The sequence below is a fragment of the Pseudoduganella aquatica genome (assembly GCF_009857595.1).
Classification (GTDB): domain Bacteria; phylum Pseudomonadota; class Gammaproteobacteria; order Burkholderiales; family Burkholderiaceae_D; genus Rugamonas; species Rugamonas aquatica_A.
In genome coordinates, this window is sequence record NZ_WWCU01000001.1 from 334628 (window position 1) to 391250 (window position 56623).

Here is a 56623-nt window from a genome sequence, read left to right on the forward strand (position 1 = left end):
GGTGGCGCGCATGGCCGGGACGCTGTACGGCCGCGCGCAGCGCTATCTGCACGAAGTCAAATCCGAAGTCAGCCGCGAAATCGAGCTGGAGGAACTGCGCAACCTGCAAAAGGAAGTGCAGGACACCGCGCAGTCGATCAAGCAGGGCGTGGAGCAGTCCATTTCCGAAAGCGTGGCCGAGGTGCAGAACGCCTGGCAGGACAGTTCCGGCCACGATTATGGGCAAGTGCCGCCCAGCGCCGAACACCTGGCGCGCAAGGCCAAGGAATTCCGCCGCAAGCGCCTGGTGCGCACCTCGGCGCTGCCGGCCTGGTACAAGCAGCAGCACGGCACGCGCATGCATGTCACGTCCGGCGCCGCGCGGGTTGCGCGCTTCCGCCCCAGCAGCAAACCTCCAGCATCGTTCTACTAAATGAGTGAAGAAACCCCGGTTGAGGAGACCTTCATCTCCCACCTGATCGAGCTGCGCGACCGCCTGGTCAAAGCCTCGATCGGTATTGCCATCGTGTGCGCCGCGCTGATGTTCTGGCCGGGGCCGGCGGCCATCTACGACATCATCGCCGCCCCCATGCTCGCTTCGCTGCCCGCCGGCTCGAAGATGATCGCCACCGGCGTGATCTCGCCCTTCCTGGTGCCGATGAAGGTGACCCTGCTGATCGCCTTCATCCTGGCCTTGCCGTGGGTGCTGTACCAGCTGTGGGCCTTTATCGCGCCCGGCTTGTACGCGCACGAGAAGCGCCTGATCGCGCCGCTGGTGATCTCGTCCTCGGTGCTGTTCGCGGCCGGCGTGGCGTTCTGCTACTTCTTCGTGTTCGGCCGCGTGTTCCACTTCATTTCGGACTTTTCGCCGTCGTCGATCGCAGTGACGCCGGACATTGAGAACTATCTCGATTTCGTCATGTCCATGTGCCTGGCCTTCGGCGCCACCTTCGAGGTGCCGGTGGTGGTGGTGGTGCTGGTGCGCATGGGGATCGTGTCGGTGGCCAAGCTGAAGGAAGTGCGGGCCTATGTGATCGTGGGCGCCTTCGTGATCGCCGCCATCGTCACGCCGCCGGACGTGGTCAGCCAGTTCTCGCTGGCGATTCCGATGTGGCTGCTGTACGAGCTGGGCCTGCTGGTGGCGCCGGTGTTCGTCAAGGCGACGCAGGCGCCGGAAGAGCCTGTTTAAGCGTAGAGCTTGAACAGGATCACGGCATCCACCACAAACTGGATGCCGAACAGCAGGTAGAACCTGGTTTCGATCCCGGCCATCCGCCGCTCCAGGCCATCCATCCGGATCGATAGGGCCAGCTCGACCTCATGGATTTTGCTGAGCATTTCCTGCCTGATCAGGTTCATCTGATTGAGCATGTCCTGCTTGAGCAGGTCCATCTGGCCGAATATTTCCTGCTTGAGCAGGTCCATCCGCGCCAGCAGCTCGCTGCGCTGTATCACCAGATCGGACTCGACGGCCACGTGGCATTCGTCCAGTATCGCGCTGAGCGATTCTGCGTGCAGCTCAGCCTGCTCTGCGGGCAGACCTCCCTCCTTCAATAACTGGGCGTATTTCAGCTTGTCAATCCGGATGGGCATGGTCATGATCGCTCCCAGGTTCATAGTAGCAGAAGCGGGGGCACTGCCCCCGTCTCCATGGTACCTGGTCGCGTGCGCGGCGCCTTGAGGCCGCGCAAAGCTTTTACTGCGCCATCAGCTCGCGGATCACGCGCACCGGCGCGCTGCCGTAGCTGAGGAATTTCTCGTTGAAGTCCTTCAGCACGAACTTGCTGCCCAGCGCCTGCTTGCGCTCCTCGCGCAGCTCCATGATCTCGCTGTAGCCGCTGAAGTAGCTGGCCAGCTGCACCGACGACAGCTGCGCGCGGCGCCATTTCTCGGCCGCTTCGCGCTGCGTCTGGAAGGCCTGGCGCGTCAGCAGGTCCATCGCCTCGGCCTGCTGCATGCCCAGCACATGGATGCTGTAGTCGAGGATGGTGTTGGTCACGCTGCGCAGATTCCATTTCGAATACATCAGCCACATCTCGGGCGCGTTGTCGCCATAGCCGGACTCCAGCATCATGCGTTCGCCGTACACCGCCCAGCCTTCCACCATGGCGCCGTTGCCGAAGATGGACTTGACGATGGACGGCGATTTGTTGGCGTACACCAGCTGCGCGTAGTGCCCGGGTATCGCCTCGTGGATGTTGAGGATCTGCAGTATCCAGTGGTTGTATTCGCGCAGGCTGCTTTCGGCCTGTTCGGCGGATTCGCCGTCGAGCGGCGTCACGTTGTAATAGGTGCGGTCCTGCGGGCGGTATGGGCCGGGCGCCTCGATGCTGGCGCCGGCAACGCCGCGCTGGTAGGCCGGCGTTTCGCGCACTTCCAGCGGCTTGTTCGGGTCCAGCGTCAGCAGGTTCTTCTGGATCACCCAGTCCTGCAGGACAGGAATCTGGCGGCGGATCTCGGGGAAGAAGTCCTCGCGCTTCACGTGGTTGGCCGACAGCGTGTCTATCATCATGCCGATCTTGGCGGTACGGTCGGCCGGCTTGGCGGCGCCGTTCATATACTTGGGCCACAGTTCGTCCGACAGGCGCTCCATATTCGCCAGCAGCTGCTCGCGCGCGGCCAGCGCCTTGTTGTAGGTCTGCTCGCCGGTGCTGCCAGCCTGGATGTCGAAGCTGAACTTGGCCTCGTACAGCTCCTTGCCGATGCGGAAGGAGCGGCCGCCGCCGTTCTGCGCCATGGTCTTGTCCAGCTCAGCCAGCCAGGCCGCATAGCCGTCCACCGCCGCTTTCGCCAGGCTCACGCGCTGCGCAAACAGCTGCTTCTCGATGGGCGAGAGGATGGAGGCCTGCGCCTGCTTGTCCAGGTCCGCCAGCAGCGCGGTCACGCCCGGCGCCTGCGCGATGGCAAGCTGGGTGTGCTCGCGGGTAGGGTTGCTGATGCTGGCGCGCGCCGCGTCGTAATAGGCCGGCACGCTGGCGATGCGCTTGAGCAGGGTGCGCAGGCGCTGCGGCTTGGCCGCGTATTCGGTGTTGAGGATGAAGTCGATCGGGCTGGCGATGTTGTACAGCGCCGGGTTCCATTCGAATTCGCGGAAGGTGGCCAGGTACCAGCGGTCCGAATTGAGCTTGTTGAGCAGCAGCGCCAGGTCGGTGCGCTGCTTGGCGGACAGCTGGCGCGCGTCGATCTTGCCCAGGCGGCCCAGCCAGTCGTCGATAAAGGCCAGCTGGCTGGCGCGGGTGGTGGCGTCCGGGATGGTCATGGTGGCGGCGGTGTCGTACTTGCCCACCGAGATCGCGGTCTCGGGATCGATCTTCCACAGCGCGCCCAGGAACTGGGTGGACTGCGCATCCATGCGCTTGTCCTGGCTGCGTTCGGACGGCGCCTGCTTGATCATCGGCGTGGCTGCCGCCGCCGCTGCTACGGCGCCTTTCTTGGCAGCGCCCTTGCTGCTCTTGGAACCCTTGCCCTGCTTGGAAGAGGACTTCGAGGACGACTTCGTGGTCTTGCTGGACTTGGCTTTTTGCGGCGCCTGGGCGGCCATGGCGGGCGTCAGGGCCAGGCAGGCCAGCACTGCGGCCAGCGCGATTTTGGTTTTCATCATGAGGGGTATGCCTTTGCTAGTGTATTCAGTTGATCGCATTGCTGCGTATCAGTGACTGGTGGTGCGCGTTCAGCGCCGCCACGGCGTCTTTGCCGCGCGCCATGCGCGTCAGCATGATCTCGCTGCCCTTGGTGTAGCGGTGGCCGATGCGGATCGAATAGGAGCGGAACAGCCAGCTCCAGAACGACTGCACGAAAGTGGCTTCGTCCATGTCGCGCCACTTCACGCCCTGCACGCCCTTGGACCACGGCAGGATGCCGGAATACAGCCACACGCCCACATCGTCGTAATACAGCTGCACGCTGCGTATCACCAGGATGCGGTAGCCTACCACCACCACGGCGAATACCATCACACCGGCGGCAATCAGTTCGCTGTAGCGGAACGCGAGCGGCAGCGCGAAGCCGAACAGCAGCAGCGCGAGCAGCAGCGTGTTCAGGTAGGCGGTCCAGGATTTCACGCACAGCAGCGTGCCATGGCCGGCGGGGCGGGATGCGTTGTCTTCTTCCATGTGTTCTCCTTTAAATCTTCAGGCCTTCCTGCAGCATCGCCAGCATCTCGCTGGCAGACATGCGCGCGGCCATGTCGCTGCCGTCGAGCAGGCTGTCGGCCAGGTCGCGCTTGTGCTGGTGCAGGTCGACGATGCCTTCTTCGATAGTATGCCGTGCAACCAGGCGGTAGATGGTGACGGGGCGCAGCTGGCCCATGCGGTGCGCGCGGTCCGAGGCCTGGTCTTCCACCGCCGGGTTCCACCACGGGTCCATGTGGATCACGTAGTCCGCCGCCGTCAGGTTGATGCCCATGCCGCCCGCCTTCAGGCTGATGAGGAAGACATCGCCCTCGCCGGCCTGGAAGGCGTCCACGCGCTGCTTGCGCGCCGCCATGGGGGTGGAGCCGTCCAGGTACTGGTAAGCCACGCCCTGGCGCTCCAGGTGCTCGCGTATCAGCGTCAGGTGGTCCACGAATTGGCTGAACACCAGCACCTTGTGGCGGTTCTCCAGCAGGCCGGAAAGCAGGTGCGCAAAGGCCGCCAGCTTGCTGCTCGGGAGCTTCAAGCCCGGCGCCACCAGGTTGGGATTGCAGCAGGCGCGGCGCAGCTTCATGATCTCGGCCAGGATCTGGATCGACTTCTTCTCGGCCGGGCCTTCCACCGCCGCCAGGTTCTCCAGCGCCTCGCGCCGCAGCGACTCGTACAGCGCCGTTTCCTCTTTCGACAAATCGACTTCCAGCACGATCTCCGTGCGGGACGGCAGTTCCGTCAGCACCTGCGTCTTGGTGCGGCGCAGGATGAAGGGGCCGATCAGGCGCCGCAGGCGGTTGCGCGCGCCCACTTCGGCGCGGTGGTCCTGCTGCTTCTCTATCGGTCCCGCGAAGCGCAGGTTGAACTGCTCTATGCTGCCCAGCAGGCCCGGATTGATAAAGCGGAACAGGTTCCACAGCTCGCCGAGGTGGTTCTCCAGCGGCGTGCCGGTGGCCACCATGCGGAAGTCGCCCTTCAGCGCCATCACGGCCTGCGAGCGCTTGGTGGCGCCGTTCTTGATGGCTTGCGCCTCGTCCAGCACGATGGTGTGCCACTGCCTGGCCGCGAAGCGCTCGGCCTCCTGCTGCAGCAGGCCGTAGCTGCACACCACCAGGTCGAAGGCGCCGGCACTGGACACCATCTCCGCGCGGTCGCCGCTGCCGAACACCTTCACGTTCAGCGTGGGCGCGAAGCGCGCAGCCTCGCTCACCCAGTTCAGGCACACCGAGGTTGGCGCGATCACCAGCGTTGGCCCTTGCGGCGCGCGCGACAGGATCAGCGCCAGCGCCTGCAGCGTCTTGCCCAGGCCCATATCGTCCGCCAGGCAGGCGCCCACGCCCCAGTGCGCAAGGCGCGCCAGCCAGTCGTAGCCGTCGCGCTGGTAGTCGCGCAGCTCCGCCTGCAAGGTGCTGGGCAGCTGCGGCGCAAAGGCGGTGCTGGCCTCCATGCGCTGCAGGTGCGCGCGCCAGGCCGGATCGGCGCTGACCTCGCCCGCTTCCGCCGCCAGGTCCTCCAGCGCGAAGGCCGCGAGCGGGTGGATGTGGATGCCGTCCGCGCTGATGTCGCCGTAGGCCTGCAGCTCGTGCAGGCGGCGGTGCAGCTCCTCGGTCAGCGCCAGGTAGTGGTTGTCGCCCAGCTCCACGAAGCGGCTTTTGTTCGCCTGCATCAGCTCCAGCAGCGCGCGCAGATCCATCACCTTGTCTTCGTCGATCTGCAGCTGGCCGCTGGCGGCGAACCAGTCCTTCTCGGTCTTGATATTCAGGCGGAACTGCTTGCCGCTCACGCGCTGGCTGACGCGGAACTTCTCGCCCTCCGGCCACGCCACCACCACGAATTCCGGCGCCAGCTCCTGCAGCTCGGACAGCAGCTGCAAGCACAGCGCCGGCTGGCCGAGCAGCCATTCGCCGTGCTCCTGCTCCGCCTGTTCCAGCACCAGGCATTTGCCTATCAGGCGGCGTTCCGCATCGCGCTCGCCGCTCAGGCTGCGGCGCGTCTGTACCGGCTTGCCCTCGGCTTCCGCGTTCATGCTCTCGGCGCCGCTGCCCGGCGTGTAGTAGGCGCCGCCCGCCAGAGGGCGCACCATGATCTGCATCTTCAGGCCGTGCTGGTAGGGCAGCAGCAGCACGTGCAAACGCGTGTCGGCCTCCACCTGCTCCGCATTGCCCGTGCCGCCGCCGATGTCCGACTGCACGGTGACGATGGCCGACACCGCGCCTATGGCCTGCAGCACCTGTTCCTCCGCGCTGGCCGGCACTTCCAGTCCGTCGGCCACGATGGCGGCAATGCGGCGGTGCTCGTCTTCTATGCTCACCACGCGCAGGCGGGTTGGCGTTTCCTGCACCACCATCACGCTGGCGTTGATATTGGTCAGCGCGGGCTGCAAGGTCAGGCGCAGATTGCCGCGCTGCTTGCGTATCAGCAGTTCCGGCGTGCCGGCCAGCAGCTCCACGCGCGTGTCCGGCGCTTCGAGCCAGTAGGCGTGCGGGTGGCCCACCAGCGCGAGCGCCGCCTGCTCATGGTCGATGTCGTAGCGCAGGCCGGACGAATAAGCCTGGCGCGAAGGGGCAATGGTGCTGCTGATGCGGATGTCCTGCGGCGTCAGGAACTCCATCTGCGCCGCGTCCTCGCGCAGGCGCTTCAATGCCAGGGGACGGCCCTTGCCCCAGGCGCCTTTCGCGTCGCGCTTCTGTTCGCGCGGCTCGATCTCGGTAATGCCGTGGCGCGGATCGAAGGTAATCATCCAGACCAGGCGCGCCTCGCCGCTGGCGGTATCCGGTGCGCCCTGCTGCAGGTTGATCAGCGCGGAGAGCTGGCGCTGCCAGGCTTCCTGCCGCTCGAACCAGCCGCTCATGTCGGTGAAGCCGCCGCGCTCGCGCAGCGCGGCCGCGTGCGTGGCCATGTCCGCGTCGCCGTGGTGGCCCAGCAGGCTGGCCGTTTGCGCGGCGATGAATTTGTAGCCCAGCGTTTCCGCCTGCTGTGCCAATGCGTGCAGCTGTTCGCGCTTGCCTTCCAGCTGCGGCAGCGCCAGCCAGAACCACAGCAGCGCCTGGAACATCTGCGGCTGCATCGCGCTTTCCCAGCTGCGCGACAGCACCACGTCGGTCTGCATGGTGCCGGCGCGGATCTGGCGCAGCATGCTCAGTTGCGTGTACACCGCGCTGTCCGGATTGGCCTGCGCGTGGATGGCCAGCTCCAGGTAGCTTTCGGCGGCCTTCTGCATTTTCGGGTCGGCGCTGCGCAGCATGGCCAGCACGTACAGGTGGCCGCCCATGCCTTGGAACAGCAGCTTGCGCTTGCCCGATTCGCGCCGCAGCGACTTCAGCGCCGCCTCGAAGCCCTGCAGCGATTTATCCAGGTCGCCGCGCAGCAGCAGGATTACGCTGAGCAGGAACTGCGGCAGCGCGCCGTCCAGGCCTTCCAGGTAAATGGCGGCCTGCTTCATTTCGCCGCACAGGATGGCGTCCTCCGCCAGCGCCATGCGGAAGGTCTCGGTGATGTACTCGTTCTTGGCCAGGCGGCGCTGCACGTGGCGCCCGGTCAGGCCGCGCACGGTGGGCGCCAGCGACGGATCGCGCTGGCAGTGCTGCAGCAGCAGTGTGAACACGTCGTCCACCAGCAGCGGATGGACCAGGATCAGCATGCCCGCTTCCAGCGGCTTGGTGAAGATGTCCACCACCGGATGCAGCTGGGCCGCCTCGTAGCACACCATGCAGGCCTGCAGCAGCGGCAGCACCTGCTGCGGCGCCTGGCCGCGCAGTAGCGCCATGCGCAGGCGCGCCACTGCCTGGCGATAGCTGCGCGCCTCCAGCGCGCCGTTCCAGCCCTGGCGCATGGGGTTCAGCGTTTCGTAGGCGGTGCACAGGTCGGCCAGCGTGTGCGCGCCAATGGCGGCGCGGATGGCGGGCCAGCGCAGCTTGGCGTTGCAGATGTAGCCGCGCGCGGTGACCACGGTGGTGAAGGCCAGGCGCTCCAGCTTGCGCAGCGGCTCGTCCAGCGTGTCCACGTTGAACATGAAGCCGCGCGCGTCGCGCACGCCGGCCTTGTTCAGCAGGTCCAGGATGGCCGTGCGGCCGGTGGCGTCGCCGATCAGGGCAAGCAGCGCCAATATCATTTTTTCGTCGAGGCTGAGCGCCTCGAATTCCGCGAGCAGTTGCTGGTCCGTCATGGTGCTTTACAGGTTGTGGATCTCGACCGCGGCTTGCGCCCCGGCCGTCGGCAGGCCGAACATGCGCTGATAGAAGTACAGCTCCGCCTCCAGCGTGCGGACGATGTTCTCGGCCTTGCGGAAGCCGTGGCCTTCGCCCTCCAGCGGCACGTAGGCCACCGGCACGCCGCGCTGCCTGAGCGCCTGCACCATGGCTACGGACTGCTGCGGCGGCACCACCTTGTCGTCCAGGCCCTGGAAGAAGATCATGGGGCGCGCCAGGCGGTCCGTGTGGTTGATGGGCGAACGCGCCTGGTACAAGGCTTCCGCCTGCGGCGCGGCGGCGATCAGATATTCGTTGTAGTGCGATTCGAACTTGTGCGAGTCCTGGTCCAGGCCCTTCAGGTCGGACACGCCGTAGTAGCTGGCGCCAAGCTTGAAAACGTCGTGGAAGGTGAGGGCGCACAAGGTCGTCAGGCCGCCGGCGCTGCCGCCCCGGATGATGAGGCGCTCGCCGTCCGCCATGCCATGTTCGACCAGATACTGCGCGCCGGCGATGCAGTCTTCCACATCGACCACGCCCCACTGGCCCTTGAGCGCGTCGCGGTAGGCGCGGCCGAAGCCGGTGCTTCCGCCGTAGTTCACGTCCAGCACGCCGAAGCCTCGGCTGGTCCAGTACTGCGTGGCCAGCTTGAGGGTGTTGACCGTCATGCCGGTGGGGCCGCCGTGGCTGATGACGATGACGGGCGGCTTGCTGCCCGCCGGTGCCTGCATGTCCTTGTTGGCGGGCGGGTAGAAGAAGGCGTGCGAGGTGCGGCCGCCCGCGCTGGCGTAGCTGATGCTCAGCGGGACAGACAGATAGCCGAGGTCCGGCGTGTCCGCAATCGAATGCGCCAGCACTTCCAGCTCGCCGCTGGACAGGTCGATGCGCGCCAGCTCCAGCGGGATGGTGGGGCCGCCGCCCAGCAGCGCAATAAAGCCGCCGCCGACTTTCAGCTCGCGGATTTCTTCGTAAGGATTGGCGATGGCCGCCAGTTCGCCGCTGGCGATATCGAGCCGCGCCAGCCGGCTCACGCCCTTGTCTATATAGGTGCAGACGATTTCGCCGGCGCCGGCAAAGCCATACATCGCATTGCCGAAGGTCCAGTGCGGCGTGGCGAATTCCGCCTCCATGGGACAGATGGCCGCCGCGCCGGCGTCGCCATTGTGGCGGTACAGGTTCCAGTAGCCGCTGCGGTCGGACACGAAATACAGGCGGCCGTCCGGCGCCCACTCAGGCTGGCACACCGATTCGTCCGCGCCGCCGGCCACCAGCAAGGGCGTGCCCAGCGTGCCGTCGGCCAGCACGGCGGCCAGCCACAGTTCCGTGCCCTGCCACGGCATGCGCGGATGGTCCCAGGTCAGCCAGGCCAGCAGGCTGCCGTCCGGCGACAGGCGCGGCGAGGAGTAGAAATCGTGGCCCGAGGCCAGCACGGTCTCCGCGCCCGCTGCGGCGCTGCCCGGCAGCCCCACGGCGCACAAAGTGTTGACAGGCTGCGCGCGCGGCAAGCCCGGGGCGCCGGAATCGTCCGGATGCTGTTCACGCACCGCGATCAGGCGCGCGCGCGCCGCATCCACCACGAAATCGGCGAAACGCTGGCGGCCCGGCGCCGTGAATGGCGCCGCCTCAGCCTCGCCGCTGCGGCAATACAGCCGGTTGTCCGCAAAATGCGAAAAATAGATGGTATCGCCACGCACCGCATAGGCGCCGCCGCCATATTCGTGCACGCGGCTGCGCACATTCAGCGGCAGCGGCGTGATTTCATCGGTGCGCCCGCCGTGGCGGCGCTGCAAGGTCTGGCGTCCCGCCTCGCTGGCGCGGCCCGCCAGCCAATGAATATCGCCGTCCGCGCCCAGGGCCAGGGAAGACAGCGGCGTGGCGCCGGCCGCCACCAGGGCGGCGCTGATCGGGGAGGCCCAGGCGCCGAATGGCGCCAGGCTGGCAGGGGACTGCGGCGTGGTGGACATAGCTTTGCTCCGTAAATATCTGCCGAATGATACAGACAGCCGTAAGGGCATGCGCAAAAAAGGCGGCAGGGGATGCGATAATAGCCCCTTTCCTCCGCCTTTTGATTGCATTCCATGCCACAATTCGCCCCCCTGAAGAACGACACCTTCCTGCGCGCGCTGCTGCGCCAGCCGACCGAGTACACGCCCGTGTGGCTGATGCGCCAGGCCGGGCGATATCTGCCGGAATACCGCGCCACGCGCGCCAAGGGCGGCTCCTTCATGGGCCTGGCCACCAATCCCGACCTGGCCACCGAGGTCACGCTGCAGCCTATCGACCGCTACCCGCTGGACGCGGCCATCCTGTTCTCGGACATCCTGACCGTGCCGGACGCCATGGGCCTGGGCCTGCACTTCGTGGAAAACGAAGGCCCGAAATTCGAGCGCCCGCTGAAAACGGAAGCCGACGTGCTGGCCCTGCGCGCCCCGGAGCCCGGTTCGCTGGACTATGTGTTCAAGGCCGTGACCCAGATCCGCACCGAGCTGAACGGCCGCGTGCCGCTGATCGGCTTCTCCGGCAGCCCGTGGACGCTGGCCTGCTACATGGTGGAAGGCCAGGGCTCGCGCGAGTTCCACACCATTAAAAAGATGCTGTACGGCCGTCCCGACCTGATGCACCGCATCCTGGACATCAACGCCGTGTCGGTGGCCGACTACTTGAACGCCCAGATCGACGCAGGCGCGCAGGCCGTGATGGTGTTCGACTCCTGGGGCGGCGCGCTGGCCGACGGCGCCTTCCAGGAATTCTCGCTGCACTACATGCGCAAAGTGGTGTCCCTGCTGAAACGCGAAAAAGACGGCGTGAAGATCCCCGCCATCGTCTTCACCAAGGGCGGCGGCCACTGGGCCGAGGAAATCGCCGCCATCGGCGCCGACGCCATCGGCCTGGACTGGACCGCCAACCTGAGCAAGATACGCGCCCTGGTGGGCGATAAAGTGGCTCTGCAGGGCAATCTGGACCCCGCCATCCTGTTCGCCAGCCCGGACCAGATCCGCGCCGAGGTGGTCAAGGTGCTGGACGCCTACGGCAAGCACGACACCGGCCACGTCTTCAACCTGGGCCACGGCATCTCCCAGTTCACCCCGCCGGAATCGGTCGCGGCCATGGTCGATGCTGTACACGCGCATAGCCGCACGCTGCGCGCAGCCTGATGTAGTCTGGGGACAAAGGGCGCGTTTCCTCGGAAGCGCGCCCTTTTTTCTTGCCTGCACGCATTCCAGCAGACCGACTTATGCACAATTTTTTTTGCTGCGGAAATAACAGGCAGCGATTTTTTCCTGGCCCGGGACAAGCTTCCAAGTGACTGATTAGAAAGACTTTATTTTCCACCGCATAGAGAGGGTGTGAGGCATAAGTAAACTTTATCCCAAGGTGAAAGTGGTCTTATTGCTGCATTCTCCACAAAGTTATCCACAAAAACTGTGGATAAAAACGAAAAGTACTTAGTAAACCGTGACTTAGTCACATTGCTAAGATTTCTGTTGAAGAAATGTTGCGGCGCACGATATTGAATGGGCTTTTTCTTGCAACAAAGTCATTGTGTTTTGACAAAATGAGGCATGGCAGAATGTGTAGAATGCGCCGGTCGCTATCCCCGGCTTGCATGCTGTACCGCAGCAGGCGCCGGGTGGCCTGACCGATCCGCAAAAATCACTTGATTTCAACAGAAAACCCGGCCCTAAATACTTCACTTATGCACAGCAAGGGGAAAAGTGGTATGGTTTTTCGTCCCTCTGGGAGTGTTTTTGTAAGTCATTGATTTTAAAGAGTAAAAAAACCGCTCTTTGAGATGCCGCAAGAGGATTTCCGGCAGGGGTTATCGGTTTCCTGAAATTAAGTATCCGTTGTTCACAAAGTTATCCACAAACAAGTGGATAATTATTTTGGTCTGAAAACTGAAGCAGTTTCGGGCCATTTTTGACCTAAATAGGACCAGATGGCGCAGTGCATACTGAAAATCGCGCTCGACACCCCCTTGAACGCAGTCTTCGACTACCGCTGGCAGTACCAGGATGGCGAGGACAGCGGCGGGCAAGGCGCGCGCCCGCAAGTTGGCCAGCTGGCGCTGGTGCCGTTTGCGCGCCGTGAAGTGATGGGGCTGATCGTCGGCCTGGCCGAGCACAGCGACGTGCCGGCGGAAAAACTGAAGGACGCGCTGGCCGTGCGCCACCAGCTGGCGCCCCTGTCCGCCCAATGGCTGGCGCTGGCCGGCTTCGCGGCCGACTACTACCAGCGTCCGCTGGGCGAAGTGGCGTTGCCCGGGCTGCCGAAGAACCTGCGCGTGCTGACCACGGTGGCGCTGGACCGCGCCATCAAGAAACTGGGCAAGCTGGAAGACAGCCACGACCATACCCCGCTCAACATGCCGCAGCTCAACCCCGAGCAGCAGACGGCGGCCGACTTCATCGGCGGTGCGCAGGGCTACCAGCCGGCGCTGCTGTACGGCGTGACCGGCAGCGGCAAGACCGAGGTCTACCTGCAGGCCTGCGCCCAGGTGCTGGCGCGCGAACCGCAGGGCCAGATCCTGATCATGGTGCCGGAGATCAACCTCACTCCCCAGCTGGAAGGCAATATCCGCGCGCGCTTCCCGGGCGTCATGCTGGCCACGCTGCACAGCAGCCTGTCCGAAGGCGAGCGCATGCTGCACTGGCTGGCCGCGCACCAGGGCCAGGCCCGCATCGTGCTGGGCACGCGGCTGGCCATCCTGTCCTCGCTGCCGAAGCTGAAGCTGATCGTCATCGACGAGGAGCACGACCCCTCCTACAAGCAGCAGGAAGGCCTGCGCTACTCCGCGCGCGACCTGGCCGTGTGGCGCGCCTGGCAGCTGAAGATCCCCATCGTGCTCGGCTCGGCCACGCCCTCGCTGGAAAGCTGGCACCACGCCCAGGGCGGGCGCTACAAGCTGCTGGAGCTGCGCGAGCGGGCCGTGAAGGCCGCCGTGCTGCCGGCGGTCAAGCTGGTCGACATGGAGCGCGACAAGCCGCGCGACGGCCTCACCAGCGCCCTGGTGGCCGCGCTCAAGCTGCGCATGGAGCGCGGCGAGCAGTCGCTGCTGTTCCTGAACCGGCGCGGCTATGCGCCCGTGATCTGCTGCGAGTCGTGCGGCTGGATCAGCGACTGCACCCGTTGCACCTCCTTCATGGTGCTGCACAAGCCCGAGCACCGGCTGCGCTGCCACCATTGCAGCCTGGAGATGCGCATCCCGCACCACTGCCCCACGTGCGGCAACGTCGACCTGCAGCCGGTCGGGCGCGGCACGCAGCGGGTGGAAGAGGGACTGCAGGCGCTGTTCCCCGAGGCGCGCATCCTGCGCATCGACGCCGACAGCACGCGCAAGAAGGGCAGCGCGCAGGAAGCGTTCGATACCGTGCACCGGGGCGAGGTCGATATTTTGATCGGCACCCAGATGGTGGCCAAGGGGCACGACTTCAAAAAGCTCACCCTGGTCGGCATCATGAACCCGGACACGGCGCTGTTCTCGCAGGACTACCGCGCCAGCGAGCGCCTGTTCGCGCAGCTGATGCAGGTGGCGGGGCGGGCCGGACGCGCCGCGCAGACCGAAGGCGGCAGCGCGGCCGAGGTGCTGATACAGACCCGCTACACCCAGCACCCGCTGTACTCGGCGGTGGTCAACCACGACTACGACCATTTCGCCACGGCATTGCTGGAGGAGCGCAAGCAGGCCGGGCTGCCGCCCTATCTGTTCCAGGCCCTGCTGCGGGCCGAAGCGGCCGAGCTGGCGACGGCCATCGAGTTCCTCGACATCGCGCGCGGCTGCGTGCTACACCCCGGCATCACCATCAACGACCCGATACCGATGACGATGACGCGGATCCACAACGTCGACCGCGCCCAGTTGCTGGTCGAATCGCCCTCGCGGCCCAACCTGCAGCTGTTCCTGAAAGAATGGATGGACGCCCTGCGCAGCCTCAAAACCCGCGTCAAATGGTCGCTCGAAGTCGACCCCCTCGACATCTAGTCAAGCAGCCTGAGCCGCATTTTCTCCAATTTGGGGTCAGACCCCGGATGGGGGGAATGCGGCTCAGGCTGCTTGTAGGGGGAGGACTAGGGTTGTAGGAGGTAGCGCCGGGCGCTGGAGGTGATTTGCTCGGACAGGGCGCGCGTGAACGGGGTGTCGAGGTTCCAGGCGTGCCAGTCGAGCGGGACGTCGAGCACGTGGCCGGGGGCGACGTCGACCAGGCGCTCGCTGTCGATGGCGCCGGCCGCGTGCAGCTGCGGCAGCAGGCCGTAGGCCAGGCCGCCGTAGATGCATTCGTAGAGCGCCGGCGAGACCGGCAGCGTGTGGTGCGGGAAGCTGCCCTGCTCGCCCACCGCGCCGGCCAGGAAGCGCGCCATGGCGGCCCGCTCGCTGACCACCGCCGGCGCCAGCTGCACCGCCTCGGCCGAGAAGCCGTCGCCGAACCAGTGCCCGGCGAACGCCGGCGTGGCCACGCACAGGTAGCGCATCACGCCCAGCGGCACCGTGGCCGGGCCGTTCAGGCCGGCCGTGCCTTCGCCCTTGCCGGCGCCGTCCCAGCGCGCGGCCACGGCGCCGAACACGCTGCCTTCCTGCACCATGTGCAGCGCCCGCTCGCGCCCGGCCTGGCGCACGTCGAGCTGGCAGCGCGGCGGCGTCAGCAGCGGCGGCAGGGCCAGCGGGAACCAGGTGGCCAGGCTGGCCGCGTCCACCGCGAGCGAAATTTCCGGCATGCTGACCCGGTTCCCCAGGTCGATGTCCAGCGATGCTTCCATCAGCCGCACGTTGCGGTGGTGGGAAATCAGGCGCTGGCCCAGGCCGGTGGGCACGCAGGGCACGCCGCGCACCACCAGCAGGCGGCCGCTGCTGTCCTCCAGCGCCTTGATGCGCTGCGACACGGCGGACTGGCTGATGCCCAGCGCGCTGGCGGCTTTTTCAAAACTGCCGTGGCTGGCCACGGCGTCCAGCACGGCCAGCGCCTTGTAATCCAGATTTCCCATAAGTGTGGCTTATAAAAATCTAAAACGATAAGTAATACTAATGCGTTTCCGGCATTCATGCTTAAAATTTCGCAACAGAGTAGTATTTCTGGATGTGAATATTGGAGAAGTGTATGAAGACCATACGGACGGATGTGGCCGTGATCGGCGCCGGCAGCGCCGGGCTGAGCGCCTACCGCGCCGCGCGCGCCGGCGGCAAGCGGGCGGTGCTGATCGAGAGCGGGCCTTACGGCACCACCTGCGCGCGGGTCGGCTGCATGCCCAGCAAGCTGCTGATCGCGGCGGCCGAGGCGGCCCACGCGCTGGCCGCCGCGCCCGCTTTCGGCGTGCATCCGGGCCAGGTCCGCATCGATGGCGAGGCCGTGATGGCGCGCGTGTGCAGTGAACGCGACCGTTTTGTCGGCTTTGTGCTGGAGGGCATGGAGCATATCCCCGAGGAGGACAAGCTGCGCGGCCACGCCCGCTTCACCGGCCCGCGCGAGCTGCAGGTGGACGAGCACACCGTGGTGCAGGCCGAGCGCATCGTCATCGCCACCGGCTCCAGCCCCATGGTGCCGCAGGAGTGGCAGCTGGCCGGCCCGCGCGTCATCACCAGCGACGCGGTGTTCGACTGGACGGATCTGCCGCGCTCGGTGGCCGTGGTGGGCACCGGCGTGATCGGCCTGGAGCTGGGCCAGGCGCTGCACCGGCTGGGCGTGCGCGTGGCCATTTACGCGCGCGGCGGCAGCGTGGCGCAGCTGGGCGATCCGCAGGTGCTGGCCGAGGCCGCCCGCGTGCTGGGCGCCGAGCTGGACATCCGCTTCCAGACCCAGGTGGCGCATATCCAGCCGGACGGCGAGGAACTGCTGCTCACCAGCCGCGACGCCGCCGGCCAGGAGCGCCGGGAGCGCTACGACTATGTGCTGTCGGCCATCGGCCGCAAGCCGAATGTGCATGCGCTGAACCTGGAGCTGGCGCAGATCGCGCTGGACCGGCGCGGCATTCCGCTGTACGACCGCCACACCATGCAGTGCGGCAGCAGCGCCATCTTTATCGCCGGCGACGCGGACGACGAGCTGCCGCTGCTGGCGGAGGCGGCCGACCAGGGCAAGATCGCCGGCGCCAACGCGGCGCGCTTCCCGGCCGTGCAGCCCGGCCTGCGCCGCACGCCGCTGACGGTGGCTTTCTGCGAGCCGCAGATCGCCACCCTGGGCGCGGGCTACCAGGCCTTGTGCGCCAGCCACAGCGGCCGCTTCGCGGTCGGCATGGTGTCCTTCAGCAACCAGGGACGCAGCCGCGTGATGCGGCAGAACCACGGCATGCTGCGCGTGTACGGCGAGTTCGGCAGCGGCCGCTTCCTGGGCGCCGAGATGATAGGCCCGCGCGCCGAGCACCTCGGCCATCTGCTGTCCTGGGCCTGCCAGGCGGGGCTGACCGTGGACGCCATGCTGGACATGCCCTTCTACCATCCGGTGGTGGAGGAGGGCGTGCGCACCGCGCTGCGCGACCTGGCCGTGCAGCTGGCCAAGGAGCCGCCCTCGCCCCAGCCCTGCCCGGACTGCACGCCGGGCACTTGATCGAGCCTGGTCGTACTTGACGTACGGCAACAATGTAGAATGCGCGCATGAAGATACGGAAGATCGGCCGCGGCGAACTGTACGTTGGCCAACTGCTGCCCTGGGATGTGTACGGGGACGGCGGCGGCTTGCTGGCGCGCAAAGGGCACCTGATCGCCGACAGCGGCCAGCTCGACAGCCTGGCCGAGCGCGGCGTGGTCGAGGACTGGAGCGAGGCGCTGCCGCAGTCGCGCGCGCCGCAGTCGGTGGCGCGCCTGCTGAGCGGGGCGCAGCTGGAGCTGCAGTCGGTGCTGCGGCAGATCGCCACCGGCGTGCCTTTCGGCAATGCGCAGCGCATGCTGGAGGATATCGCAGCCCTGGTCACGGCGGCGGTGCAGCTGAACGCGGACGTGGCCGTGGCCTGCATCCTGCACGGCCAGTCCGGCGTGTCCTATGCGGTGCGCCACAGCGTGGATACGGCGGTGGTGGCGCAGCTGCTGGCGCTGGCGCTGAAGAAGCCGGACCAGGACATCCAGACCATCACCCTGGCGGCGCTGACCATGAACGTGGGCATGCTGGCCGCGCACGACCGGCTGCAGATGTTCAGCGGCCCCCTGAACGAGGACGACTACCGCCTGGTGCAAGCCCATCCGCAAGCGGGCGTGGTGCTGCTGCGCCAGGCCGGCATCATCCACGCGGGCTGGCTGGCCTGCGTGCTGGCCCACCACGAGAACGAGGACGGCACCGGCTATCCCGGCGGCAAGGCCGGCCCCTATGTGCCGGAGTCGGCCAAGCTGCTGGCGCTGGCCGACCGCTATTGCGCCCGCCTGGCGCGGCGCCGCTACCGGCCCGGCATGACGCCCAACGCGGCCCTGCGCGACCTGCTGCTGGAGGCGCGCAACACCCTGGACGGCCTGCTGCCGGCGGTGCTGATACGCGAACTGGGGATTTATCCTATCGGCACCTGCGTGCGCCTGCTGAACGGGGAGATGGGCGTGGTCATGCGCAAGGGCTTGAATTCCACTTCGCCGTGGGTGGCGTCGCTGCTGGGGCCAGGCCCGGCTTGCGCGCCGCTGTCCCCGCCCGTGCAGCGCGACACGCGCAACGAACTCCACGCCATCCGCGAAGTGCTGCAGCTTGACGAGCTGGACCGCGCGGGACTGGCGTTCCGCATGGAACAGGTGTGGGGCCGCGCGGCGGCCCTGTGATCAATTGAGCAGCGAGTCGAGCCGGCCCTGCTCGGCCAGGTTGCGCAGCACGCTGATGGTGTCGATGTCCGAGGCCTGGTAGGCCGACTTGCGGAACTCGTCATACATGGCGTTGGCCTGGTCGGTGGCCGCGTCGTGGCCGTCATCGTATTCGAAGCGCACCCACAGCGTGCCCGGTTCCGGCGTCTCGATGGTCATGGTCAGGCTGGAGGCGCTGATGTCCTGCTGCGGCGCCACTTCGTAGCGCACGCGGTGCATGGGCTCGAGCAGCACGCGGTCGGCGATCACCAGCTCGCCGTAGCGCAGCGTGCGCTTGAAGCTGAGCTCGCGGCGGTCTTCGATCTGGCAGTCATCCAGGTGCGGCACGAAGAGCTTGGGCGATTCGGCGCGCAGCACCAGGCCGCGCCACAGCTGTTCGTGGCTGAGTTCGTCGATCAGCGGGTTCAGCGGATCGTTGATTTCGATCAGATGTTCAAATTTCATGATGCTGCCTAAAAAGGTAAGGGATCAATGACACTATATTCTGCCGCAGCCTGAATTATCAATGCCTGCGCTGCTACAATGATCGGCTTGTTTTGCCCCTCCCGCCTGGAAATCATGTCTAACGCACCACAGTTCGGTCTCAATGCTCCGCAAAGCGAAGCCGTGCTCTACCTGGACGGCCCCTGCCTGGTGCTGGCCGGCGCGGGCTCGGGGAAAACGCGCGTCATCACGCAGAAAATCACCCATCTGATCGAGGACCGGGGCTACGATCCGCGCACCATCGCCGCGCTGACCTTCACCAACAAGGCCGCGCTGGAGATGCAGGAGCGGGTCGGCAAGCTGCTCAAGCAGCCGCGCCAGGCCAAGCTGCTGACGGTGTCCACCTTCCACTCGCTGGGCGTGAAAATCCTGCGCCAGGAGGCCAACCACCTGGGCCTGAAGGACCGCTTCTCCATCATGGACAGCGACGACTGCTACGCCCTGGTGCAGGACCTGGCCATCACCACCGACAAGCACATTATCCGCGGCATCCAGAACGATATTTCGTTGTGGAAAAACGGCCTGGTCGAGCCCGCGCACGCGCTGCGCGACGCCAAGGACGAGGACGAGGCGCAGTCGGCGCGCATCTACGCCAGCTATGTGTCCACGCTGGCGGCCTACCAGGCGGTGGACTTCGACGATCTGATCCGCCTGCCGGTGGAGCTGTTCCGCGACAACGGCGCCGTGCGCGACAAATGGCAGCGCCGCCTGCGCTACCTGCTGGTGGACGAATACCAGGACACCAACACCTGCCAGTACGAGCTGGTCAAGCTGATGGTGACGGGCATAGGCAAGAAGCCCATGTTCACCGCCGTGGGCGACGACGACCAGGCCATCTACGCCTGGCGCGGCGCCACGGTGGAAAACCTGGCCAACCTGAAGGTGGACTTCCCGGACCTCAAGCTGATCAAGCTGGAGCAGAACTACCGCTCCACCACCCGCATCCTGCAGGCGGCCAACGCGGTGATCGGCAACAATCCCAAGCTGTTCGAGAAGTCGCTGTGGTCCGAGCACGGCCTGGGCGAGCCCATCAAGGTGCACGCCATGCCGAACGACGAGCAGGAGGCCGAGCAGGTGGCCATCATGATCTCGGCCGACCATTTCGAGCGCAAGAACCAGTGGACCGATTACGCCATCCTGTACCGGGGCAACCACCAGGCCCGCATCATCGAGCAGGCGCTGCGCAACCAGCGCATCCCGTACACGATTTCGGGCGGGCAGAGCTTCTTCGACAAGGCCGAGATCAAGGACATCATCGCCTACCTGCGCCTGCTGGCCAACCAGGACGACGACCCGGCCTTTATCCGCGCCGTCACCACGCCGCGCCGGGGCATAGGCCAGTCCACGCTGGAAGTGCTGGGCGCCTTCTCGGGCCAGTGGCAGTGCTCGCTGTTCGAGGCCGTGTTCAAGGGCGGCATCGAGGCCAAGCTGCCGGACCGCCAGCTGCTGCCGCTGCGCGAGTTCTGCAACTTCATCAACAACCTGGAGGCGCGCGCCAGCCGTCCCGGCGCGGCCGGCTCGGGCGACAACGCCGCCCAGGTGCTGGACGACTTGATGGAAGCCATCCACTACGAATCCTATCTGTACGACAGCTTCGAGGAGCGCGCCGCGCAGGGCAAGTTCCAGAACGTGATGGAATTCGTCAACTGGCTGAAGGACCGGGGCCGGGGCGGCAAGGACCGCGACGGCGAGGAAAAGAACGTGCTGGAGCTGACGCAGATGGTGGCGCTGATGTCCATGCTCGAAGGCAAGGACGAGGAGCCGGATGCGATCCGCATGTCCACCTTGCACGCGTCGAAAGGGCTGGAATATCCGCACGTGTTCCTGGTCGGCTGCGAGGAGGGCATCCTGCCGCACAAGGGCGATCCGGACGCGCCGGTGGAAACGCTGGCGCAGCGCATCGAGGAAGAGCGCCGCCTCATGTACGTGGGCATCACGCGCGCCAAGCGCACCCTGCAGATCACCTGGTGCAAGAAGCGCAAGCGCGCAGGCGAGCAGGTGCATTGCGACCAGTCGCGTTTCATCAAGGAGATGGAACTGGACGTGGGCGACGCCGTGCCCAAGGAATCCGAAATCATCAGCCCGCGCGAACGCCTGGCGCGCATGAAGGAACTGCTGGCCGCGCCGAGGCCGAATCCGAATGGCGGTTCATAGCGCCTAATAGCGGCCAAGGGCCGGCGGCGCGCCGCGCAGCAAAAAGTTTGTTGTTCCCTCATCGAAAGGAGATACAGATGAAGACTTTGCTTTCCGCCGCATTCGCCGTCCTGCTCAGCACCTCCGCCGTGCACGCCGCCGAACCCATCTGGGACGGCAACACCGTCCGCATGGTCAGCGAAAAACTCGCCGACGGCGTCTACGCCTACTATCCCGAGAATGCGCGCGAACTCAACGCCAAGGGCGGCGCATCCGCCACCAGCGGCGGCCTCATCGTCGGCAGCAAGGGCGCGCTGCTGATCGACACCATGCTCAACCAGCGCCTCAACCGCCAGGTGCAGGACCTGAGCCGCAAGCTGGGCGGCGGCAAGCCGCTGCTGTACGCGGTCAACACCAGCTCGCACGGCGACCATTCCTACGGCAATATGTATTTGCCCGTGTCGGTGAAGGTGGTGCAGCACGCCGCCACGCGCAGCTATATCGAACAGCACCTGGAGGACGACAAGGCCTTTATGCTGCAGCACTTCGGCAGCGGGCGCGGCATCGAACCCATCAAGGCGCGCACGGGCGACATCCTGGTCGGGCCGGGCGCCACCGTCAGCCTGGACCTGGGTGGCAAGCGCGTCGACATCATCGACTTCGGCTTCGCCCAGACCGGCGGCGACCTGTGGGTGTGGGATCCGCAGGCCAAGGTGATCTGGGCCGGCAACCCCGTCATCGCCGCCAAGCCTGCGCTGCCGTGGCTGCTGGACGGCCACCTGGTGGCCACGCTGGAAACGCTCAAGCGCGTGTACGCCTTCCTGCCGCCGGACGCGCGCATCGTGCCCGGCCACGGCGTGGCCATCGGCCGCGAAGACCTGCAATGGCATATCCGCTACCTCGACACCGTGCGCAAGCAGGTGCAGGCGGCGGTCGATGAGGGCCTGACGCTGGAGCAGACCGTGCAGCGCACCGCCATGCCGGAGTTCAGCGGCTACGCGCTGTTCGGCTGGGTGCACCCGTCGCTGAACGTGCCCGCCGCCTACCGCGACCTGGGCAAGAAGTAAAACAGGGCGGCTCCCGGCGGGCGGTACAATGCTGCTTTACCGCCGGGAGTAAGCAGTGAGCACCGAAGACCGTTTTGTCGATATAGAAATCAAGATCGCCCACCAGGAAGACATGGTGGAGTCGCTGAACCAGCGCATCTACGAGCAGCAGAAGCAGATCGACAAGCTGGAGCAGATGCTGCACGCGCTGGCGCAGCACGTGCGCGACAATCCTCAGGGCGGGCAGGGGCCGCTCAACGAGCGTCCGCCGCACTACTGACCGCGCTGCCGGTGCTGCCCGCGCCGATGGCCGGGCCGGATGCTGCGATCAGCATGGGCATGCCCTGCTGGCGGGCCGCAGCGGCCGCCGCAATCGCTGCCGACGCTCCGCACGCGATATGCGCGCCGAGGCGCTGGCCCAGGCACAGCAGCGTGAGCGTGGGCGGCAAGCCCCACGGCCCCGGTATCACCGACGCGTCGCACACATACAGGCCCGGCGTGCCGGTCTGCAAATCGCTGTCCACGCCCTCGCCGATGCGCACGCTGCCGCCGGGATGGGCGGCGAAATGCCGGCTGCGGAACACCTGTCTGGCGCCCGCCGCCGCCAGGATGGCGCGCGCCATCTCCTCTCCCTGATCCAGCTTCCTGCGGTCCGCCTGCTGCAGCCGCTTGTCCACCCAGTGCGGCCCGATGCCGCCGCCGATCTCGTCGCGTATTTTCACCATGATGCTCAGCGTGCGCGCATGCGCTCCCACGCGGCCAAAGCGCCCCGCCTGCAGGGCGAAGGCCTGGTACATGGGTTTGGGCAGGGTCAGGTCGGCCAGCGCAATACCCTCATCGTACAGCTGCATGCCCGCCGCCATCGGCACTTCGGCGCCGGGGTGGGGCGCGTCCAGGTCGTCCACGCTGCCCATCACGGCCACCACCGGGTCGCTGAAGAAGGGGGCGCAGCGCGGCGCCAGGCCCGAGCTGTGCAGCAGGCGCGGGCTGCCGATGCCGCCGGCCGCCAGCACCACCGTATCGGCCAGCAGCGTGCGCAGCTCGCCGCCCACCACCGCCTCCACGCCGTCCGCGCGGCCGCCGCGCAGCAGCACGCGCGTCACGCGCGCATCGGCCGCCAGCACGGCGCCGTGGGCGCAGGCCTGGTCCAGGAAATCGCGCGCGGTCCACTTCGCGCCGTAGGGGCAGCCGTACACGCAACGCCAGCAGCCGCTGCGGCAGATCTGCGGCCGTATCATCTTGTCCAGCTTGTGCCAGTCCAGTCCCTGCGAGCGCGCCGCCTGCATGATGCGCGCGGCCATCGGGCCGACCAGGTTGTCGGGCAGCGGCGCCAGCGGCAGCTCGGCGCGCAAGGCCGCCAGCTGCGGTTCCAGGTCGATGCCGTGCGCGGCGAACATGGCTTGCGGCGGCGGCGCGGCCGTGGCGAAGTTGATGGCCGAACTGCCGCCCGCCACCAGCCCGCGCACCAGCAGCGACGCGTCGCCGTGGATGAAGGCGCCCTTGCCGGGAATGGCGGCGATGGCCGCCATCTGGCCCAGCGTGCCCGTCAGCGGCGCGGCGCTGCCCTGTTCCAGCACCAGCACGCGCATGCCCCGCAGCGCCATGGCGCGCGCCACGCTGGCGCCGCCGGGGCCGCTGCCAGCCACGATGGCGTCGTACCGGATGGGGGATGAGTTGGCCATGACTGATGGTAGCACGCGGCGCGTGCCGGTTTTGCGCGGCTTTTCGCTTGCCTGATTGCTGTTTTGGCCATTTTGATCTATCGTCCATGCATCCTTAAGATGGAGCGATGCGATGGCTATTCTGGTGCTGGGTTTGCTGATTTTCCTGGGTGTCCATTCCGTGCGCATCGTCGCCGACCCGTGGCGCACGGCCATGCGCGCGCGGCTGGGCGAGAACGCGTGGAAAGGCATGTATTCCGTGCTGGCGCTGGCGGGCTTCGCGCTGCTGGTGTGGGGCTACGGCCAGGCGCGGCAGGCGCCGGCCGTGCTGTGGACGCCGCCCACCGGCATGCGCCACCTGGCCGCGCTGCTGGTGCTGGTCGCCTTCATCTTCCTGGCCGCCGCCTACGTGCCGCGCAACGGCATCAAGGCCAGGCTGCACCACCCCATGCTGCTGGGCGTAAAAACCTGGGCGCTGGCGCACCTGCTGGCCAACGGCACGGTGGCGGACGTGCTGCTGTTCGGCGGCTTCCTCGCATGGGCCATCGTCTGCTTCGCCTCCTGCCGCCGCCGCGACCGCGCCACCGGCACCGTCTACCCGCCCGGCACCGCATCCGGCACCGCCATCACGGTGGTGGCCGGGCTCCTTGCCTGGGCCGCCTTCGCCTTCTGGCTGCACGGCCCGCTGATCGGCGTGCGCCCGTTCGGCTAGGACAATGACGATGGTGCGCTGTGTTCATGTGAAAATTCGAGAACAAGCTCATTTCTGAAACGAAAAGGATGAGGAATATCGGAAGCCCTTGCTTCGCGCGCTCTCGAAATAACTATCTGGAATGTTGAATTCTTCGAGTGGCTGCGCCAGGCATTGAATCTTGCTGCGCCTCTGCTAGGATAAGATGACTATCTGGATAGTCATGAGGGGAATCATGCACACATTTACCTTGGCCGAGGCAAAGGCCCAGCTCAGCCGCTTGATAGCAATGGTCGAGGCTGGGGAAGACGTGACCATTACCAAGCGCGGCCACGCTGTAGCGCGCCTGGTTCCCAGCGCTCCGTCCCGCAAGCAAATGCCCAGCTTGGCCGAGTTGCGTGCAAGACTGCCGCAGCAGACGGAGCCGGCTGGGGAGTTCATGCGTATGGTGCGCAACAGTGACCGTTATTGATGCGCTATGTTGATACCAGCGTTCTGATCGCGTATTTAATACCGGAGCCCGGTAGCGCGGCAGCGGAACAGTTCATGCTCAGCTCCGGGGAGCCGTTGGCAATCAGCAGTTGGACCGAGGCCGAGCTGCTATCTGCACTGGGCATCAAGCTTCGAACAGGCCGGCTGGACATGGCTGGGGCCTGTGATGTGATAGACAGCTACAACCGCTTGGTCGCTCCCAACTTCACGCGCCTGGAAATCGATGAGGCCGACCATCGTCAAGTGATCATTTTGTTGAAAGGCTGGAGAACTGCGCTGCGCGCAGGAGATGCTTTGCATCTTGCGATAGCGGCCGCCCACAGGGCTACAGTCTATACTTTGGATCGTGGCATGGCGGCTGCAGCGCAAACGTTGGGCGTTCCTGGAATGCTGCTCTGAAAAGCTGATCGGCCTGCGCTCATTTTGCTGCGGCTCGCCCTGCTGGAGAGTCATCGCCATCCTGTTCACAATCATGGAACAGCGTCGGCCGCAGTGCTGCCGGAAACCGCCGGCGAACTGCAAGGAACGTTGTTGGAACTGCGGGTGCCGGAAGGCGCTCTCCCTACTCGGTGAACCTGGTCTCGAGGTATAGCTGCTCGACCTGATCCCGCGCCCATGGAGCCCGGCGCAGGAATTTCAGGCTCGACTTGATGCTCGGCTCGTTAATGAAACAGTTGATGTCGATTCGGCGGGCAAGCCCGTCCCAGCCGTAATGTGAAACCAGCCGGGTCAGTACCGATTCTAAAGTAATACCATGTAATGCCTGAACACTCATTGCGCAACGCTCTCTTGGGGTGGTTGGGAAATTTTACACGAACCGGCATACTGACAGAGGCAGCGCGAGTGAAGGACACCGAACGGGTAGAAGCAAGCTCGTTGAATTACTTATCAGGAGAATGGAACAGATGGGCAAAGGCAGGCTGGAAGCATTTAGCGATGGCGTGATCGCCATCATCATCACCATCATGGTGCTGGAACTGAAGGTGCCGCATGGGGCGACGTGGGACACGCTGCTGCCGCTGGCGCCGGTGATGCTGAGCTATGTGCTGAGCTTTGTCTACGTGGGCATCTACTGGAACAACCACCACCACATGATGCACGCCGTCAGCAAGGTGAATGGCGGCGTGCTGTGGGCCAATCTGCATCTGCTGTTCTGGCTGTCGCTGATCCCCTTCGTCACCGGCTGGATGGGCGAGAACCATTTCAGCGCCATCCCGGCCGCGATCTACGGCGTGGTGCTCACCATGAGCGCGCTGGCTTATATGCTGCTGGAGAAAGTGCTGATCAGGCTGCACGGCGCCAATTCGGCGCTGGCGCTGGCGGTGGGCAAGGAGCGCAAGCTGTGGCTGTCGCTGGCCATCTATGTGCTGGGCATCGCCGTCTCTGTGCTGCACCCGTGGCTGAGCGTGAGCCTGTACGTGGCGGTGGCGCTCTTGTGGTTTATTCCGGACCGCCGAATCGAGATCCGGCTCTCTTCCTAAAGTCCTAGTCCTTCTCCGCCGCGCCCCGGCGCCTCCAAATGGCTTTATGCTAACGGTTCACGCTGTGCTGCCGCGTGCCCGATTAGTTATTCACTTGGAGAAAGTTATGTCGAAGGTACTTGTTCTGTATTACTCGTCGTACGGCCACATTGAATCGATGGCGGAAGCCATGGCGGATGGCGCGCGCGCGGAAGGCGCCACGGTGGACATCAAACGCGTGCCGGAAACCGTGCCGGAGGAAGTGGCCACCAAGTCGCATTTCAAGCTGCAGCAAGGGGCACCGGTGGCGACCGTGGCCGAGCTGGCCAACTATGACGCCATTATCGTCGGCGCACCGACGCGCTTCGGCCGCATGCCGTCGCAGATGGCGGCCTTCCTGGACCAGGCCGGCGGCCTGTGGATGAGCGGCGCGCTGAACGGCAAGGTGGGCGGCGCCTTCACGTCCACCGCCACGCAGCACGGCGGGCAGGAGGTGACGCTGTTTTCCATCATCACCAACCTGATGCACTTCGGGATGACGATCGTGGGGCTGCCCTACAGCTATCAGGCGCAGATGACGCTCGATGAGATCGTGGGCGGCAGCCCGTATGGGGCCACCACCATTGCCGGCGGCCAGGGGCAGCGGCAGCCGAGCCAGCTGGAGCTGGACGGCGCGCGCTTTCAGGGTGGATTGATTGCGAAGACGGCTAATAAGTTGTTTGGCTGAGCGGACTATGGCGGGTTACGCTTCGCTAACCCGCCCTACGCGCCCTGCCTGCCCTGCGCCGGCCAACGGCAGGCCCATGGCCTGGATGTAGCCTATGGCGGCGGCGGGCGCCATCAGCTTGCCGATGCCGCTCATGACGAAAATGGCAGCCAGCAGGATGCGGCCGATGACAGGCACAGCTGAAGTGTTATTGGTGTTCATGGCGATTCCTTTCAAAAAAATCAGAGTAATTCTGCGGTGTGCAACTGGTTGCCGATACGGCTGATTTCGTTCTCGCCCTGGACCAGGGCCGCTGCGCTGGTGTGCACCGAGTACATGCCCGTCACCAGCGGATAGGGATGCTTCGCTGCCGAGCCGAGCACGAATTCGGTGTCGCCGCGCGCCGTGAACTGCAGCGCGCCGCCGCCTTCGTCGAATACCGCCACTTCGCTTTCCAGCAGCGCGTCGTCCACGGCCAGCGTGCCGCTGCCCACCGCCGCCCAAGCCACGTCATGCCCTTCCGGCGGGGTGTAGGTCCACTGTTCGCCGCCGCGCAGTTTCACGTGCAGATAGCTGATAGGCGCGCGCGGCTGGATCAGGCTGGCAACGCCTTCATAGTTGCCGATAATCACGCGCGCCGGTCCGCTGGACTGCACTTGTTCCGGCGCCAGATACTGGCTGTGCGCCGGGCCGTTTTCGTCCTGCTCGGGCAGGGCCAGCCACAGCTGGAAACCGGCCACGCCGGCGTCGCCGTGCGGGCCGCCGCCGTGCCATACGCCGCCGCCGGCGTTCATGAATTCCACGCCGCCCGCGCTGAGCACGCCTTGCTGGCCAGTGGTTTCGCGGTATGTGACCGCGCCCTCCATCACCACGGTGACGGTGGCGATGCCCGAGTGCGGGTGCATGCCCATGCCTTTCATGCCGTTGCTGGCGCCCATGCGGAACAGGTCCAGGAACACGAAGGGTTTGATCAGTTCGCCCAGGTCGCCGGGGCTGACGAGGCGGGTGATGCCGCGATGGCCGCGCCCTTGGGTGCGTGCCACGATGCCGCGTCCGGTGGCCGGGGCCAGTTGAGCGGGCTGGATAGCCTGGTTCATCTGCGTTTCCTTTCGGTGTGTGTTCGGTATGGATGCCATGTTAGGCCGCCATGAGCCATCGCGGAAGCCTATATAATTCGATGGATGCTATCTGTGGAGTAGATGGATGCTTGACGCCATGTCGCTGGACCAGCTGCGCACCTTTATCGCCGCAGCGGACGAGGGGAGTTTTTCGGCCGCCGGGCGCAAGCTGCGCCGCGCGCAGTCGGTGGTCAGCACCACCCTGGCCAAGCTGGAGCTGCAGGTGGGGTTCGCGCTGTTCGACCGCAGCGGCCGCTATCCCAGGCTGACCGAGCAGGGCAGTGCGCTGCTGGAGCAGGCGCGCTCTGCCGTGCTGGGCATGGACGCGTTCAAGGCCAAGGCGCGCACCCTGGCCGAGGGGCTGGAACCGGAGTTGGCGGTGGCGGTGGACGTGATGTATCCCATCGCCACGCTGACAGCGGCGGTGCAGGCTTTCCACCGGCAATTTCCCGGCACGCCGCTGCGCTTGTTCGTGGAGGCCCTGGGCGCAGTGGTGCAGCCGCTGTTGTCGGGGCAGTGCCGCATTGCCGTGATCGGCTCCTTGCCGGAAGTGCCGCCCGGCTGCGCGTCCCAATACCTGCTCAGCGTGCCTGCCGTGACGGTGGCGGCGCCGGAGCATCCGCTGGCGGCCATCGATGGCATGGTGCTGCGCTCAAGCGCCGCCGAACACGTCCAGCTGGTGCTGACGGACCGCTCCCCGCTGACCGAGGGCCGCAACTTCGGCGTGCTGGCGGCGCAAGCCTGGCGCCTGGCGGACATGGGCGCCAAGCATGCTTTCCTGAAAGCCGGCCTGGGCTGGGGCCATATGCCGCTGCACATGGTGCAGGACGACCTGGATGCCGGGCGGCTGGTGCGCCTGGACCTGGAGGGCATTACCGGGCTGGGCGCGGGTTTTTCCATGCACGCCATCCACCTGCGCGACCACCCGCCGGGGCCGGCCGGGCGCTGGTTTGTCGAACGCCTCAAGCACGGCGCGGCGGGGCAGGGCCAGCGCGGCGGCAGCGCCGGTATGTGGGGATCGTAGCGTGCAGTGCACCATGGATTGCGGGTGACGTTGTATAGACCACCTGCTATGATCGTTGGCTTCCGTCCCTGGTCCACTTCATGAAAGATGCTATGTCCCGTCCCCAGATGCTCGTACTCGCAGCCAGCCTCGGCCTGGCGCTGACCCCGTTCGCCTACGCCGCCGAAGCGGCCGCTGCTCCGGCCGCCGCCGTGGCCCAGGCCGGCAATCCTTTCTTCAAGCTCAGCCCGCTGCCCTTCCACTATCCGCAGTTCGACTTGATCAAGGACGAGCATTTCGCGCCGGCGTACGCTGAAGGCATGGCGCAGCAGCTGAAGGAAATCGAGGCCATCGCGAACAACGCCAAGCCCGCCACCTTCGACAATACCGTTGTGGCCATGGAGCGCTCCGGCCAGCTGCTGACGCGCGTGTCCACCACCTTCAGCAATCTGCAGGGCGCCAACACCAATGCCCAGCTGGACGCGATCGACACCGAGATGTCGCCCAAGCTGGCCGCGCACAACGACGCCATCTACCTGAATCCCAAGCTGTACGCGCGCGTGAAATCGTTGTACGAGCGGCGCGCCAAGCTGGGCTTGGACGCCGAATCCAAGCACCTGCTGGAACGCTACCACACCGATTTCGTGCGCGCCGGCGCCAGGCTGTCCGCCGCCGACAAGGAAAAACTGAAAGTGCTGAACGGCGAGCTGGCCACGCTGCAGACCGCCTTCCAGCAAAACGTGCTGAAGGAAATCAACGCCAGCGCGCTGGTGGTGGACAGCCGCGCCGAGCTGGCCGGCATGTCCGAAGCCGCCATCGACGCGGCCGCCGCCGCCGCCAAGGCGCGCAGCCTGGACGGCAAGTTCGCCGTCGCGCTGACCAACACCACCGGCCAGGCGGCGCTGTCCGTGCTGACCAACCCGGCCACCCGCAAGCGCATGATGGACTTGTCGCTGGCGCGCGGCAGCCACGGCGGCGACTTCGACAACCGCGCCAATGTGCTGAAGATCGCCAGGCTGCGCGCCGACAAGGCCGCGCTGCTGGGCTACCCGAACTACGCGGCCTATTCGCTGGAAGACCAGACCGCCAAGTCCACCAGCGCCGTCAACACCCTGCTGGCCGAGCTGGCCAAGCCGGCCGTGAGCAATGCGCGCAAGGAAGCGGCCGACCTGCAGGCGGTGGCCGACGCGGAAAAAGCCGGCCTGCAGATCGGCGCCGCCGACTGGTCCTACTACACCGACAAGGTGCGCGCCCAGCGCTTCAGCTTTGACGGCAACCAGCTGAAGCCTTATTTCGAACTCAACAATGTGCTGGAGAAGGGCGTGTTCTTCGCGGCGGGCAAGCTGTACGGTCTGTCGTTCAAGGAGCGCAAGGATCTGCCGGTCTACCATCCGGACGTCAAGGTGTACGATGTGTTCGACGCCGACGGCAAGCAGCTGGCCATCTTCCTGGCCGACATGTACGCGCGCCCATCGAAGCAGGGCGGCGCCTGGATGAATGAATACGTGTCGCAGTCCGCGCTGATGGGCACCAAGTCCGTGGTGGCCAACCACCTGAACATTCCCAAGCCGCCGGTCGGCGAGCCCACCCTGCTGACGGTGGACGAGGTGAAGACCGCCTTCCACGAATTCGGCCACGCGCTGCACGGCATGTTCTCCAACGTGAAGTACCCGCGCTTCTCCGGCACCAGCGTGCCGCGCGACTTCGTGGAATACCCGTCGCAGGTGAACGAGATGTGGATGGTGCAGCCGGAAGTGCTGGCCAACTACGCGCGCCACTACAAGACCGGCGAGGCGATGCCGAAGGAACTGCTGGAAAAAGTGGCGGCATCGAAGAAATTCAACCAGGGCTTCGCCACCACCGAGTACCTGGCCTCGTCGCTGGTGGACCAGCGCTGGCACCAGCTGACCGCCGCGCAGATGCCGGCCGACGTGCTGGCCTTCGAAGCGGCCGCGCTGAAGGACGCCGGCGTCGCCTACGCGCCGGTGCCGCCGCGCTACCGCACCACCTATTTCTCGCACACCTTCTCGGGCGGCTACGCGGCCGGCTACTATGCCTATCTGTGGAGCGAAAAGCTGGACGCGGACACGGTGGAATGGTTCAAGGAAAACGGCGGCCTGCAGCGCAAGAACGGCGACTGGTTCCGCAAGACCCTGCTGTCGCGCGGCGGCACGGCGGACGCGCTGGAACTGTTCCGCAACTTCCGCGGCCGCGACGCCAGGATAGAGCCGCTGCTGGAGCGCCGTGGCCTGAGCGGAAAGTAACAATTTAGCAACGTCGAAGCAGGAAGCAAGTCCCCGCCCTGCGCAGCGCCGTGCTGCGCAGGGTTATCATGTCGCTGTGAGCATTACTCGGAGAGCATGATGAAGCAATTGCTGGATAAGCTGGCGCAAGCCATGAATCAACTGGACAGCCTGGGCCAGGAGGAATTCGTCGCCCTGGTGGGCGAGGCGCTGGAGGACTACCCGGACCTGGGCTGGGAGCTGGGGCCGGACCCGGTCGACGGCAAGCTGCTGCGCCTGAGCCTGGCGGTGCGCAATGCGCCCGAGTTCCGCGAGCGGGCCGCCGCGTCCGGCGCCCTGCCGGTGCGGGGCGAGGGCTGGCTGATCGACATCGGCGTGCCGCCGCGCAATGCCCCCATCTACCTCGAAGCGCAGGCCGGCGACGAGGTGCTGGCCATAGACGGCGAACTGCTGGGCTGGCAGCTGCGCGCCATCGACGGCATGGCCGACCTGGTGGTGGGCGTGCCGCCCGGCCCGCTGCGCCAGCTGGGCCAGGCCGAGCTGGAGGAACTGGCCGAGATCTTCGCCATGGGCGAGCTGGGCGAACTCAATATGATGGATCACGTCAATTCGGTCAGCGTCGAGCAGATCGACGGCCTGTCGCGCGACTGGCCTTCGCTGGGCACGCTGCGCGCCGCCTTTGCCGACGCCTTTCCATCCTGCGCCCATGCCGAATGGCTGCGTGGATCCAGGTCATAGCTGGCCGGGTCAATTGGGTGTATAAATCCACTAGGACGACAACTTAAGGGACGGACCATGGACAGCAATCTGAAGGCATCGTTGAAGACTGTGCACGCCGAACTGGCCAGCGCGCCGGGGCCGGTGGACGAGGAGCTGCTGGATTTGCTGACGCAGCTCGACGGCGATATCAAGCAATTGCTGGAGCGCCGCGTGGCGCAGCAGGATGCTGGCCTGGCCGGTGCGGACGCCACCACCACCTACGGCCTGGCCGAGCGCACCCAGGAAATTTCCGCCAAATTCGCCGTCAAGCATCCCACGCTGGAGCCGGCGCTGCGCGAACTGGGGCGCATCCTGGGCAATATGGGCATATAAAAAGCGGACGGCGCCGTAGCGCCGCCCGCTGCCTTGCCACTGAGAGGTACCCGGGGCCGCCGGCCTTGCTGGGACCGGCTCCCGGGCAGCCAGCGTTACGGAAACGCCAGCATGGGCGGTTCAATACCGCCAAAGCTGATTTCGGGATGCCGCTTGGCGATCATCTCCTCCACTTCGAGCACGCGCCGGGGCGGCACGTCCACGATCATCAATACCTGCCCGCGCTCGATGGCGGGCGCGAACTGTTCCAGTTTCTTGTTCGGCACGGCCGCCGCGTTCATGCCGGAGGCCCAGCCGCCGAATATGGCGCCGCCCAGCGCCACCAGCAGGATGGCGGCGGTGCGCAGGGTGATGCCGTCGGGAGGGAACACGGTCAGGAACACCGCCGCCGCCAGGCCGACAATGCCGCCGATCACCATGCCCAGCTGGGCGCCGTGCACCAGGTCCGTGCGCTGCAGGAAGCTGCAATCGGGCATGTCGTCCGGCAGCGTGCCCTCCTTGGCCATGAACTTCATGTGGCGTTCTTCGATACGGGCCAGCAGCATTTCATCGAGCATGGCGCGGGCGCTGGGGATGTCCGGTAGCACAAAATAGAGGCGGCGTCGCATGGTGATCTCCTAGGTGTGTTCTTCTCGTTATAGCAAAATTGACAGCAAAGGCAATGCATTGCCCTTAATTTTTTGTCTGGGTGTCACGCTTGCCCATGATTCACAAGTTATTGAAAATTAAAAGAATTTCCAATTGATTGTGCCTATCGCTTGAGCAGGCGGGGCGCATTTCCGGTACAATCCTGTCCCTATGACCCCTACCAATTTATTTGCGGCCGTTCCCAAGCGGTCTGCCCGCGCTGCCAGCGCGCCTTTCCTGCCCATGTCCCGCGCCGAGATGGACGCGCTGGGATGGGACCAGTGCGACGTGATCCTCGTCACCGGCGACGCCTATATCGACCATCCGAGCTTCGGCATGGCCCTGGTCGGCCGCCTGCTGGAGGCGCAGGGCTACAAGGTCGGCATCATCAGCCAGCCGGACTGGCTGTCGGTGGACCCGTTCCGGGCGCTGGGCAAGCCGCGCCTGTACTTCGGCATCACCGCCGGCAATATGGACTCCATGGTCAACCGCTACACGGCCGACCGCAAGCCGCGCTCGGACGACGCCTACACGCCGGACGGCGCGCCGAACAAGCGCCCGGACCGCGCCGTCACCGTGTACGCCCAGCGCGCGCGCGAAGCCTATCCCGGCACGCCGGTGGTGATCGGCTCGATCGAAGCGTCGCTGCGCCGCATCGCCCACTACGACTACTGGTCGGACAAGGTGCGCAAGTCGGTGCTGACCGAATCCAAGGCCGACCTGCTGATCTTCGGCAACGCCGAGCGCGCGCTGGTCGACATGACGCGCCGCATGGACGCCGGTGAAAACATCAAGGACATCAAGGACCTGCGCGGCACCGCCTTCCTGGTGCCGCTGGGCTGGATGCCGGGCGAGGACTGGGGCGTGCACAACTCCACCCGCGTGGACGTGCCGGGCCGCATCGACCCGCATCCGGACCCGTATGCGATGGCCAAGGAAGACAAGAAGGAGTGCGCCACCGAGAACGCGGCGCCGGAGCCGACCGTCAAGCCTATCCGCATCATGACGCGCGAAGAGCGCCAGGCCATGGCCAAGGAAAAGCACAACCGCACCGTGGTGCGCCTGCCGAGCTACGACGTGGTCAAGGACGACCCGGTGATGTACGCGCACGCCTCGCGCGTGTTCCACCTGGAATCGAATCCCGGCAATGCGCGCGCGCTGGTGCAGCAGCACGGTGACCGCGACGTGTGGATGAACCCGCCGCCGCTGCCGCTGGCCATGGACGAGATGGACAACGTCTACGACATGGAATACACGCGCGCCCCGCACCCGAGCTACGGCAACGCCAATATCCCGGCCTGGGAAATGATACGCTTCTCGGTCAACATCATGCGCGGCTGCTTCGGCGGCTGCACCTTCTGCTCGATCACCGAGCACGAAGGCCGCATCATCCAGAGCCGCTCGGAGCCGTCCATCCTGCGCGAGATCGAGCACATCCGCGACAAGACCAAGGGCTTCACCGGCATCATCTCCGACCTGGGCGGCCCGACCGCCAATATGTACCGCCTGACGTGCAAGGACAAGGCCATCGAGGAGAGCTGCCGCCGCCTGTCGTGCGTGTACCCGTCGATCTGCGTCAACCTGAACACCAACCACAACAAGCTGACCCAGCTGTACCGCAAGGCGCGCGAGATCAAGGGCGTGAAGAAGATCCTGATCCAGTCCGGCCTGCGCTACGACCTGGCCGTGCGTTCGCCCGAGTACGTCAAGGAGCTGGTGACCCACCACGTGGGCGGCCTGCTGAAGATCGCGCCCGAGCACACCGAAAGCGGCGTGCTGAGCAAGATGATGAAGCCCGGCATCGGCGCCTACGACGAGTTCAAGGCCATGTTCGAGAAATACTCGATCGAGGCCGGCAAGAAGCAGTACCTGATTCCTTACTTCATCGCGGCCCACCCGGGCACGACGGACGAGGACATGCTGAACCTGGCGCTGTGGCTGAAGAAGAACAACTTCCGCCTGGACCAGGTGCAGACCTTCATGCCGACCCCGATGGCCATGGCCAGCGCCATGTACCATTCGCGCAAGAATCCGCTGCACAAGGTGACCGAGGATTCGGAAGTGGTGGAAACTCCGCGCAACCAGAAGCAGCGCACCGCGCACAAGGCTTTCCTGCGCTACTACGATCCGAAGAACTGGCCCATCCTGCGCGACGCGCTGCGGCGCATGGGACGCGGCGACCTGATCGGCAACGGCGAGAAGCATCTGATCCCGTTCTGGCAGGCCGGCGAGGAGAACTTCAAGGCCGCGCCGGAAGGCAAGCGCGCCATGCCGATGGCGGCGCCGGGCGCCAAGACGGCGGCCAAGCCGCGCGCCGGCGTGCCGGGCACGCGCAGCGGCCGCGAAGCGATGGGCGTGGTGGGCCGCGGCGCCCGCGCCAATGCGCTGACCGGTTCGCTGACCGCGCGTGAAAGCACGGAGACCAAGGTGCGTCCGTCCATCCTGGACACCATCAAGGTGAAAGCCAAGCCGGCCGCAGCGCCGGCGGCGCCGGCCAAGGGCGGCCGTCCTCCGGCCGCACCGCGCGGCCGCAAATAAGCCAGCCTCCTCCAACAACACCGCCCCTGCCAGGGGCGGTGTTGTTTTATCCCCTCATTTTCCCCAATAGCATGGATAATTCTGCCCAGCTCCCCTGATCGCGGCGCGCGGGATGCGGCTACACTGGCGGCAGACTCGCGCCCCTGCATTCGCGACACTGACTGGAAGAAAATGAAAAACACCCTCAGCTTGAAAAAACTGGTCCTGGCGCCCGTGCTGGCGCTGCTGGCCGCCTGCGGCGGCGGCGGTGGCGGCAGCACCACCCCGACCACGCCCACCACGCCCACTACCCCGACGCTGGTGTCGCTCGCGGTCACGCCGGCCACCGCCACGCTGGCGATAGGCGCAACCCAGCAAATGGTCGCCACCGGCACCTATTCGGACGGCAAGAGCGCCGCCGTGGCCACCGGCGTCACCTGGACCGTCAAAGGCCCGGCGCTGAGCGTGGTGGCGGGCAGCGGCCTGGTCACCGCCAAGGAAGTCGGCACCGACACCGTGACCGCCACCGTCGGCACGGTCACCGGCAGCGTCAATGTGACGGTGAAGGGCCAGTGGGCCGCGGCCGTCGCTGGCGGCAAGCACAATGTGGTGCGCCACCAGGACGGGAATCTGTACGCCTGGGGCGCCAATCTGCAAGGCCAGCTGGGCGACAACACCACCATAGGCCGCAGCAAGCCGGCGCTGGTTGCGGGCGCCAATACCACCTGGAAGCAGATCGCGGCGGGTGAGTTCCACACGCTGGCGCTGCGCGCCGACGGCTCGCTGTGGGCCTGGGGCTTCAACCAGAACGGCCAGCTGGGCGACGGCACCTCGGTGGACAAGCTGGTGCCGACCAAGATCGGCACCGGCAAGTGGCTCTACGTGGCGGCCGGCAAGGCGCACAGCCTGGGCATCGACGACAAGGGCGCGCTGTGGGCCTGGGGCCGCAACTTCAACGGCCAGCTGGGCGACGGCACCGTGCTGCCGCGCCTGGCGCCGGTGAAGATCGGCACCGACACCTGGACCGCTGTGGCGGCCGGCGACATCCATTCCCTGGGCCGCCGCAGCGACGGCTCGCTGATGGCCTGGGGCGGCAATACCACCGGCCAGCTCGGCAACGGCTCGGCCAGCGCCACCGCCGTCACCGCGCCGGTGAAGATCGGCACGCAAAGCTGGGCCAGCGTCTCGGCCGGCGGCGGCCATTCGGCAGCGATCCGCACCGACGGCACCCTGTGGACCTGGGGCGACAACGCCGCCGGCCAGCTGGGCCTGAGCACCACCACCAATTCCTCCGTGCCGGTGCAGGTGCTGCTGGCGGGCACGGCCAACAACTGGTCCGTGGTGTCGGCCGGCCTGAAGCACACGGTGGCCATCCGCACCGACGGCACCTTGTGGGCCTGGGGGGCCAACGGCAACGGCCAGGTTGGCAACAACACCCTGGTGGACCAGACCGCGCCGGTGCAGATCGGCACGTCCAACGGCTGGACCTCGGCCTCGGCCGGCACCGCCCACAGCATGGGCATGCTGCTCGACAATACCCTGTGGACCTGGGGCCTGAACGCCGACGGCCAGCTGGGCAACGGCCAGAACACCGACCAGCCCGTCCCCGTGCTGGTGGTGCAGTAGGGACCGCAGCCACCGTCCCCGCGCTGAACCGGACCCGCCTTGCCGCGCCGCCTGACCGCACTGCCTCGCCTGCTGGCCCGCCTGGCGGCGGTCTGCGCCTGCTGCGTGCTGCCCGCGCTGGCGCTGGCCCAGGAGCGGGTGGTGCTTCAGCTCAAGCATAGCCACCAGTTCCAGTTCGCCGGCTATTACGCGGCGCTGGAGCAGGGCTATTACCGCGAAGCGGGACTGGACGTGCAGATCCGCGAAGGCACGGGCGGCCGCGAGCCCGAGCGCCGGGTGCTGGCAGGGCAGGCCGACTACGGCGTGGGCGACAGCAGCCTGCTGCTGGCGCGCCTGGCCGGCAAGCCGGTGGTGGTGCTGGGCGTGGTGTTCCAGCATTCCCCGTATGCGCTGGCGATGGCGCAAGGCGCGGGCGCGCCGGACGTGCACCGGGTGGCCGGCAAGCGCGTGATGATAGGCTCGCTGTCCGACGACCTGAACCAGGCCGACGAGCTGATGGCCTACCTGCGCAAGGAGGGCATCGCGCCGGGCAGCCTGCGGCGCCTGGAGCACAGCTACAACCCGGACGACCTCATCTCGGGCAAGGTCGACGCCATGTCGGTCTACGTCACCAACGAGCCGGACCTGCTGGACCGGGCCGGCTTTCCCTACGACCTGTACAGCCCGCGCAACGCCGGCATCGATTTCTACGGCGACAATCTGTTCACCAGCGAGCAGGAACTCAAAGCCCATCCGGAACGGGTCAAGGCTTTCCGCGCCGCCAGCATGCGCGGCTGGCAGTACGCCATGAGCCACCAGGAGGAAACCGCCGACCTCATCCTGAACAAGTATTCGCGCCGCAACGACCGCCGCCACCTGCTGTACGAGGCGCGCGCCATGGTGGCGCTGGTGCAGCCGGTGCTGGTGGAAGTGGGCTATATGAACCCGGACCGCTGGCAGCATATCGCCGACGTGTACACCGAACTGGGCCTGATCGAGCGCGGCGCCGGCTTCGACGGCTTCCTGTACCAGGCCGACGGCGGCCGCGCGCTGGCCTGGCTGTACCGCGCGCTGGCGGCCGGCGGCGTGCTGCTGCTGCTGGGGGCGGGCGTGCACATGGCGCTGCTGGCGCGCGAGCGCGGCCGCGCCCAGCAAGCCATTCGCGAAGGCGAGGCGCGCTTCCGCACCATGTTCGAGGCGGCGCCCATGGGCATCGCGCTGATCGACACCGCCAGCGGCCAGTTCCGCGACATCAACCCGCGCTACCTGGAGATCGCCGGCCGCACGCTGGAGCAGATGAAGGCCAGCAGCTGGCGCGACATCAGCCACCCGGACGACGTGCCGGCCGAGCAGGAGCAGGTGGCGCAGCTGGCGGCGCGCCGCATCGCCGGCTTCAAGCTGGCCAAGCGATTGCTGCGGCCGGACGGCTCGGTGGTGTGGGTGGACGCCTCCATCACCGCGCTGGACGCGGGCGGCGCCGGCGGCCAGCCGCACCACCTCTGCATGATAGAGGACATCACCGACAAGAAGCAGACCGAGGCGCTGGTGTGGCAGCAGGCCAATTTCGACACCCTGACCCAGCTGCCGAACCGGCGCATGTTCCAGAACCGGCTGGAGCAGGCCATCGTCAAGTGCCGGCGCGACGGCAGCCGCATCGCCATCCTGTTCATCGACCTGGACCACTTCAAGGAAGTCAACGACACGCTGGGCCACCACCAGGGCGACGTGCTGCTGGTGGACGCGGCGCACCGCATCGGCGCCTGCGTGCGCGAGTGCGACACCGTGGCGCGCCTGGGCGGCGACGAATTCACCGTCATCCTGAGCGAGCTGGCCGCCGCCGACCTGGGCCGGGTGGAAACCATCGCCCAGACCATACTCGACAGCCTGCGCGCGCCCTTCCCGCTGGGCGGCGAGCAGGCCTTCGTGTCGGCCAGCATAGGCATCACCCTGTATCCGGACGACGCCGCCTCCATCGAGGACCTGCTCAAGCACGCCGACCAGGCCATGTACGCGGCCAAGGGCGCGGGCCGCAACCGCTTCAGCTACTTCACGCCGGCGCTGCAGGTGGCGGCGCTGAACCGCATGCGCCTGACCAACGACCTGCGCGGCGCCGTCAAGGGCCAGCAGCTGGAGCTGTACTTCCAGCCCATCGTGCACCTGAAGACGGGCCGCATCCACAAGGCCGAGGCGCTGCTGCGCTGGCGCCACCCGGTGCGCGGCCTGGTCAGCCCGCTGGAATTCATACCGCTGGCCGAGGCCAGCGGCCTCATTATCGAGATCGGCGGCTGGGTGTTCCGCGAATCGGCGCACTGGCTGCAGCGCTGGCGCAGCGCAGTGCATCCGGAGTTCCAGCTCAGCGTGAACCAGTCGCCGCTGGAGTTCCAGCGCGAGGGCGGCTACGACAGCTGGCTGGCGCTGCTGGGCGAGCTGGGCCTGCCGGGCCAATCGGTGGTGATCGAGATCACCGAGGGCCTGCTGCTCGACGCCAGCAGCAGCGTCACCGACCAGCTGCTGCAGCTGCGCGACGGCGGCATCCAGGTGGCGCTGGACGACTTCGGCACCGGCTACTCCTCGCTGTCCTACCTGAAGAAATTCGACATCGACTACCTGAAGATAGACCGCAGCTTCACCCGCAACCTGGCGCCGGACTCGAGCGACATGGCGCTGTCGGACGCCATCATCGTCATGGCCCACAAGCTGGGCCTGCGCGTCATTGCCGAAGGCGTGGAAACCCCCGAGCAGCGCGCCCTGCTGGCCGCCGCCGGTTGCGACTACGGCCAGGGCTACCTGTTCGCCCGCCCCCTCCCCGCCGCCGAGTTCGACGCGCTGCTGCGCGCCCAGTCCGTCGCCGCCTGAGTTTGCGTTATCTCACGGCGCCGATACGCAACCCTGCCGAAGCGACAACGCATCTTCCCGGGAACGGGGATAATAATGGTCTGGCAATCGCCTGGCGATAGCCAAAGTCAATTGGAATAATTGGAACAATCAATTTTTCAAATGACAGCGCTGGCCTTAAACTGGCATCTCACTGATACACAACCTCACGAGGAAACCACAATGTCTCTGATCAATACCCAAGTAAAACCATTCAAGGCAACCGCTTACCACGCTGGCAAGTTCATTGACCTGAGCGAAGAGTCGCTGAAAGGCAAGTGGTCCGTCTTCATGTTCTACCCAGCCGACTTCACCTTCGTGTGCCCAACCGAACTGGAAGACCTGGCTGACTTCCAGCCTGAATTCGCCAAACTGGGCGTGGACGTGTACGGCATTTCGACCGACACCCACTTCGCCCACAAAGCATGGCACGACACCTCGGACGCGATCAAGAAAGTGAACTACCCGCTGATCGGCGACCCAACCGGCACCCTGTCGCGCAACTTCGAAGTCATGATCGAAGAAGAAGGCCTGGCACTGCGCGGCACCTTCGTCATCAATCCTGAAGGCCAGATCAAAGTGATGGAAGTGCACGACAACGGCATCGGCCGCGACGCTTCCGAACTGCTGCGCAAAGTCAAAGCCGCCAAATACGTGGCCGAGCACCCAGGCCAGGTTTGCCCGGCAAAATGGACCGAAGGCGCTGCAACCCTGACCCCGTCGCTGGACCTGGTCGGCAAGATCTAAGCATCAAGCATTAAGCTGAGTAGTAAGGCGCCGGCGCATTTGCCCGGCGCCAACCGAAAAAAAGGAAAACACCATGTTGGACGCAGCCCTCAAAACCCAGTTGAAAACCTATTTGGAAAAGGTCGTGCAGCCGATTGAGATCGTTGCGACGCTGGATGATTCCGCCAAAGCCCGCGAAATGCAGGCACTGCTCGCCGACATCGTCGTGCTGAGCGACAAGATCACCCTGGTCGAAAAGACCGACGGCGACGTGCGCAAGCCTTCGTTCGCCATTACCCGCCCCGGGACCGATATCGCCGTGACTTTCGCCGGCATCCCGATGGGCCATGAATTCACTTCGCTGGTGCTGGCGCTGCTGCAGGTGGGCGGCCACACCATCAAATTCGACGAGGCCGTGATCGAACAGATCCGCAACCTCGAAGGCGATTTCCACTTCGAGACCTTTATCTCGCTGACCTGCCACAACTGCCCGGAAGTGGTGCAGGCGCTGAACGCGATGTCGGTCATCAACCCGCGCATCAAGGTCACCACCATCGACGGCGGCGTGTTCCCTAAAGAAGTCGAGGAACGCCAGATCATGGCCGTGCCCATGATGTTCCTGAACGGCGCGCATTTCGGCCAGGGCCGCACCAGCGTGGAAGAGATCCTCGCCAAGCTGGACACCAACGCCGGCGCCCGCCAGGCTGAAGAGCTGAGCAAGAAAGACGTGTTCGACGTGCTCATCGTCGGCGGCGGCCCCGCCGGCGCGGCAGCGGCCATCTACGCCGCCCGCAAAGGCATCAAGACCGGCGTGCTGTCGGAACGCTTCGGCGGCCAGGTGCTGGACACGCTGGCGATCGAGAACTTCATCTCGGTGACCGAAACCGACGGCCCGAAATTCGCCGTGGCGCTGGAGCAGCACGTGAAAGCCTACGACGTGGACATCATGAACACCCAGCGCGCCGCGCAGCTGAGCGCGGGCAAGCTGGTGGAAGTGACCACCGCCAGTGGCGCCGTGCTCAAGAGCAAAACCGTGATCCTGGCCACCGGCGCCCGCTGGCGCGAAATCAATGTGCCGGGCGAGAAGGAATACCGCAACCACGGCGTGGCCTACTGCCCGCACTGCGACGGCCCGCTGTTCAAGGGCAAGCGCGTGGCGGTGATCGGCGGCGGCAACTCCGGCGTGGAAGCGGCGATCGACCTGGCCGGCCTGGTCAAGCACGTGACCTTGATCGAGTTCGGCGCGGAACTGCGCGCCGACGCGGTGCTGCAGCGCAAGCTGCGCAGCCTGGCCAACGTGACCGTGATCGTCTCGGCGCAGACCACCGAGATCCACGGCGACGGCAAGATCGTCAACGGCCTGAGCTACAAGGACCGCGTCAGCGGTGAAGCCAAGCGCGTGGACCTGGAAGGCGTGTTCGTGCAGATCGGCCTGGTGCCCAACACCGAGTGGCTGAAAGGCACGGTCAGCCTGTCCAAGCACGGCGAGATCGAAGTCGATGCGCGCGGCCAGACCTCCATCCCCGGCGTGTTTGCCGCCGGCGACGTGACGACGGTACCGTACAAGCAGATCATCATCGCCACCGGCGAAGGCGCGAAGGCGGCGCTGTCGGCCTTCGACCACCTGATACGCTCGGGCGACGAAGAGGAAGTGGCTGCGCCGGTCGCGGTGGCAGCGTAAGGCAAACCTGGGGTCGGACCCACTGGGTCCGACCCCGGCCTTTTACACCACCAGGTCGGCGCTGGCCTGTTTTTCCCGCAGCGCCCTGGCGTTGCGGTGGCGGGCGCGCAGGCGCGGGTTGGTCACCAGACGGCCCACCGTTTCGCCCACCACCATCACCACGCCCAGCAGCGGCAACACCAGCATCAGTCCCGCCACCCCGGCCACCGAGCCGCCGATAAAAATCATCAGCACCGTAATCAGCGGATGGATGTGCAGGCTGCGCCCCAGGGTCAGCGGCATGAACACGAAGTCGTCCAGCAGGCGCACCAGGATGAACACGCCGATGGCGCTGTAGGCCACCAGCGGATCGCCCGGCGCGTCGGTGGAGGCCACCATCACCACCATGCAGCAGCCGACGATGGAGCCCACATAGGGCACCCAGGCCAGCATGGCCGCGATCAGCCCCAGCAGCACCGGCGAGGACACGCCGATGGCCCACAGGCCGAAGGCCAGCACCGCCGTGTCGAGCACGGTGAGCTTGAGCATGCCCTGGAAGTAGCGGTGCGCGGTCTGGTCCACCTCGTGCAGCAGGCACAGCGTGCGTTCAAAGAAGGCGTTGGGCACGGCGCGCGCCAGGAATTTCTTGAACAGGTGGCCGTCGCGCAGGAAGAAGAAGGTGAGGAAGGGCGCCAGCAGCAGGGCCGGCAGCCAGCCCGCCACCGACACCACGATGGCGGTCAGGTGGCGCTGCATGAAGTCTTCGCTGTAGGCGGCGAACTGGGCGTTCACGGCCTGGCTCAGGTGCATGTCGCGCAGGATGGGGAAGCGCTCCTCGAGCGCAGCGAGCAGCCCGCGCACGAAGCCCAGGCCGCCGTTCAGGTAGCGCGCCAGCAGGTCTTGCCAGGGCTCGGACGGCCCCGCCATCCACAGGTTGAGCAGCAGTGTGCCCAGCCCCACGGCCACCAGGAAGCTGCTGCCCACCAGCAGCGCGGCCAGGCCCTGGCCCATGCCCAGGCGCAGCAGGCGCTGCATGGGCGGCATCAGCAGGTAGTACAGGATGATGGCCAGCAGGAAGGGGATGGCCAGCCACAGCGTGTGCTGCAGCATCAGCAGCAGGGCGCAGGTGGCGGCGATAATGCCGCTCCACACCACCGGGCCGGAGGCTTGCTGCGGGGCGCCGCCGTAGGCCTGCATCACAGCGCCTCGATCTGCGGCTTGCCCGCCATCCATTCGCGCAGCCGGTGCGCAATGTGGCGCGCCAGCGCGAGCGAGATCTTGTAGCCCACCACGGCGTCGGTTTCCATCAGGCCCATGAAGTCGGCGCGGAAGAACACCGCCAGTTCGCAATTGTCGAGCGCGCGGGCCTGGGCGTTGCGGGGCGAATTGTCGAGCAGGGCCAGGTCGCCGAAGAAGGAGCCGGGCGCGATCTCGGCCACGACTTCCATGCCGCTGTCGAGCGCGCGCGTGATCAGCACGCGGCCGGCCGTCACCAGGTACAGGGCTTGGCCTTCCTCGCCCTCGTCGAAGATGATCTCGTCGGCCAGGTAGCGCCGCTCGTGCAGCATATCGTCCACGATCTTGAGCTCCAGCGGCGTGAGCGTGGCGAACAGCGCCGACTGCTTCAGCCGGTGCAGGCGCGGGGACATGGTGTGGGTTTTGAGGAAGCCGAACATCGGGCGGTGCTCCGTGGGGCATACATTGCAAAGCAACATTGTCGCCCGGTTTGACCGCCGGCGGCTGACAGACTGCTGCTGCTTGTTGTTAAGGAAACACATCGCGGACCCGGACGGGCGCGGAAATAGAAAAAGGCCTGACGAATCAGGCCTTTTTCAGGATGCTGGCGGAGCGGACGGGACTCGAACCCGCGACCCCCGGCGTGACAGGCCGGTATTCTAACCAACTGAACTACCGCTCCGTTGCTTACGCAACTGGCTTTTCGCATGTCCGTCGATGGTGGGCGCTGAGAGGCTCGAACTCCCGACCTAAGCCTTGTAAGGGCTCCGCTCTACCAACTGAGCTAAGCGCCCATCTGGACCATGCTCGATATGTGTCAGCATATCGCTTTACTTCTAAAACTGGCGGAGCGGACGGGACTCGAACCCGCGACCCCCGGCGTGACAGGCCGGTATTCTAACCAACTGAACTACCGCTCCGTGCTTGCGCAACTTGGCTTCATTTCCGTGTTCTTGATGGTGGGCGCTGAGAGGCTCGAACTCCCGACCTAAGCCTTGTAAGGGCTCCGCTCTACCAACTGAGCTAAGCGCCCATCTGGAACACTCCGACGTTTGTCAGTACGTCTGAAGGAGGCCGAATTATAGACGCCTCTTTTTTATTGCGCAAGATTTTTTTTATTTCCTCACTCGGCGATACCCCATTGCGACAGCATCCAGGCCTGCAGGAAGGCCGTTTCGCCGATGGCGTTGAAGCGTCCGGACGCGCCGCCGTGGCCGGCGCCCATATTGGTTTTGAGCAGCAGCGGCTGGTCGCCGGTCTTGTGCGCGCGCAGCTTGGCCACGTATTTGGCCGGCTCCCAGTACATCACCTGGCTGTCGTTCAGGCCGGTGGTCACCAGCATGGACGGGTAGGCCTTGCGCTCGATATTGTCGTAGGGCGAGTAGCTGCGCATGTAGTCGTAGGCCGCCTTCTGGTTCGGGTCGCCCCATTCCAGGTATTCGCCGGTGGTCAGCGGCAGGCTGGCGTCCATCATGGTGTTCATCACGTCCACGAAGGGCACGCCCACGTGGGCCGCGCGGAACAGCTCGGGGCGCATATTCAGCACCGCGCCCATCAGCAGGCCGCCGGCGCTGCGGCCGTCGATCACCAGGCGCTCGGGGCTGGTCCATTTTTCGCGCACCAGGTATTCGGCGCTGTCGATGAAGTCGGTGAAGGTGTTTTTCTTCTTCATCAGCATGCCGTCCTTGTGCCAGTCCTCGCCCAGGTCGTTGCCGCCGCGAATCTGCGCGCCGGCGTAGATGACGCCGCGTTCAAGCAGGCTCAGGCGGGCCAGCGAGAAGCCGGCTTCGTTCGGCACGCCGTAGGAGCCGTAGCCGTACAGCAGCAGCGGCGCCTTGCCGTCGAGCGGCGTGCCTTTCTTGTAGACGATCCACAGCGGCACCTGCACGCCGTCGCGCGCCGTGGCCCACAGGCGGCGGCTTTCGTATTGGCTGAAGTCGAAGCCGCCCACGATCTGCTGCTGCTTGAGCAGGGTGCGCTTGCCGCTGTCCATGTCCACGTCCAGCACTTGCGGCGGCGTGATCGGCGACTGGTAGGAAATGCGGAACTGGCGCGCGGTGAACTCGGGCGTGCCGGCATTGGTGGCGGCGTACACGGCGTCGTCGAACTGCACCGTTTTCCAGGTCTTGCTGGCGAAGCTGTACAGGCGGATGCGCGCCAGCGCGCGCGATTTTTCGTTCACCACCAGGTGCTGCTGGAACACGTCGGCCGAGTTGATCAGCACGTCCTTGTCGTGCGGCACCAGCTCGACCCAGTTCTTCTGCTGCGGCGCGGCCAGCGGGGCCACCACGATGCGGAAGTTTTTCGCGTCCTTGTCGGTGCGGATGTAGAGCATGCCGTTGCGGTGGCTGACGCTGTAGCGGTGGCCTTTCTCGCGCGGCAGCACGGCGCGGAAGGTGCCGTTGGGCTTGGCCGCGTCCAGCAGGCGCACCTCGGTGGTGTCGGTGCTGCGCATGGACAGCAGCAGGTGCTTGCCGTCGCGGTCGCGGTTGACCTGGATGTCGAACTGCTCCACCGGCTCGTGATAGCGCTGCACCGGGGCGCCGCCGCCCACGGCCAGGGTGAACAGGCGGTCCGAGCGCTTGGTGGTGGCGTCTTCCTGGGTCACGAACAGCGTCTTGTTGTCGCTGGCCCAGGCGATGGACGTGGCGCGCGGCATGGTGGCCGGCAGCAGCTTGCCGGTTTGCAGGTCCTTGACGTGCATTTCGTACTGGCGGAAACCGGTCACGTCCGTGGTGTAGGCCATCAGGCGCTCGTCCGGGCTGACCACCATGGCGCCCACGGCGAAGTACTTCTTGTCCTGCGCCATCTCGTTCTGGTCCAGCAGGATTTCTTCCGGCGCCTTCTCGTCGTAGGCCATGTCCGCGCCCGCGCGGCGGCGGCAGTTGAGCTGGTACTGCTTGCCCGCCTCGATGCGCGAATAGTAGTAGTAATTGCCGCGCCGGGTAGGCACCGACAGGTCCGCCGGCTGCATGCGGCCCTTGATTTCCGCGTACAGCTTGTCCGCCAGCGGCTTGCTGGCGGCGGTGGCCGCCTCGGTGTAGCTGTTCTCGGCGTTCAGGTAGGCGATGACGGCCGGGTCTTCCTTCTTTTGCAGCCAGCGGTAGTCGTCGGTCACGACTTCGCCGTGGCGCGTTTCCTGCCATGGGGTCTTGGCGGCAACGGGCGCCACATCGGCGGCAAAGGCCGGGACTGCGGCAAGCGCGCAGGCCGGCAGGATGCGGGACAGTTTCAAGGTCACTCCTTTATGGTTATTTGTGCAATGATTCTACACGGAGCGCGTCCTCCCGCGTAAGCGGTAAAGCAGGCCCAGGCCGGCCAGCAGCATCAGCCCGGCGCCCGGCTCGGGGACCGGGCTGAGCAGCATGCCGAAGCAGCCCTGGCCCGCTCCGCAGGCGGTGCCGGTGATCTGGCCGCTGTCGTTGATGTCGTACACCGCGCTCACGTAAAAGCCGCTATTGGCTGGCAGCAGGCTGTTCAGGTTGTAGGTGACGCCCTCGCTGACCAGGAAGCTGAAGCTGCCGTTGCCTATCACCTGGCCCGCATTGTTGACGGCCATGGCCCAGCTGTTCAGGCCGGGCGCGAAGGTGCCCAGGGGCTGCATCACGCCGTCCTGGTAAATAATGGCGCGGTAGTGTGCGGCCGAACCCTCGCCCACCTCGTCGGAGCCGACCACCACGCCGGCGTCGTTGATGTCGTTGGCGTTGATATAGCGGCCGTCGCTGAGGGCGCCCAAGTCCACCATGCCGCTGCCGTCGTGGCGGAACAGGTGGAAGTCGCCGTTGGCCACTTGCGCCGAGCCCGCCACCACGCCGGCCTCGTTCATGCCGCCGACGTAGCTGTGGGTGCCGCCCAGCGCGCCCAGCAGCGTGGTGACGCCGTTGAACGAGGTGTAGGCATAGCCTTCGCTGTTGATGTACTGGGTGCCCGCCACCTTGCCTGCATTGTTGATGCCGCTCAGGTAGTTGTATTTGTCCAGCGGCGCGATCGGCGCCGGCACCATGGTGGTGGCGCCGCTGGCGTACACGGCCGGCCGCGCCAGGTAGCTTTCGGGGCTGAAGTCGATGACCTCGCCGGCGATCTTGCCGTCGGCGCTGATGGCGCCCACGCGGTTGATGGGCGTGTCCAGCATGGTGTAGGCGCCTTCCTTCCACAGATAGCTGCGCAGCGTATTGTCGACGGGGTCCTGCAGCACGCCCACCACCAGGCCGTCGTTGTTGATGCGGGTGGTGCTGGTGTTGCCGCTGCCGAGCAGGGTGAATTTGTAGTGCGGCGCGGCGGCCAGCGCGGGCGCGGACAGCATGGGGCAAAGCAATAGCAGCAGCAATCTTTTTGATAGTTGCATGGTCAGCCTCGTAGCGGATGGAGTTGGCGCCGGACGGACGTCCGGCATGCCGATGCTAGACCGGAAGCAGGCACAACAGCGCCACGCTGACTTGCTGCAATATCGCGAAATGGCCCGCAGTATGCAATCATTGCTCATGGATAAAATCAACCCCGACACCCTGTACGGCAAGATCAGCCGCCGCCTGATCCCCTTCCTGTTCCTGTGCTACGTGGCCGCCTACCTGGACCGCGTGAACGTCGGCTTCGCCAAGCTGGGCATGCAGGCCGACCTGCAGTATTCGGACACCGTGTACGGCCTGGGCGCCGGCATCTTCTTCATCGGCTACTTCCTGTTCGAGGTGCCGTCCAACCTGCTGATGGCGAAGGTGGGCGCGCGCATCTGGATCGCCCGCATCATGGTCAGCTGGGGCCTGATCTCGGCCGCGCTGATGTTCGCCGCCACGCCGGCCAGCTTCTACGTGCTGCGCTTCCTGCTGGGCGTGGCGGAGGCCGGCTTCTTCCCCGGCATCATCCTCTACCTGACCTACTGGTATCCGGCCGGCCGCCGTGCCCGCATCGTGGCGCTGTTCATGAGCGGGGTGGCGGTGGCGGGCGTGGTGGGCGGGCCGCTGTCGGGCTGGATCATGCGCGCCTTCGACGGCGACCTCGGCCTGAAAGGCTGGCAGTGGCTGTTCCTGCTCGAAGGCGTGCCCTCGGTGCTGCTGGGCGTGTGGACGCTGTTCTACCTGGACGACGGCATCCGCGGCGCGCGCTGGCTCAGCGAAGGCGAGAAGCAATACCTGGAAGCGGCCGTCGCGGCGGACGGCGGCGAACGGCAGCACTTGCCGCTGCGCCGGCTGTTCGCCAGCGGCGCCGTGTGGCTGCTGGCGCTGGTGTACTTTCTGTTCGTGATGGGCTTGTACGGCGTGAGCTTCTGGCTGCCGCAGCTGGTGCGCAACACCGGCGTGCAGGACGTGTTCCAGATCGGCCTGCTCACCGCCGTCCCCTATGGCGTGGCGGCGGTGGCCATGGTGCTGGCCGCGCGCCATTCGGACCGCAGCGGCGAGCGCCGCCGGCACGCCGCCATCGCCGCCTTCCTGGGCGCGGCCGGTCTGGCGCTGTGCACCTGGTACGGCCACGACACGCTGCCGGCCCTGCTGGCGCTGAGCCTGGCCACGGCCGGCATCCTGAGCACCTTCCCCATTTTCTGGAGCCTGCCCACCGGCATGCTGGGCGGCGCGGCGGCGGCGGCCGGCATTGCGCTGATCAACTCGGTGGGCAACCTGGCCGGCTTCGCCAGCCCCTACCTGGTGGGCGCGGTGAAGGACGCCACCGGCAGCCCCGCCATCGGCATCTACCTGGTGGCCGCCAGCCTGGCGGCGGGCGGCGTGCTGGTGCTGGCCTGCGTGCGGCGCCCGTCACGAATCTAGTGCATTTGCCTTACTTGCGGCTGGTCTGCCGCTTTTCATCGTGGTACTGCCACAGCACGTTGATGATCTTCCATTCGCTGCGCTGGTTCTTGTACAGGTGCATATAGTCTATCCACTCGTCGGCGGTCAGCTTCACGGTGGCGACCCGCTTGTCGATGTCCAGGATCTTGATTTCCACGCGTGGCGGCTGCGGGAATTTATTGCCGTCCTTGTTAAAGGTCCTGGCCACTTTCAGCATGGTCGCATAGTCCGTCTGCATGACGAATTCCGTCCCGTCCGCCGCCTGCCAGTAGGTGCGCTTGGCCAGCTGCTCGTCCAGGCCGCGCGCCATCAACGCCGGGTCCGCCTTGTGCTGCGATTCGATATAGTCCAGCACCGCTCGTTCTACCGCCTGCCGGTCCGCCGTATCGGCGGCGCGGGAAAGGAAGGGCAGCAGCGCCAGGGTCAGTAACAGCAGAGTACGTTTCATGTGGTCCAGCCCTTTTGGAAAGTTGGCAAGAGAACCCCATGAGAACACGAACCCGGCCGCTGTGGCAATGGCGCTGGATACTGTATATAATTACAGTATCGTTATATCTGTCCCGTTCCGCCATGGCCGAAACGCGCCGCATTGCCCACCTCGACATGGACGCCTTCTACGCGTCCGTGGAGCTGCTGCGCTATCCGGAACTGCGCGGACAGGCCGTGGTGATAGGCGGCGGCGCGCGCCACCAGCCGGTGCTATTGCCGGACGGCACGCGCCAGTTTTCGCGCCTGCGCGACTACGTGGGCCGTGGCGTGGTCACCACCTCCACCTACGAGGCGCGCGCGCTGGGCGTGTTTTCCGCCATGGGCACCATGAAGGCGGCCGCGCTGGCGCCGGACGCGGTGCTGCTGCCGACCGACTTCGATTCCTACCGCCGCCTGTCGCGCCTGTTCAAGGCCGCCGTGGCCGAGATCGCGCCCCATATCGAAGATCGCGGCATCGATGAAATCTACATCGACCTGAGCGAGCACCCGGAGGAGACGCGCGCGCTGGCGCTGCGCATCAAGCAGGCGGTGCGCGACGCCACCGGGCTGTCCTGCTCGATCGGCGTGGCGCCCAACAAGCTGCTGGCCAAGATCTGCTCCGAACTGGACAAGCCGGACGGGGTGACCATCGTGTCGTACGAGGACATCCCCAGCCGGGTCTGGCCGCTGGCGGTGCGCAAGGTAAACGGCATCGGCCCCAAGGCGGACGCCAAGCTGGCCGCGCTCGGCATCACCACGGTGGGCCAGGTGGCCGCCGCCGACGAGGCGCTGCTGCAGGAGCACTTCGGCCTGAACTACGCCAGCTGGCTCAAGCGCGTGGCGCACGGGCAGGACGAGCGCGCCGTGGTCACCAGCCACGAGCCCAAGTCCATCAGCCGCGAAACCACCTTCGAGCGCGACCTGCACGCGAAGCACGACCGGGTGGCGCTGTCGGAAATCTTCACCCGGCTGTGCCAGCGCCTGGGCGAGGACCTGGCGCGCAAGCGCTACGTGGGCCGCACGGTGGGCATCAAGCTGCGCTATTCGGATTTCAGCCGCGCCACGCGCGACGTGACGCTGCCGCTGCCCACGGCCGACGCGGCCGCCATCCGGCGCGCCGCCGGGGAATGCCTGCGGCGGGTGCCGCTGGACCAGCGCCTGCGCCTGCTGGGGGTGAAAATCAGCGCGCTGTCCAGCATGGACGACCCCGGACTGGACCTATCCGCAACACCCCGGCCCAGGCAGGGCGAACTTTTCGCGGACCTGTAACGCGCGCGTGTAAAATGTCGTTCCCCCAGAATTTAGTTGAACAAAGGCAAACTCAAATATGTGGTTCAAGAATCTGCAAATCTACCGTCTGCCCGCGCCCTGGGCATTTACTCCTGAACAACTCGAAGCAGCGCTGAGCACCAACGCTTTTTCGCCGGCCAGCAGCAATGAATTGCTGCGCCAGGGCTGGGACAAGCCGCGCCCGAACGGCGGCCTGGTGCACGTGGTGAACAATCAGATGCTGATCCTGCTGGGCACCGAGAAAAAGCTGCTGCCGGCCACCGTGATCAACCAGGTGGCCAAGGCCCGCGCCGCCGAGATGGAAGAAGCGCAAGGTTTCGCTCCCGGCAAGAAAGCCATGAAAGAACTGAAGGAACGCGTGGCCGACGAGCTGCTGCCGCGCGCCTTCTCGATCCGCGGCAATGTATGGACCTGGATCGACCCGGTCAACGGCTGGCTGGTGGTGGACGCCGCCAGCCCGGCCAAGGCCGACGAAGTGATCAAGCTGCTGCTGAAGGCGGTCGACCGCATGCCGCTGGAAAGCCTGCGCGTGCAGCGCTCGCCGGTGGGCGTGATGACCGAATGGCTGCAGGCCGACGATTCCCCGTCCGGCTTCACGGTCGACATGGACACCGAGCTGCGCGCCACCGGCGAGAGCAAGGCCGCCGTGCGCTACGTGCGCCACACGCTGGAAGCGGACGAAGTGCGCCGCCACATCGCCGCCGGCAAGCAGTGCACCCGCCTGGCCATGACCTGGGAAAGCAAGATCTCCTTCACGCTGACCGAGTCGCTGGCGCTGAAAGGCATCAAGCCGCTGGACGTGCTGAAGGAAACCGAATCGAGCACCCGCAACGACGACGAGCGCTTCGACGGCGACTTCATGCTGATGACCGGCGAGCTGAGCAAGATGATGGCCGACGTGGTCGAAGCCCTGGGCGGCGAAGCGAAAGCCTGATGTCCCATCGGGAATAAAAAACCCCGCCCGGTTTGCGCCGGGCGGGGTTTTTTTTACTTGGCCGTGCTTCAGGCGGCGATGCCCAGGGCTTTCAGGAGGGGCAGGACTTGCTCGGCAAAGATGCCGGCCAAGCGTTGCAATTCGGCCTGCTGCGCTTCGCTGTCGAGCGCTTTGCCTTCCTTCTGAAGACGCTGGCTCTGGCTATCGAGGATGTCGGCCACGAATGCCGCCCAGTCGGCTGGCTGACGCTTGCCCTGCATCTGAGCCAGCAGGAACAGCTGGTTGAAGCGGTCCAGCTGCATGCCGCTGCCGGTCACCGGCGAGGCCAGGTAGTTTACCTCCGTGCCGGTCCGGGCGAGCTGGCACAAGTGGCGGTTCAGGCGCTCCGTCTGCGGCCGTGCGCCGGCGATGGCATGGTCGTCCTGGACTGCGGCCAGGCTGCCGGCGCCGGTCAGGATGAACACTGCCTGAATGACTTGCGCCGACGCCAGCCCCTGCGGCCGGCAAGCCGCCTCGATCTCGGCGATGCTGCGGTGCTGGTGGTCGGCCAGGAAGTCGAGCACCGGCTTGTACACCGCCTCCTGCAAGGTGACGTCGCCCAGCGGGCTGGCCAGCGTCAGTTCGACCTTGCTGCGCGGCAGCGCCAGAACGACTTTTTGCTTGCGCAACAGATCCTGCTGCGCCGCCGGCGATAGCTGGCGCGGTCCGCGCACCCAGTAGTCCTTGCGGAACTGCTGATTGACCATGAAGTCGCGCACGGTCTGGCGGAACATTGCGTCCGGTATCTCGGCCAGCAGGGCCTGCTGCTCGGCGCTCAGGTTGACCACGTCGATGTGGTCCAGGTAATGCGCGGAGCAGGCGAAGCTGAGCTTGGCATCGGCCAATTGGTCGGCCATGGCCGCGAAGGACATCGGCACCCAGTCGCGGTTGAAGTATTCGTGCGCCAGATAGTTGCGGTTCATGCCTTTCATCCGCTCGATCCGCGCGCTGACGCCCGGGTTGGCGGTGATAAAGCCCGGCTTGGTGGCAAACAGTTTTTCGACGAAGGCCAGCGATTCGTCGATGCGCGGCACGATGCCCTTGCCGGGCGTGGCCATCACCTGGCTGTGCTCGGTGAGCAGGTCGCGCACCGGCGCCATCGCGGCCCAGCCCGGCTGGGTGTTGTAGCTGATGTAGAGCACGCCGCCCGGCTTCAGCTTGCGGCGCACAAAGTCGACGATGACGGCGCGGTTGGCGTCCGAGATCCAGCTCCAGATGCCGTGCAGGCCGATAAAGTCGAAATCGGGCAGGCCGGGGCGGCTACAGAATTCCTCGAAGGCCTGGTCGTGCAGCTGGGCGTGGGCGTCGGAGGCGGTGGCCAGTTCCTGGGCGAAGGCGGCCTGGGATGGGTTGAAGTCGGTCCCGTGCCATTCCGTGACGGAGGCGGCGGCATGCATGTTGACGCTGATGCCCTGGCCGAAGCCCAGTTCGCAGGCGGTGCCCACTTCCGGGCAGGCCAGGCCGGCGTGCAGGAAGGCCAGCTTGATGCGCAGCGGATTCAGTTCAGGGTAGAGGCCATAGGTGTAACCGATATCGGCTACATAGCCGGCGGACCATTCAGACATTCGGGCTCCTGGGTGATAGGGTAGATGGGGTATTTTACAGAGGCTGGAACACGCCGGCGGCACGGTTCTTCTGCACATTGTCCCAGCTGAAGATGCGGCCGTTCATGGCCACGTAGACGCCGGCCGGCAGGGTCTGCGCCACGCCGCAGGCGAAGCCGAGGTTGAACAGCGCGTCCGAGTTGGCGATCTCGTAGGGGATCATGGCGCCGGTCAGCACGATGGTCTGGTCCAGCGCGGCGGCGCCCAGCACGGCGGCGGTTTCCTTCATGGTGTCGGTGCCGTGCACGATGACGATGGCTTTTTCGGCGGCGGCGCGGCAGGACGCCAGCACGCGCTCGCGGTCGGCGTCCTGCATGTCGAGCGAGTCGAGCAGGGGCAGCTGCTCCAGGGTGGCGCCTATGGTCATGCGCGAGCGGGCGATGGCTTGCGGCAGGTGGCTGTCGGCGAAGGCCAGGGTGCCGTTCAGTTCGTTGTAATGCTTGTCGAAGGTGCCGCCGGTGGCGATGATGCGCAGGGTCATGATGGAATCCGGTAAAGTGGGGAAGGCGTAAGCAGTGGAAAAAACAGCAGAAAAACGCCGAAACAGCGCATGATAACGTGTCGCGCGCGCGGAAGGAATGGACACACTCATCTGGAAACTTCGGCATACTGCTACTACACTGGTTTCTTTTGCCCGGCCCCCAAGATGAAAGCGCTCGCTCCCGGTACTGTGATTTTCCACCGCCATCGCGGCTATGGCGTGATAACGGCCGTCAATTTGCTGACCGGCTGGATCGCGGCGCGCTTTGGCAGCGAGTCGCGCACGCTGGACCTGAACCTGTCCACCGACGAAGTGCAGTTCGCCGATGGCGAAGCGATCCTGTTCCGGCGCGCGCCGCCGGACCGCATGCCGCATGCGCGGCTGATGGCGATGGTGCGCGAGCTGCACCGGGCCGGCTATCAGAAGCTGTACCTGTACGCCTGGCCCAAGCCGTCCGGGCTGCACTGGCGCTGGCATTTGTTCACCGGCCAGCGCGACTGGATGCAGCGTTCCTGGCGCGAAGGCTGGTATGGCTCGGGCGCCGACTACAACGTCAACCCGGTGATGGGCTGGGGCGACATGCCGGGCGCCGGGACGGGCGAGCTGATCGACGCGCTGGCGCGCTTCGATCCGCAAGGGCTGGCGCAGGCGCTGGGCCGGGACGAGGACCACACGGCCTGGTTCGAGCAGGTCTGCGAGCAGTTGCTGCCCGGCTATATGTACAGCCTGGACATGGCGCGTCCGGACGGCGGCCCGCTGACGGCGATGCCGCCGGTGCCGGTGATCCCGGTGCGCGCCACGCTGCCCCCGTACAGCGGTCCCGACATCGCCTGGCCACCCGGCTGGGCCGGCCTATGGAGCAAAGTCCACGCCCCGCCCACGCCCCGTCCCAACTTCACCGGCATCCCCGAACTCTGACACGCCGCAGACTCCCCCTACAAGCAGCCTGAGCCGCATTTTCCTTCCCCCGGGGTCTGACCCCGAAGGCATCAAATTGCGGCTCAGCCCGCTTTGCTCCCCGTAGATTTGCGGGGCCGGGTCAGTGTTTGGAATTTGCCGGCAGCGCAGACTCCGGCGTATTCCGGACTTTTCCCACAGACGACCTGAGCCGCATTTTCTGACATTCGGGGTCTGACCCCGAACTGGGGAAGTGCGGCTCAGTCTGCCTGGCGCTGGTGGGCGGTGTAGCCGGGGTTGAGGATGGTGGTGCAGGCGCCGTTCGCGAAGTCGGCCAGGTTCTGGAAGGCATGGCGGAAGTACAGCTCGTAGCTGTCTTTTTCCACGTAGCCCAGGTGGGGCGTGGCCAGCACGTTGGGCATGCGCAGCAGCGGGCTGTCCGGCGCCAGCGGCTCGCTGGTGAACACGTCGAGCGCGGCCGCGCCGGGCGCGCCCAGCTGCAGCGCCGCTTCCAGCGCACCCTCGGCGATCAGCTCGGCCCGGCTGGTGTTGACCAGCAGCGCCGTCGGCTTCATCCGCGCCAGATCGGCCGCCGTAACCACGCCGCGCGTCGCTTCGGCCAGCCGCAAATGCAGGCTGAGCACGTCCGCCTCGGCGAAGAACTGCTCCCGCGACGCCGCCGCCGCGTAGCCGTCCGCCACCGCCGCGTCGCGGCTGGCCTGGCCGCCCCACACGATGACCTTCATGCCGAAGGCCTTGCCGTAGCCCGCGATCAGCTTGCCGATCTTGCCGTAGCTCCAGATCGCCAAGGTGCGGCCCTTGAGCACCGTGCCAAGGGTGTTGTATTGCGGCAAATTGGACACCGTCTGCCACAGCCCGCCGCGCAGATTGGCCGCGTAGGGCACGATCTTGCGCTGCGCCGCCATGATCAGCGCCCAGGTCAGCTCGGCCGGGGCGGTGGGCGAGCCCACGCCCTCGGCGATGGCGATGCCCAGCTCGGTGGCGGCCGCCACGTCGATGTGGCCGCTGACCTTGCCGGTCTGCGAAATCAGCTTCAGATTGGGCAGCCTGGCCAGCAGCGCCCGCGTCAATTCGGTGCGCTCGCGTATCAGCACCACCGCGTCGAACGGCGCCAGCCGCGTCGCCAGCTGGCCCGTGCCGCGGCTGGAATTGTTGAATATTTTGACTTCATGCCCGTCGAGCAGGCGGAAGCAATCCAGGCCGCGGGTGGCGTCCTGGTAGTCGTCCAAGATTGCTATCTTCATAATGTACCAAGTAATTTTGACAGGGTTTCGTAGCGAAATAACGGCTTTGCTAAATCCGGGAATAGCTTACTACTTTACTCAACCAATTTTCCTACAATTTTGCCGAAACCGCGGGAGCCCGGGTGTACAATCCCCAGCACTTTGAAGCCCGACAGTGGGTTTCCGCAATACGTTCCATCAGCACTGTTACATGATAGATGCTGCGCGCCCGGCCAACGGGTGCACCGACATGACCGCCGTACCGCCGAAGCATTAAAGAATGCCTTTCCGAGCGCAAGCCATAAGCTGACGACGATCTGCCGTGCCGGGACAAGACAAGAATTCTTTATTGGCATTGGAGGTAACATGAATCAGCCCGTTATGACTGGCGTTGCAGCCCTGAACGTCCCAGCTTACATCAAACACCAGAAACTCATCGACTGGGTGGCGGAAGTAGCCGCGTTGA

General features: G+C 65.9%; 48 protein-coding genes and 4 tRNA genes (2 of these 52 cut by a window edge). 28 read left to right on the plus strand and 24 right to left on the minus strand.

The window, feature by feature from the left end; all coding sequences use genetic code 11:
* Both tatB and tatC read left to right on the plus strand, forming a co-directional pair.
* A protein-coding gene (gene tatB, locus GTP77_RS01620; protein WP_161070404.1) for a Sec-independent protein translocase protein TatB crosses the window boundary here: on the plus strand, window positions 1-412 show its 3' portion. Its footprint begins 80 nt before the window's first position; only the last 412 of its 492 coding nucleotides appear in the window; its start codon lies off the left edge, out of view; the stop codon is at window positions 410-412.
* The gene (gene tatC / locus GTP77_RS01625) at window positions 413-1168 is read left to right on the plus strand and encodes a twin-arginine translocase subunit TatC (RefSeq protein WP_161070405.1); all 756 of its coding nucleotides are present in this window, start codon (window positions 413-415) and stop codon (window positions 1166-1168) included.
* Here tatC and GTP77_RS01630 read toward each other — a convergent pair.
* The 5 genes from GTP77_RS01630 to GTP77_RS01650 form a co-directional block, all read right to left on the minus strand.
* Window positions 1165-1578: a hypothetical protein gene (locus GTP77_RS01630; protein WP_161070406.1), complete on the minus strand. Its 414-nt coding sequence runs from the start codon at window positions 1576-1578 to the stop codon at window positions 1165-1167. The genes tatC and GTP77_RS01630 overlap by 4 nt on opposite strands.
* A 97-nt stretch (window positions 1579-1675) precedes the next feature.
* Window positions 1676-3580 carry a DUF885 domain-containing protein gene (locus GTP77_RS01635; RefSeq protein WP_161070407.1) on the minus strand — a complete coding sequence of 635 codons (1905 nt, stop codon included), beginning with the start codon at window positions 3578-3580 and terminating at the stop codon, window positions 1676-1678.
* A gap of 25 nt (window positions 3581-3605) precedes the next feature.
* Window positions 3606-4091, minus strand: coding sequence for a hypothetical protein (locus tag GTP77_RS01640; RefSeq protein ID WP_161070408.1), 486 nt, complete (start codon window positions 4089-4091; stop codon window positions 3606-3608).
* A gap of 10 nt (window positions 4092-4101) precedes the next feature.
* Window positions 4102-8265 (minus strand): DEAD/DEAH box helicase, encoded by a 4164-nt coding sequence (locus tag GTP77_RS01645; RefSeq protein ID WP_161070409.1) that lies wholly within the window; start codon window positions 8263-8265, stop codon window positions 4102-4104.
* Window positions 8266-8271: 6 nt separating this feature from the next.
* Entirely contained in the window at window positions 8272-10251 is a 1980-nt protein-coding gene (locus tag GTP77_RS01650; RefSeq protein WP_161070410.1) for a dipeptidyl-peptidase 5, read from the minus strand.
* A gap of 114 nt (window positions 10252-10365) precedes the next feature.
* Between GTP77_RS01650 and hemE the strand changes: the two genes are divergently transcribed.
* Both hemE and GTP77_RS01660 read left to right on the plus strand, forming a co-directional pair.
* Window positions 10366-11442 carry a uroporphyrinogen decarboxylase gene (gene hemE / locus GTP77_RS01655; protein ID WP_161070411.1) on the plus strand — a complete coding sequence of 359 codons (1077 nt, stop codon included), beginning with the start codon at window positions 10366-10368 and terminating at the stop codon, window positions 11440-11442.
* A gap of 785 nt (window positions 11443-12227) precedes the next feature.
* The gene (locus tag GTP77_RS01660; protein ID WP_161070412.1) at window positions 12228-14270 is read left to right on the plus strand and encodes a primosomal protein N'; all 2043 of its coding nucleotides are present in this window, start codon (window positions 12228-12230) and stop codon (window positions 14268-14270) included.
* A gap of 86 nt (window positions 14271-14356) precedes the next feature.
* Here the strand turns inward: GTP77_RS01660 and GTP77_RS01665 are convergent, their stop codons facing one another.
* Window positions 14357-15268, minus strand: a complete 912-nt coding sequence (locus GTP77_RS01665; protein WP_161070413.1) for an ArgP/LysG family DNA-binding transcriptional regulator — start codon at window positions 15266-15268, stop codon at window positions 14357-14359.
* A 113-nt stretch (window positions 15269-15381) separates the two neighbouring features.
* Here GTP77_RS01665 and GTP77_RS01670 point away from each other — a divergent pair, with 113 nt between their 5' ends.
* Window positions 15382-16824: a dihydrolipoyl dehydrogenase gene (locus GTP77_RS01670; protein ID WP_161070414.1), complete on the plus strand. Its 1443-nt coding sequence runs from the start codon at window positions 15382-15384 to the stop codon at window positions 16822-16824.
* A 47-nt stretch (window positions 16825-16871) separates the two neighbouring features.
* Window positions 16872-18011, plus strand: coding sequence for an HD-GYP domain-containing protein (locus tag GTP77_RS01675; protein WP_161070415.1), 1140 nt, complete (start codon window positions 16872-16874; stop codon window positions 18009-18011).
* On the opposite strand, the gene GTP77_RS01680 is transcribed toward GTP77_RS01675, so the two are convergent.
* Window positions 18012-18494, minus strand: coding sequence for an SRPBCC family protein (locus GTP77_RS01680; protein WP_161070416.1), 483 nt, complete (start codon window positions 18492-18494; stop codon window positions 18012-18014). It abuts the gene before it with no gap.
* 114 nt (window positions 18495-18608) lie between these two features.
* On the opposite strand from GTP77_RS01680, the gene GTP77_RS01685 reads away from it, so the two are divergent.
* The 3 genes from GTP77_RS01685 to GTP77_RS01695 all read left to right on the plus strand — a co-directional run bounded on the left by GTP77_RS01685 (window position 18609) and on the right by GTP77_RS01695 (window position 21992).
* Window positions 18609-20687, plus strand: a complete 2079-nt coding sequence (locus tag GTP77_RS01685) for a UvrD-helicase domain-containing protein (protein ID WP_161070417.1) — start codon at window positions 18609-18611, stop codon at window positions 20685-20687.
* 77 nt (window positions 20688-20764) lie between these two features.
* Window positions 20765-21733 carry an MBL fold metallo-hydrolase gene (locus GTP77_RS01690; protein ID WP_161070418.1) on the plus strand — a complete coding sequence of 323 codons (969 nt, stop codon included), beginning with the start codon at window positions 20765-20767 and terminating at the stop codon, window positions 21731-21733.
* A gap of 55 nt (window positions 21734-21788) precedes the next feature.
* Window positions 21789-21992, plus strand: a complete 204-nt coding sequence (locus tag GTP77_RS01695) for a SlyX family protein (RefSeq protein WP_161070419.1) — start codon at window positions 21789-21791, stop codon at window positions 21990-21992.
* Here GTP77_RS01695 and GTP77_RS01700 read toward each other — a convergent pair.
* A complete protein-coding gene (locus tag GTP77_RS01700; RefSeq protein ID WP_161070420.1) occupies window positions 21967-23394 on the minus strand; it encodes a GMC family oxidoreductase N-terminal domain-containing protein in 1428 nt (475 codons plus the stop codon). The two genes, GTP77_RS01695 and GTP77_RS01700, sit on opposite strands and share 26 nt — an antisense overlap.
* A gap of 112 nt (window positions 23395-23506) precedes the next feature.
* Here GTP77_RS01700 and GTP77_RS01705 point away from each other — a divergent pair, with 112 nt between their 5' ends.
* The 3 genes from GTP77_RS01705 to GTP77_RS01715 all read left to right on the plus strand — a co-directional run bounded on the left by GTP77_RS01705 (window position 23507) and on the right by GTP77_RS01715 (window position 24955).
* Window positions 23507-24085: an NnrU family protein gene (locus tag GTP77_RS01705; RefSeq protein ID WP_161070421.1), complete on the plus strand. Its 579-nt coding sequence runs from the start codon at window positions 23507-23509 to the stop codon at window positions 24083-24085.
* A gap of 214 nt (window positions 24086-24299) precedes the next feature.
* Entirely contained in the window at window positions 24300-24536 is a 237-nt protein-coding gene (locus tag GTP77_RS01710) for a type II toxin-antitoxin system Phd/YefM family antitoxin (RefSeq protein ID WP_161070422.1), read from the plus strand.
* Window positions 24536-24955, plus strand: coding sequence for a type II toxin-antitoxin system VapC family toxin (locus GTP77_RS01715; RefSeq protein WP_228896815.1), 420 nt, complete (start codon window positions 24536-24538; stop codon window positions 24953-24955). Before GTP77_RS01710 ends, GTP77_RS01715 begins: the two co-directional genes overlap by 1 nt.
* A 163-nt stretch (window positions 24956-25118) precedes the next feature.
* Here GTP77_RS01715 and GTP77_RS01720 read toward each other — a convergent pair whose 3' ends face one another.
* Complete coding sequence (locus GTP77_RS01720; protein WP_161070424.1) at window positions 25119-25331, minus strand: VF530 family protein; 213 nt, start codon at window positions 25329-25331, stop codon at window positions 25119-25121.
* Window positions 25332-25461: 130 nt separating this feature from the next.
* Here GTP77_RS01720 and GTP77_RS01725 point away from each other — a divergent pair, with 130 nt between their 5' ends.
* Window positions 25462-26037, plus strand: coding sequence for a TMEM175 family protein (locus tag GTP77_RS01725; RefSeq protein WP_161070425.1), 576 nt, complete (start codon window positions 25462-25464; stop codon window positions 26035-26037).
* Between the two features lie 106 nt (window positions 26038-26143).
* Window positions 26144-26743 carry an NAD(P)H:quinone oxidoreductase gene (gene wrbA / locus GTP77_RS01730; protein WP_161070426.1) on the plus strand — a complete coding sequence of 200 codons (600 nt, stop codon included), beginning with the start codon at window positions 26144-26146 and terminating at the stop codon, window positions 26741-26743.
* A 15-nt stretch (window positions 26744-26758) separates the two neighbouring features.
* Here the strand turns inward: wrbA and GTP77_RS01735 are convergent, their stop codons facing one another.
* Complete coding sequence (locus GTP77_RS01735; protein WP_161070427.1) at window positions 26759-26944, minus strand: DoxX family membrane protein; 186 nt, start codon at window positions 26942-26944, stop codon at window positions 26759-26761.
* A gap of 20 nt (window positions 26945-26964) precedes the next feature.
* Window positions 26965-27819, minus strand: coding sequence for a pirin family protein (locus GTP77_RS01740; RefSeq protein ID WP_161070428.1), 855 nt, complete (start codon window positions 27817-27819; stop codon window positions 26965-26967).
* 106 nt (window positions 27820-27925) lie between these two features.
* On the opposite strand from GTP77_RS01740, the gene GTP77_RS01745 reads away from it, so the two are divergent.
* The 4 genes from GTP77_RS01745 (at window position 27926) to GTP77_RS01760 (ending at window position 32178) form a co-directional block, all read left to right on the plus strand.
* Window positions 27926-28864, plus strand: a complete 939-nt coding sequence (locus GTP77_RS01745) for a LysR family transcriptional regulator (RefSeq protein WP_161070429.1) — start codon at window positions 27926-27928, stop codon at window positions 28862-28864.
* A gap of 92 nt (window positions 28865-28956) precedes the next feature.
* Window positions 28957-31107, plus strand: coding sequence for a M3 family metallopeptidase (locus tag GTP77_RS01750; protein WP_229202028.1), 2151 nt, complete (start codon window positions 28957-28959; stop codon window positions 31105-31107).
* A 96-nt stretch (window positions 31108-31203) separates the two neighbouring features.
* Entirely contained in the window at window positions 31204-31824 is a 621-nt protein-coding gene (locus GTP77_RS01755) for a hypothetical protein (protein WP_161070430.1), read from the plus strand.
* A gap of 57 nt (window positions 31825-31881) precedes the next feature.
* The gene (locus GTP77_RS01760; RefSeq protein WP_161070431.1) at window positions 31882-32178 is read left to right on the plus strand and encodes a DUF4404 family protein; all 297 of its coding nucleotides are present in this window, start codon (window positions 31882-31884) and stop codon (window positions 32176-32178) included.
* A 95-nt stretch (window positions 32179-32273) separates the two neighbouring features.
* On the opposite strand, the gene GTP77_RS01765 is transcribed toward GTP77_RS01760, so the two are convergent.
* On the minus strand, window positions 32274-32786 hold the full coding sequence (locus tag GTP77_RS01765) for a DUF1269 domain-containing protein (RefSeq protein ID WP_161070432.1): 513 nt from the start codon (window positions 32784-32786) through the stop codon (window positions 32274-32276).
* Window positions 32787-32976: 190 nt separating this feature from the next.
* On the opposite strand from GTP77_RS01765, the gene GTP77_RS01770 reads away from it, so the two are divergent.
* The 5 genes from GTP77_RS01770 (at window position 32977) to ahpF (ending at window position 42208) form a co-directional block, all read left to right on the plus strand.
* Window positions 32977-35343, plus strand: coding sequence for a YgiQ family radical SAM protein (locus tag GTP77_RS01770; protein ID WP_161070433.1), 2367 nt, complete (start codon window positions 32977-32979; stop codon window positions 35341-35343).
* Between the two features lie 171 nt (window positions 35344-35514).
* Entirely contained in the window at window positions 35515-36948 is a 1434-nt protein-coding gene (locus GTP77_RS01775; protein WP_161070434.1) for an RCC1 domain-containing protein, read from the plus strand.
* A 39-nt stretch (window positions 36949-36987) separates the two neighbouring features.
* Window positions 36988-39783, plus strand: coding sequence for an EAL domain-containing protein (locus GTP77_RS01780; RefSeq protein WP_229202029.1), 2796 nt, complete (start codon window positions 36988-36990; stop codon window positions 39781-39783).
* 201 nt (window positions 39784-39984) lie between these two features.
* Entirely contained in the window at window positions 39985-40548 is a 564-nt protein-coding gene (gene ahpC, locus GTP77_RS01785) for an alkyl hydroperoxide reductase subunit C (RefSeq protein ID WP_107869450.1), read from the plus strand.
* 73 nt (window positions 40549-40621) lie between these two features.
* Entirely contained in the window at window positions 40622-42208 is a 1587-nt protein-coding gene (gene ahpF / locus GTP77_RS01790; RefSeq protein WP_161070435.1) for an alkyl hydroperoxide reductase subunit F, read from the plus strand.
* Window positions 42209-42250: 42 nt separating this feature from the next.
* Here the strand turns inward: ahpF and GTP77_RS01795 are convergent, their stop codons facing one another.
* From GTP77_RS01795 to GTP77_RS01830, 8 genes are all read right to left on the minus strand, one after another.
* Window positions 42251-43384: an AI-2E family transporter gene (locus GTP77_RS01795; protein WP_161070436.1), complete on the minus strand. Its 1134-nt coding sequence runs from the start codon at window positions 43382-43384 to the stop codon at window positions 42251-42253.
* The gene (locus GTP77_RS01800) at window positions 43384-43863 is read right to left on the minus strand and encodes a cyclic nucleotide-binding domain-containing protein (RefSeq protein WP_161070437.1); all 480 of its coding nucleotides are present in this window, start codon (window positions 43861-43863) and stop codon (window positions 43384-43386) included. Before GTP77_RS01800 ends, GTP77_RS01795 begins: the two co-directional genes overlap by 1 nt.
* A gap of 165 nt (window positions 43864-44028) precedes the next feature.
* A tRNA-Asp gene (locus tag GTP77_RS01805) sits at window positions 44029-44105 on the minus strand.
* A 36-nt stretch (window positions 44106-44141) separates the two neighbouring features.
* A tRNA-Val gene (locus tag GTP77_RS01810) sits at window positions 44142-44217 on the minus strand.
* A 49-nt stretch (window positions 44218-44266) separates the two neighbouring features.
* Window positions 44267-44343: transfer RNA gene (locus GTP77_RS01815), tRNA-Asp, on the minus strand.
* A 37-nt stretch (window positions 44344-44380) separates the two neighbouring features.
* Window positions 44381-44456 (minus strand) — tRNA-Val (locus GTP77_RS01820).
* Window positions 44457-44546: 90 nt separating this feature from the next.
* Window positions 44547-46658 carry a S9 family peptidase gene (locus GTP77_RS01825; protein ID WP_229202030.1) on the minus strand — a complete coding sequence of 704 codons (2112 nt, stop codon included), beginning with the start codon at window positions 46656-46658 and terminating at the stop codon, window positions 44547-44549.
* Between the two features lie 33 nt (window positions 46659-46691).
* Window positions 46692-47768, minus strand: a complete 1077-nt coding sequence (locus GTP77_RS01830) for a PEP-CTERM sorting domain-containing protein (protein ID WP_161070438.1) — start codon at window positions 47766-47768, stop codon at window positions 46692-46694.
* Window positions 47769-47904: 136 nt separating this feature from the next.
* Here GTP77_RS01830 and GTP77_RS01835 point away from each other — a divergent pair, with 136 nt between their 5' ends.
* A complete protein-coding gene (locus tag GTP77_RS01835) occupies window positions 47905-49179 on the plus strand; it encodes an MFS transporter (protein ID WP_161070439.1) in 1275 nt (424 codons plus the stop codon).
* Between the two features lie 10 nt (window positions 49180-49189).
* On the opposite strand, the gene GTP77_RS01840 is transcribed toward GTP77_RS01835, so the two are convergent.
* Window positions 49190-49648, minus strand: a complete 459-nt coding sequence (locus GTP77_RS01840; RefSeq protein ID WP_161070440.1) for a nuclear transport factor 2 family protein — start codon at window positions 49646-49648, stop codon at window positions 49190-49192.
* Between the two features lie 122 nt (window positions 49649-49770).
* Between GTP77_RS01840 and dinB the strand changes: the two genes are divergently transcribed.
* Together dinB and GTP77_RS01850 are read left to right on the plus strand one after the other, a co-directional pair.
* A complete protein-coding gene (dinB, locus tag GTP77_RS01845; protein ID WP_161070491.1) occupies window positions 49771-50937 on the plus strand; it encodes a DNA polymerase IV in 1167 nt (388 codons plus the stop codon).
* A gap of 58 nt (window positions 50938-50995) precedes the next feature.
* Entirely contained in the window at window positions 50996-51892 is an 897-nt protein-coding gene (locus GTP77_RS01850) for a recombination-associated protein RdgC (RefSeq protein ID WP_161070441.1), read from the plus strand.
* 68 nt (window positions 51893-51960) lie between these two features.
* Here GTP77_RS01850 and GTP77_RS01855 read toward each other — a convergent pair whose 3' ends face one another.
* Complete coding sequence (locus GTP77_RS01855; RefSeq protein WP_161070442.1) at window positions 51961-53496, minus strand: class I SAM-dependent methyltransferase; 1536 nt, start codon at window positions 53494-53496, stop codon at window positions 51961-51963.
* A gap of 34 nt (window positions 53497-53530) precedes the next feature.
* Complete coding sequence (locus GTP77_RS01860; RefSeq protein WP_161070443.1) at window positions 53531-54016, minus strand: asparaginase domain-containing protein; 486 nt, start codon at window positions 54014-54016, stop codon at window positions 53531-53533.
* A gap of 165 nt (window positions 54017-54181) precedes the next feature.
* Between GTP77_RS01860 and GTP77_RS01865 the strand changes: the two genes are divergently transcribed.
* Entirely contained in the window at window positions 54182-54934 is a 753-nt protein-coding gene (locus GTP77_RS01865) for an L-asparaginase (protein WP_161070444.1), read from the plus strand.
* A 239-nt stretch (window positions 54935-55173) separates the two neighbouring features.
* On the opposite strand, the gene GTP77_RS01870 is transcribed toward GTP77_RS01865, so the two are convergent.
* Window positions 55174-56178, minus strand: coding sequence for a D-2-hydroxyacid dehydrogenase family protein (locus GTP77_RS01870; RefSeq protein ID WP_161070445.1), 1005 nt, complete (start codon window positions 56176-56178; stop codon window positions 55174-55176).
* A gap of 345 nt (window positions 56179-56523) precedes the next feature.
* On the opposite strand from GTP77_RS01870, the gene GTP77_RS01875 reads away from it, so the two are divergent.
* Window positions 56524-56623 carry the start of a phosphoenolpyruvate carboxykinase (GTP) gene (locus GTP77_RS01875; RefSeq protein ID WP_161070446.1) on the plus strand. The gene runs 1760 nt beyond the window's last position, so 100 of the gene's 1860 nt are visible here — the first part of the coding sequence; the start codon lies at window positions 56524-56526; its stop codon lies off the right edge, out of view.

Coding starts and splice junctions, on each gene's coding strand:
- GTP77_RS01750 (WP_229202028.1), top strand. CDS start 28,957: ATGTCCCGTCCCCAGATGCTCGTACTCGCAGCCAGCCTCGGCCTGGCG.
- GTP77_RS01635 (WP_161070407.1), bottom strand. CDS start 3,580: ATGATGAAAACCAAAATCGCGCTGGCCGCAGTGCTGGCCTGCCTGGCC.
- GTP77_RS01835 (WP_161070439.1), top strand. CDS start 47,905: ATGGATAAAATCAACCCCGACACCCTGTACGGCAAGATCAGCCGCCGC.
- GTP77_RS01680 (WP_161070416.1), bottom strand. CDS start 18,494: ATGAAATTTGAACATCTGATCGAAATCAACGATCCGCTGAACCCGCTG.
- GTP77_RS01850 (WP_161070441.1), top strand. CDS start 50,996: ATGTGGTTCAAGAATCTGCAAATCTACCGTCTGCCCGCGCCCTGGGCA.
- GTP77_RS01840 (WP_161070440.1), bottom strand. CDS start 49,648: ATGAAACGTACTCTGCTGTTACTGACCCTGGCGCTGCTGCCCTTCCTT.
- GTP77_RS01745 (WP_161070429.1), top strand. CDS start 27,926: ATGCTTGACGCCATGTCGCTGGACCAGCTGCGCACCTTTATCGCCGCA.
- GTP77_RS01630 (WP_161070406.1), bottom strand. CDS start 1,578: ATGACCATGCCCATCCGGATTGACAAGCTGAAATACGCCCAGTTATTG.
- GTP77_RS01870 (WP_161070445.1), bottom strand. CDS start 56,178: ATGAAGATAGCAATCTTGGACGACTACCAGGACGCCACCCGCGGCCTG.
- GTP77_RS01685 (WP_161070417.1), top strand. CDS start 18,609: ATGTCTAACGCACCACAGTTCGGTCTCAATGCTCCGCAAAGCGAAGCC.
- GTP77_RS01725 (WP_161070425.1), top strand. CDS start 25,462: ATGGGCAAAGGCAGGCTGGAAGCATTTAGCGATGGCGTGATCGCCATC.
- GTP77_RS01755 (WP_161070430.1), top strand. CDS start 31,204: ATGATGAAGCAATTGCTGGATAAGCTGGCGCAAGCCATGAATCAACTG.
- GTP77_RS01675 (WP_161070415.1), top strand. CDS start 16,872: ATGAAGATACGGAAGATCGGCCGCGGCGAACTGTACGTTGGCCAACTG.
- GTP77_RS01800 (WP_161070437.1), bottom strand. CDS start 43,863: ATGTTCGGCTTCCTCAAAACCCACACCATGTCCCCGCGCCTGCACCGG.
- GTP77_RS01710 (WP_161070422.1), top strand. CDS start 24,300: ATGCACACATTTACCTTGGCCGAGGCAAAGGCCCAGCTCAGCCGCTTG.
- GTP77_RS01715 (WP_228896815.1), top strand. CDS start 24,536: ATGCGCTATGTTGATACCAGCGTTCTGATCGCGTATTTAATACCGGAG.
- GTP77_RS01700 (WP_161070420.1), bottom strand. CDS start 23,394: ATGGCCAACTCATCCCCCATCCGGTACGACGCCATCGTGGCTGGCAGC.
- GTP77_RS01860 (WP_161070443.1), bottom strand. CDS start 54,016: ATGACCCTGCGCATCATCGCCACCGGCGGCACCTTCGACAAGCATTAC.
- GTP77_RS01660 (WP_161070412.1), top strand. CDS start 12,228: ATGGCGCAGTGCATACTGAAAATCGCGCTCGACACCCCCTTGAACGCA.
- GTP77_RS01690 (WP_161070418.1), top strand. CDS start 20,765: ATGAAGACTTTGCTTTCCGCCGCATTCGCCGTCCTGCTCAGCACCTCC.
- GTP77_RS01640 (WP_161070408.1), bottom strand. CDS start 4,091: ATGGAAGAAGACAACGCATCCCGCCCCGCCGGCCATGGCACGCTGCTG.
- wrbA (WP_161070426.1), top strand. CDS start 26,144: ATGTCGAAGGTACTTGTTCTGTATTACTCGTCGTACGGCCACATTGAA.
- GTP77_RS01865 (WP_161070444.1), top strand. CDS start 54,182: ATGAAAGCGCTCGCTCCCGGTACTGTGATTTTCCACCGCCATCGCGGC.
- GTP77_RS01775 (WP_161070434.1), top strand. CDS start 35,515: ATGAAAAACACCCTCAGCTTGAAAAAACTGGTCCTGGCGCCCGTGCTG.
- GTP77_RS01650 (WP_161070410.1), bottom strand. CDS start 10,251: ATGTCCACCACGCCGCAGTCCCCTGCCAGCCTGGCGCCATTCGGCGCC.
- GTP77_RS01645 (WP_161070409.1), bottom strand. CDS start 8,265: ATGACGGACCAGCAACTGCTCGCGGAATTCGAGGCGCTCAGCCTCGAC.
- GTP77_RS01795 (WP_161070436.1), bottom strand. CDS start 43,384: ATGCAGGCCTACGGCGGCGCCCCGCAGCAAGCCTCCGGCCCGGTGGTG.
- GTP77_RS01705 (WP_161070421.1), top strand. CDS start 23,507: ATGGCTATTCTGGTGCTGGGTTTGCTGATTTTCCTGGGTGTCCATTCC.
- GTP77_RS01855 (WP_161070442.1), bottom strand. CDS start 53,496: ATGTCTGAATGGTCCGCCGGCTATGTAGCCGATATCGGTTACACCTAT.
- hemE (WP_161070411.1), top strand. CDS start 10,366: ATGCCACAATTCGCCCCCCTGAAGAACGACACCTTCCTGCGCGCGCTG.
- GTP77_RS01665 (WP_161070413.1), bottom strand. CDS start 15,268: ATGGGAAATCTGGATTACAAGGCGCTGGCCGTGCTGGACGCCGTGGCC.
- GTP77_RS01670 (WP_161070414.1), top strand. CDS start 15,382: ATGAAGACCATACGGACGGATGTGGCCGTGATCGGCGCCGGCAGCGCC.
- GTP77_RS01735 (WP_161070427.1), bottom strand. CDS start 26,944: ATGAACACCAATAACACTTCAGCTGTGCCTGTCATCGGCCGCATCCTG.
- ahpF (WP_161070435.1), top strand. CDS start 40,622: ATGTTGGACGCAGCCCTCAAAACCCAGTTGAAAACCTATTTGGAAAAG.
- GTP77_RS01740 (WP_161070428.1), bottom strand. CDS start 27,819: ATGAACCAGGCTATCCAGCCCGCTCAACTGGCCCCGGCCACCGGACGC.
- GTP77_RS01720 (WP_161070424.1), bottom strand. CDS start 25,331: ATGAGTGTTCAGGCATTACATGGTATTACTTTAGAATCGGTACTGACC.
- tatC (WP_161070405.1), top strand. CDS start 413: ATGAGTGAAGAAACCCCGGTTGAGGAGACCTTCATCTCCCACCTGATC.
- GTP77_RS01765 (WP_161070432.1), bottom strand. CDS start 32,786: ATGCGACGCCGCCTCTATTTTGTGCTACCGGACATCCCCAGCGCCCGC.
- GTP77_RS01770 (WP_161070433.1), top strand. CDS start 32,977: ATGACCCCTACCAATTTATTTGCGGCCGTTCCCAAGCGGTCTGCCCGC.
- GTP77_RS01760 (WP_161070431.1), top strand. CDS start 31,882: ATGGACAGCAATCTGAAGGCATCGTTGAAGACTGTGCACGCCGAACTG.
- ahpC (WP_107869450.1), top strand. CDS start 39,985: ATGTCTCTGATCAATACCCAAGTAAAACCATTCAAGGCAACCGCTTAC.
- GTP77_RS01830 (WP_161070438.1), bottom strand. CDS start 47,768: ATGCAACTATCAAAAAGATTGCTGCTGCTATTGCTTTGCCCCATGCTG.
- dinB (WP_161070491.1), top strand. CDS start 49,771: ATGGCCGAAACGCGCCGCATTGCCCACCTCGACATGGACGCCTTCTAC.